50 protein-coding genes, 2 tRNA genes and 1 riboswitch (1 of these 53 running past the window's edge) are annotated in these 57,671 nt (G+C 39.8%); of the genes, 39 read left to right on the top strand and 13 right to left on the bottom strand.

Features of this window, described 5'->3' with window-relative positions; genetic code table 11:
* Nucleotides 1-2,412, top strand: the 3' portion of a protein-coding gene (gene valS, locus HMPREF3279_RS03740) for a valine--tRNA ligase (protein ID WP_070868116.1). Its footprint begins 453 nt before the window's first position; only the last 2,412 of its 2,865 coding nucleotides appear in the window; the start codon falls outside the window, past its left edge; it ends in the stop codon at nucleotides 2,410-2,412.
* Between the two features lie 82 nt (nucleotides 2,413-2,494).
* Here valS and HMPREF3279_RS03735 read toward each other — a convergent pair whose 3' ends face one another.
* Nucleotides 2,495-5,572 (bottom strand): D-2-hydroxyglutarate dehydrogenase YdiJ, encoded by a 3,078-nt coding sequence (locus HMPREF3279_RS03735; RefSeq protein ID WP_070868115.1) that lies wholly within the window; start codon nucleotides 5,570-5,572, stop codon nucleotides 2,495-2,497.
* Between the two features lie 401 nt (nucleotides 5,573-5,973).
* On the opposite strand from HMPREF3279_RS03735, the gene ompA reads away from it, so the two are divergent.
* From ompA to bioB, 9 genes are all read left to right on the top strand, one after another.
* Nucleotides 5,974-7,077, top strand: a complete 1,104-nt coding sequence (gene ompA, locus HMPREF3279_RS03730; RefSeq protein ID WP_070868114.1) for a porin OmpA — start codon at nucleotides 5,974-5,976, stop codon at nucleotides 7,075-7,077.
* Nucleotides 7,078-7,179: 102 nt separating this feature from the next.
* On the top strand, nucleotides 7,180-7,761 hold the full coding sequence (locus HMPREF3279_RS03725) for a LemA family protein (protein WP_070868113.1): 582 nt from the start codon (nucleotides 7,180-7,182) through the stop codon (nucleotides 7,759-7,761).
* Between the two features lie 9 nt (nucleotides 7,762-7,770).
* A complete protein-coding gene (locus HMPREF3279_RS03720; protein WP_014065676.1) occupies nucleotides 7,771-8,220 on the top strand; it encodes a TPM domain-containing protein in 450 nt (149 codons plus the stop codon).
* Nucleotides 8,213-9,013 carry a TPM domain-containing protein gene (locus HMPREF3279_RS03715; protein ID WP_070868112.1) on the top strand — a complete coding sequence of 267 codons (801 nt, stop codon included), beginning with the start codon at nucleotides 8,213-8,215 and terminating at the stop codon, nucleotides 9,011-9,013. Before HMPREF3279_RS03720 ends, HMPREF3279_RS03715 begins: the two co-directional genes overlap by 8 nt.
* Nucleotides 9,014-9,088: 75 nt before the next feature.
* On the top strand, nucleotides 9,089-9,415 hold the full coding sequence (grxD, locus tag HMPREF3279_RS03710; protein WP_005699458.1) for a Grx4 family monothiol glutaredoxin: 327 nt from the start codon (nucleotides 9,089-9,091) through the stop codon (nucleotides 9,413-9,415).
* Between the two features lie 144 nt (nucleotides 9,416-9,559).
* Nucleotides 9,560-9,652, top strand: a riboswitch (TPP riboswitch).
* 35 nt (nucleotides 9,653-9,687) lie between these two features.
* Nucleotides 9,688-10,686, top strand: a complete 999-nt coding sequence (thiB, locus tag HMPREF3279_RS03705) for a thiamine ABC transporter substrate binding subunit (protein ID WP_070868111.1) — start codon at nucleotides 9,688-9,690, stop codon at nucleotides 10,684-10,686.
* Nucleotides 10,687-10,691: 5 nt separating this feature from the next.
* On the top strand, nucleotides 10,692-12,296 hold the full coding sequence (gene thiP / locus HMPREF3279_RS03700; RefSeq protein WP_070868110.1) for a thiamine/thiamine pyrophosphate ABC transporter permease ThiP: 1,605 nt from the start codon (nucleotides 10,692-10,694) through the stop codon (nucleotides 12,294-12,296).
* Complete coding sequence (thiQ, locus tag HMPREF3279_RS03695) at nucleotides 12,289-12,918, top strand: thiamine ABC transporter ATP-binding protein (protein WP_070868109.1); 630 nt, start codon at nucleotides 12,289-12,291, stop codon at nucleotides 12,916-12,918. Before thiP ends, thiQ begins: the two co-directional genes overlap by 8 nt.
* Nucleotides 12,919-12,991: 73 nt before the next feature.
* The gene (bioB, locus tag HMPREF3279_RS03690; protein ID WP_049374926.1) at nucleotides 12,992-14,008 is read left to right on the top strand and encodes a biotin synthase BioB; all 1,017 of its coding nucleotides are present in this window, start codon (nucleotides 12,992-12,994) and stop codon (nucleotides 14,006-14,008) included.
* 44 nt (nucleotides 14,009-14,052) lie between these two features.
* Here bioB and suhB read toward each other — a convergent pair whose 3' ends face one another.
* Nucleotides 14,053-14,853, bottom strand: a complete 801-nt coding sequence (gene suhB / locus HMPREF3279_RS03685; RefSeq protein WP_005695663.1) for an inositol-1-monophosphatase — start codon at nucleotides 14,851-14,853, stop codon at nucleotides 14,053-14,055.
* Nucleotides 14,854-15,052: 199 nt separating this feature from the next.
* On the opposite strand from suhB, the gene HMPREF3279_RS03680 reads away from it, so the two are divergent.
* The 9 genes from HMPREF3279_RS03680 to yfbR all read left to right on the top strand — a co-directional run bounded on the left by HMPREF3279_RS03680 (nucleotide 15,053) and on the right by yfbR (nucleotide 23,933).
* Nucleotides 15,053-15,571 carry a prepilin-type cleavage/methylation domain-containing protein gene (locus HMPREF3279_RS03680; protein ID WP_070868108.1) on the top strand — a complete coding sequence of 173 codons (519 nt, stop codon included), beginning with the start codon at nucleotides 15,053-15,055 and terminating at the stop codon, nucleotides 15,569-15,571.
* Nucleotides 15,568-16,284, top strand: a complete 717-nt coding sequence (locus HMPREF3279_RS03675) for a type II secretion system protein J (RefSeq protein WP_083327163.1) — start codon at nucleotides 15,568-15,570, stop codon at nucleotides 16,282-16,284. Before HMPREF3279_RS03680 ends, HMPREF3279_RS03675 begins: the two co-directional genes overlap by 4 nt.
* Nucleotides 16,281-16,958: a DUF2572 family protein gene (locus HMPREF3279_RS03670; protein WP_070868106.1), complete on the top strand. Its 678-nt coding sequence runs from the start codon at nucleotides 16,281-16,283 to the stop codon at nucleotides 16,956-16,958. Before HMPREF3279_RS03675 ends, HMPREF3279_RS03670 begins: the two co-directional genes overlap by 4 nt.
* 22 nt (nucleotides 16,959-16,980) lie before the next feature.
* On the top strand, nucleotides 16,981-17,247 hold the full coding sequence (locus HMPREF3279_RS03665) for a DUF5374 domain-containing protein (RefSeq protein WP_049383247.1): 267 nt from the start codon (nucleotides 16,981-16,983) through the stop codon (nucleotides 17,245-17,247).
* A gap of 37 nt (nucleotides 17,248-17,284) precedes the next feature.
* Nucleotides 17,285-20,644, top strand: a complete 3,360-nt coding sequence (gene recC / locus HMPREF3279_RS03660; RefSeq protein ID WP_070868105.1) for an exodeoxyribonuclease V subunit gamma — start codon at nucleotides 17,285-17,287, stop codon at nucleotides 20,642-20,644.
* A gap of 77 nt (nucleotides 20,645-20,721) precedes the next feature.
* Nucleotides 20,722-21,171 carry a transcriptional regulator NrdR gene (gene nrdR / locus HMPREF3279_RS03655; protein WP_005695670.1) on the top strand — a complete coding sequence of 150 codons (450 nt, stop codon included), beginning with the start codon at nucleotides 20,722-20,724 and terminating at the stop codon, nucleotides 21,169-21,171.
* Between the two features lies 1 nt (nucleotide 21,172).
* Nucleotides 21,173-22,303: a bifunctional diaminohydroxyphosphoribosylaminopyrimidine deaminase/5-amino-6-(5-phosphoribosylamino)uracil reductase RibD gene (gene ribD / locus HMPREF3279_RS03650; RefSeq protein ID WP_070868104.1), complete on the top strand. Its 1,131-nt coding sequence runs from the start codon at nucleotides 21,173-21,175 to the stop codon at nucleotides 22,301-22,303.
* A 4-nt stretch (nucleotides 22,304-22,307) separates the two neighbouring features.
* Entirely contained in the window at nucleotides 22,308-23,330 is a 1,023-nt protein-coding gene (gene degS, locus HMPREF3279_RS03645; protein ID WP_070868103.1) for an outer membrane-stress sensor serine endopeptidase DegS, read from the top strand.
* A 6-nt stretch (nucleotides 23,331-23,336) separates the two neighbouring features.
* Nucleotides 23,337-23,933, top strand: coding sequence for a 5'-deoxynucleotidase (gene yfbR / locus HMPREF3279_RS03640; protein ID WP_070868102.1), 597 nt, complete (start codon nucleotides 23,337-23,339; stop codon nucleotides 23,931-23,933).
* Nucleotides 23,934-23,983: 50 nt separating this feature from the next.
* On the opposite strand, the gene HMPREF3279_RS03635 is transcribed toward yfbR, so the two are convergent.
* On the bottom strand, nucleotides 23,984-24,751 hold the full coding sequence (locus HMPREF3279_RS03635; RefSeq protein WP_070868101.1) for a TOBE domain-containing protein: 768 nt from the start codon (nucleotides 24,749-24,751) through the stop codon (nucleotides 23,984-23,986).
* Nucleotides 24,752-24,885: 134 nt separating this feature from the next.
* Between HMPREF3279_RS03635 and modA the strand changes: the two genes are divergently transcribed.
* The 3 genes from modA (at nucleotide 24,886) to modC (ending at nucleotide 27,503) form a co-directional block, all read left to right on the top strand.
* Nucleotides 24,886-25,650 (top strand): molybdate ABC transporter substrate-binding protein, encoded by a 765-nt coding sequence (gene modA / locus HMPREF3279_RS03630; protein WP_083180179.1) that lies wholly within the window; start codon nucleotides 24,886-24,888, stop codon nucleotides 25,648-25,650.
* A gap of 121 nt (nucleotides 25,651-25,771) precedes the next feature.
* Nucleotides 25,772-26,461 carry a molybdate ABC transporter permease subunit gene (gene modB / locus HMPREF3279_RS03625; RefSeq protein ID WP_070868100.1) on the top strand — a complete coding sequence of 230 codons (690 nt, stop codon included), beginning with the start codon at nucleotides 25,772-25,774 and terminating at the stop codon, nucleotides 26,459-26,461.
* Nucleotides 26,448-27,503: a molybdenum ABC transporter ATP-binding protein ModC gene (modC, locus tag HMPREF3279_RS03620; protein WP_070592391.1), complete on the top strand. Its 1,056-nt coding sequence runs from the start codon at nucleotides 26,448-26,450 to the stop codon at nucleotides 27,501-27,503. The genes modB and modC overlap by 14 nt, the downstream gene beginning before the upstream one ends.
* 59 nt (nucleotides 27,504-27,562) lie before the next feature.
* Here modC and dnaJ read toward each other — a convergent pair whose 3' ends face one another.
* The 5 genes from dnaJ to dnaK all read right to left on the bottom strand — a co-directional run bounded on the left by dnaJ (nucleotide 27,563) and on the right by dnaK (nucleotide 32,857).
* Entirely contained in the window at nucleotides 27,563-28,699 is a 1,137-nt protein-coding gene (dnaJ, locus tag HMPREF3279_RS03615) for a molecular chaperone DnaJ (RefSeq protein WP_049366086.1), read from the bottom strand.
* 140 nt (nucleotides 28,700-28,839) lie between these two features.
* Nucleotides 28,840-30,108 carry an O-acetylhomoserine aminocarboxypropyltransferase/cysteine synthase family protein gene (locus HMPREF3279_RS03610; RefSeq protein ID WP_070868099.1) on the bottom strand — a complete coding sequence of 423 codons (1,269 nt, stop codon included), beginning with the start codon at nucleotides 30,106-30,108 and terminating at the stop codon, nucleotides 28,840-28,842.
* Between the two features lie 74 nt (nucleotides 30,109-30,182).
* Nucleotides 30,183-30,581, bottom strand: coding sequence for a GyrI-like domain-containing protein (locus tag HMPREF3279_RS03605; RefSeq protein WP_070868098.1), 399 nt, complete (start codon nucleotides 30,579-30,581; stop codon nucleotides 30,183-30,185).
* 105 nt (nucleotides 30,582-30,686) lie between these two features.
* Nucleotides 30,687-30,947 carry a protein L gene (locus HMPREF3279_RS03600; RefSeq protein WP_070868097.1) on the bottom strand — a complete coding sequence of 87 codons (261 nt, stop codon included), beginning with the start codon at nucleotides 30,945-30,947 and terminating at the stop codon, nucleotides 30,687-30,689.
* 8 nt (nucleotides 30,948-30,955) lie between these two features.
* Entirely contained in the window at nucleotides 30,956-32,857 is a 1,902-nt protein-coding gene (dnaK, locus tag HMPREF3279_RS03595; RefSeq protein WP_070868096.1) for a molecular chaperone DnaK, read from the bottom strand.
* A gap of 268 nt (nucleotides 32,858-33,125) precedes the next feature.
* Between dnaK and HMPREF3279_RS03590 the strand changes: the two genes are divergently transcribed.
* Nucleotides 33,126-34,625 carry a YdgA family protein gene (locus HMPREF3279_RS03590; protein WP_070868095.1) on the top strand — a complete coding sequence of 500 codons (1,500 nt, stop codon included), beginning with the start codon at nucleotides 33,126-33,128 and terminating at the stop codon, nucleotides 34,623-34,625.
* Between the two features lie 55 nt (nucleotides 34,626-34,680).
* On the opposite strand, the gene mgsA is transcribed toward HMPREF3279_RS03590, so the two are convergent.
* Nucleotides 34,681-35,139 (bottom strand): methylglyoxal synthase, encoded by a 459-nt coding sequence (mgsA, locus tag HMPREF3279_RS03585; protein WP_070868094.1) that lies wholly within the window; start codon nucleotides 35,137-35,139, stop codon nucleotides 34,681-34,683.
* A gap of 307 nt (nucleotides 35,140-35,446) precedes the next feature.
* Here mgsA and aceE point away from each other — a divergent pair, with 307 nt between their 5' ends.
* The 4 genes from aceE to HMPREF3279_RS03565 all read left to right on the top strand — a co-directional run bounded on the left by aceE (nucleotide 35,447) and on the right by HMPREF3279_RS03565 (nucleotide 42,325).
* Nucleotides 35,447-38,113, top strand: a complete 2,667-nt coding sequence (gene aceE, locus HMPREF3279_RS03580; protein ID WP_070868093.1) for a pyruvate dehydrogenase (acetyl-transferring), homodimeric type — start codon at nucleotides 35,447-35,449, stop codon at nucleotides 38,111-38,113.
* Between the two features lie 89 nt (nucleotides 38,114-38,202).
* Entirely contained in the window at nucleotides 38,203-40,095 is a 1,893-nt protein-coding gene (aceF, locus tag HMPREF3279_RS03575; RefSeq protein ID WP_070868092.1) for a pyruvate dehydrogenase complex dihydrolipoyllysine-residue acetyltransferase, read from the top strand.
* Nucleotides 40,096-40,186: 91 nt separating this feature from the next.
* Nucleotides 40,187-41,611 carry a dihydrolipoyl dehydrogenase gene (gene lpdA, locus HMPREF3279_RS03570; RefSeq protein WP_070868091.1) on the top strand — a complete coding sequence of 475 codons (1,425 nt, stop codon included), beginning with the start codon at nucleotides 40,187-40,189 and terminating at the stop codon, nucleotides 41,609-41,611.
* Between the two features lie 162 nt (nucleotides 41,612-41,773).
* Nucleotides 41,774-42,325 carry an NlpC/P60 family protein gene (locus HMPREF3279_RS03565; protein WP_005695690.1) on the top strand — a complete coding sequence of 184 codons (552 nt, stop codon included), beginning with the start codon at nucleotides 41,774-41,776 and terminating at the stop codon, nucleotides 42,323-42,325.
* Nucleotides 42,326-42,409: 84 nt separating this feature from the next.
* On the opposite strand, the gene HMPREF3279_RS03560 is transcribed toward HMPREF3279_RS03565, so the two are convergent.
* A complete protein-coding gene (locus tag HMPREF3279_RS03560) occupies nucleotides 42,410-42,859 on the bottom strand; it encodes a LexA family protein (protein ID WP_075875252.1) in 450 nt (149 codons plus the stop codon).
* Nucleotides 42,860-43,132: 273 nt separating this feature from the next.
* On the opposite strand from HMPREF3279_RS03560, the gene sstT reads away from it, so the two are divergent.
* From sstT to HMPREF3279_RS03530, 6 genes are read left to right on the top strand one after another with little or no spacing between them, the layout of a single operon-like run.
* Nucleotides 43,133-44,374 carry a serine/threonine transporter SstT gene (gene sstT, locus HMPREF3279_RS03555; protein WP_070868090.1) on the top strand — a complete coding sequence of 414 codons (1,242 nt, stop codon included), beginning with the start codon at nucleotides 43,133-43,135 and terminating at the stop codon, nucleotides 44,372-44,374.
* Between the two features lie 57 nt (nucleotides 44,375-44,431).
* A complete protein-coding gene (gene modF / locus HMPREF3279_RS03550; RefSeq protein ID WP_070868089.1) occupies nucleotides 44,432-45,880 on the top strand; it encodes a molybdate ABC transporter ATP-binding protein ModF in 1,449 nt (482 codons plus the stop codon).
* Between the two features lie 44 nt (nucleotides 45,881-45,924).
* Nucleotides 45,925-46,839 (top strand): SPFH domain-containing protein, encoded by a 915-nt coding sequence (locus HMPREF3279_RS03545; RefSeq protein WP_049370905.1) that lies wholly within the window; start codon nucleotides 45,925-45,927, stop codon nucleotides 46,837-46,839.
* 52 nt (nucleotides 46,840-46,891) lie between these two features.
* Nucleotides 46,892-47,347 (top strand): NfeD family protein, encoded by a 456-nt coding sequence (locus HMPREF3279_RS03540; RefSeq protein ID WP_049374021.1) that lies wholly within the window; start codon nucleotides 46,892-46,894, stop codon nucleotides 47,345-47,347.
* The gene (locus HMPREF3279_RS03535; protein ID WP_049374020.1) at nucleotides 47,344-47,949 is read left to right on the top strand and encodes an NAD(P)H-dependent oxidoreductase; all 606 of its coding nucleotides are present in this window, start codon (nucleotides 47,344-47,346) and stop codon (nucleotides 47,947-47,949) included. The genes HMPREF3279_RS03540 and HMPREF3279_RS03535 overlap by 4 nt, the downstream gene beginning before the upstream one ends.
* Nucleotides 47,950-47,972: 23 nt before the next feature.
* Nucleotides 47,973-48,530: a TorD/DmsD family molecular chaperone gene (locus HMPREF3279_RS03530; RefSeq protein ID WP_049374019.1), complete on the top strand. Its 558-nt coding sequence runs from the start codon at nucleotides 47,973-47,975 to the stop codon at nucleotides 48,528-48,530.
* A gap of 98 nt (nucleotides 48,531-48,628) precedes the next feature.
* Here the strand turns inward: HMPREF3279_RS03530 and gyrA are convergent, their stop codons facing one another.
* Together gyrA and ycaO are read right to left on the bottom strand one after the other, a co-directional pair.
* Nucleotides 48,629-51,274 carry a DNA topoisomerase (ATP-hydrolyzing) subunit A gene (gene gyrA / locus HMPREF3279_RS03525; RefSeq protein WP_014065640.1) on the bottom strand — a complete coding sequence of 882 codons (2,646 nt, stop codon included), beginning with the start codon at nucleotides 51,272-51,274 and terminating at the stop codon, nucleotides 48,629-48,631.
* Nucleotides 51,275-51,427: 153 nt separating this feature from the next.
* Entirely contained in the window at nucleotides 51,428-53,191 is a 1,764-nt protein-coding gene (gene ycaO, locus HMPREF3279_RS03520) for a 30S ribosomal protein S12 methylthiotransferase accessory factor YcaO (RefSeq protein ID WP_049370255.1), read from the bottom strand.
* A gap of 179 nt (nucleotides 53,192-53,370) precedes the next feature.
* Here ycaO and HMPREF3279_RS03515 point away from each other — a divergent pair, with 179 nt between their 5' ends.
* The gene (locus HMPREF3279_RS03515) at nucleotides 53,371-53,709 is read left to right on the top strand and encodes a YegP family protein (protein ID WP_049370256.1); all 339 of its coding nucleotides are present in this window, start codon (nucleotides 53,371-53,373) and stop codon (nucleotides 53,707-53,709) included.
* Here the strand turns inward: HMPREF3279_RS03515 and HMPREF3279_RS03510 are convergent, their stop codons facing one another.
* On the bottom strand, nucleotides 53,710-54,426 hold the full coding sequence (locus HMPREF3279_RS03510) for a class I SAM-dependent methyltransferase (RefSeq protein WP_070868088.1): 717 nt from the start codon (nucleotides 54,424-54,426) through the stop codon (nucleotides 53,710-53,712).
* Nucleotides 54,427-54,436: 10 nt separating this feature from the next.
* Here HMPREF3279_RS03510 and gloB point away from each other — a divergent pair, with 10 nt between their 5' ends.
* From gloB to HMPREF3279_RS03485, 5 genes are all read left to right on the top strand, one after another.
* Complete coding sequence (gene gloB / locus HMPREF3279_RS03505) at nucleotides 54,437-55,138, top strand: hydroxyacylglutathione hydrolase (RefSeq protein ID WP_070868087.1); 702 nt, start codon at nucleotides 54,437-54,439, stop codon at nucleotides 55,136-55,138.
* A 135-nt stretch (nucleotides 55,139-55,273) separates the two neighbouring features.
* Nucleotides 55,274-56,596: a glutamyl-tRNA reductase gene (gene hemA, locus HMPREF3279_RS03500; protein ID WP_070868086.1), complete on the top strand. Its 1,323-nt coding sequence runs from the start codon at nucleotides 55,274-55,276 to the stop codon at nucleotides 56,594-56,596.
* The gene (locus HMPREF3279_RS03495; RefSeq protein WP_070868085.1) at nucleotides 56,580-57,323 is read left to right on the top strand and encodes a phosphodiester glycosidase family protein; all 744 of its coding nucleotides are present in this window, start codon (nucleotides 56,580-56,582) and stop codon (nucleotides 57,321-57,323) included. The genes hemA and HMPREF3279_RS03495 overlap by 17 nt, the downstream gene beginning before the upstream one ends.
* A 123-nt stretch (nucleotides 57,324-57,446) precedes the next feature.
* A tRNA-Met gene (locus HMPREF3279_RS03490) sits at nucleotides 57,447-57,523 on the top strand.
* A gap of 5 nt (nucleotides 57,524-57,528) precedes the next feature.
* A tRNA-Leu gene (locus tag HMPREF3279_RS03485) sits at nucleotides 57,529-57,613 on the top strand.
* The last annotated feature ends 58 nt before the right edge of the window (nucleotides 57,614-57,671 follow it).

Genomic DNA, 57,671 nt, shown 5'->3' with positions numbered 1-57,671 from the left:
GATGATGGTTTATCTAACGCGGTAAAAGAAGTGTTTGTTCGCTTGCACGAAGAAGGGTTGATTTACCGTGGCAAACGCTTAGTAAACTGGGATCCAAAACTTCACACTGCGATTTCTGATTTAGAAGTGGAAAACAAAGAGAGCAAAGGTTCCCTTTGGCATTTCCGTTATCCGTTAGCCAACGGTGCAAAAACGGCGGATGGTAAAGATTATTTAGTGGTGGCAACCACGCGTCCAGAAACCATGCTGGGCGATACAGCAGTGGCAGTGCATCCAGAAGATGAGCGTTATCAATCTTTAATCGGTAAAACAGTCGTTCTGCCGTTGGCAAACCGTGAAATTCCAATCATTGCTGATGAATATGTGGATCGTGAATTCGGTACGGGTGTAGTGAAAATTACGCCTGCACACGACTTTAACGACTACGAAGTGGGTAAACGTCACAGCTTGCCAATGGTTAACGTGTTAACTTTAAATGCGGATATTCGTGATGAAGCAGAAATTATCGGTACTGATGGCAAACCACTTGCGGGTTATGAAGCGACTATTCCTGCGGATTACCGTGGCTTAGAGCGTTTCGCTGCACGTAAGAAAATCGTGGCAGATTTTGAAGCGCTAGGTTTATTAGACGAAATTAAACCACACGATCTCAAAGTGCCTTATGGCGACCGTGGTGGTGTGCCAATCGAGCCGATGTTAACCGACCAATGGTATGTGAGCGTGAAACCGCTTGCCGATGTCGCAATTAAAGCGGTGGAAGACGGCGAAATCCAATTCGTGCCGAAACAATACGAAAACCTTTACTTCTCTTGGATGCGTGATATTCAAGATTGGTGTATCTCTCGCCAACTTTGGTGGGGACACCGTATTCCAGCGTGGTATGACGCGGAAGGCAATGTTTATGTTGCGCGTAACGAAGCAGAAGTGCGGTCAAAATATAACTTAGATTCTGCAGTTGATCTCAAACAAGATGAAGACGTGTTAGACACCTGGTTCTCATCAGGCTTATGGACATTCTCAACTTTAGGTTGGCCAGAGAAAACTAAAGAACTCAAAATGTTCCACCCGACAGATGTGTTAATTACCGGCTTCGACATCATCTTCTTCTGGGTTGCGCGTATGATTATGTTTACGATGCACTTCGTGAAAGATGAAAACGGTAAACCACAAGTACCATTCAAAACCGTGTACGTAACAGGCTTGATCCGTGATGAAAACGGACAAAAAATGTCGAAATCGAAAGGTAACGTGCTCGATCCAATCGACATGATCGACGGTATCAGTCTTGAAGATTTGCTTGAAAAACGCACCGGCAACATGATGCAGCCGCAATTGGCAGAGAAAATTGCTAAAGCGACTCGAAAAGAATTCGCAGAGGGCATTGCCGCTCACGGTACAGACGCATTACGTTTCACATTAGCCGCATTGGCTTCAAACGGTCGTGATATCAACTGGGATATGAAACGTTTAGAGGGCTACCGTAACTTCTGTAATAAATTGTGGAATGCAAGCCGTTTTGTCTTAACGAATGAAAAGTTGGATTTAAGCGAAGGCGAGATCGAATTCTCATTAGCGGATCGTTGGATTCAATCTGAATTTAATCGTACCGTAGAAACGTTCCGTAATTCATTAAGCCAATATCGTTTTGACCTTTGTGCCAATGCGATTTATGAGTTTACTTGGAACCAATTCTGTGACTGGTATTTAGAATTGACTAAACCGGTATTTGCCAACGGCAATGCAGCACAAATCCGTGCGGCAAGCCAAACCTTGGTTCATGTGTTAGAAAAATTATTACGTTTAGCACATCCGCTTATTCCATTTATTACCGAAGAAATTTGGCAAAAAGTGAAAGGATTTGTGGGCATTACAGCTGACAGCATTATGTTACAAGTATTCCCTAAAGTGGAAGAGAACGGTTTTGATCCAGAAGCAGAAGCTGAAATTGAGTGGTTAAAAGAAGTGATCGTTGCGGTGCGTAATATTCGTGCAGAAAGCAACATCGCACCAAGCAAAGGCTTAGATCTGTTATTCCGTAATTTAAGTGCAGAAAATGCAAAAATTCTTGAAAAACAGACCGCTCTTTTAAAAGCCATGGCGAAGTTAGACAACGTTCAAGTGTTAGCCGCAAACGAAACCGCACCACTTGCGGTAGCGAAATTGGTCGGTAATGCTGAATTGCTCGTGCCAATGGCTGGCTTTATCAATAAAGAAGCCGAGCTTGCCCGTTTAACCAAAGAGATTGAAAAATATCAAAATGAGGTTAAACGTATCGAAAACAAACTCAGCAACGAAGCTTTCGTGGCTAAAGCACCTGAAGCGGTGATTGCGAAAGAACGTGAAAAACAAGCGGAATACCAATCTGGATTAGAAAAAATCCAAGAGCAGTATAAAGCGATTGAAGCGTTGTAGTTTTTGAATAAAGAAAGCGGTCAGATTTAAAATCTGGCCGCTTTTTATTTTCTAAAATATTGTGGTAAGTAGAAAATCTATTCTAGTTATTCAATATCTCAAGCAATGCTTGCACAGGATGTTTCAAGATGGCTTTTTCATATCGTTTCACTTGGCTACGGCAGGAATAGCCGGTTGCGAGACAATGATTCGGATCTTTACCTTGTAATTTTTTGCCCCATGATACGTCGTAAATATCTTTCGACATGGTTTGATTTTGAACCTCATGACCAAATACGCCCGCCATACCACAGCAGCCGACTTTCTCAACGTTCAAGGTTTGTCCAAATTGCGCAAAAATATGCTGCCATTCTTTTGGGCTGTTTGGCATAAAGGTGGATTCAGTACAATGAGGGAATAAATGCCACTCAAAAGTGCGGTCAGATTTCGCGATATTTTTCACTGCACTTTGTAATGCGTTACTTTCTAATTGATTGGTCAGCCATTCATGTGCTATGAGTACATGGAAATCACCGCGAGAATCGCCTAATGCCTCTTTATATTCATCACGATAAGAAAGCACAATAGCCGGATCTACACCGACCAAAGGCACATTTAATTTAGCGACGCGATTTAAAAACTCAGCTTGTGTTTTCGCGGTTTTACTAAAGCGAGCTAAAAAACCTTTGATATGCATGGCTTTGCCATTTGGTTTAAAAGGCAGAAGGATTGGTGAGAATCCTAATTTTTGTGTGAGAGCGACAAAGTCTCGTACCACTTTAGCATCGTAATAAGAGGTATATGGGTCTTGTACGATAAAGAGCATCTTCGCTTTTTCTGTTGCATTGAGACCTTCCAACTCTTCTAATTTTTTGCCTTGATAACCAATTTCCACTAATTGCTGTTGGAGGTTTGGCTCTGAAAGGAGAGGCAAATCAGTCATACCCAGTGTTTTTTCAACCAAGCGTTGAGTGACTTTGAGTTTGGTGAAATAATTGAATAATGCCGGTTGTTTCGCCATATAAGGTGCAGCAACTTCTAAATTCGCCACAAGATGATCTTTGACTGGGCGCAAATAACGACTGTGGTAGAAATGGAAAAATTTCGCACGGAAACTTGGTACGTCAATTTTAATCGGGCATTGGCTTGCACAGGCTTTACAAGCCAGACAAGTATCCATTGCGGCTTTAACTTCATGTGAGAAGTCATACTCACCGCGCCATTTCTGCACGCTATTGCGGAAACGTTCCACAAGTGCGGTCAGTTTGACTTGTGTTTTATGAAAATCTAATTGATCAGGCGATACGTTTTCATTGGCCATTAATCGCAACCATTCACGCACCATCGCGGCGCGCCCTTTTGGCGAGAATACGCGATTTTTACTCACTTTCATGGAAGGGCACATAATGCTGTGCTCATCAAAGTTAAAGCAAAGCCCGTTACCGTTACAATTCATTGCGCCTTTGAATTCGTCTCGCATCTGAATCGGGATTTGGCGATCATTGTCCGCACGCATTGGCGAGAGAATCGAATAGAGTTCCGCATCGCTATTAAGTGGCGTACAGATTTTACCTGGGTTGAGACGATTGTTTGGATCAAATAAAAATTTCACATAACGTAATTCTTGCCAAAGTTCAGGTGTAAAGAATTTCTCCCCATAATGAGAGCGGACTCCTTTACCGTGTTCCCCCCATAGTAAACCACCGTATTTCACCGTGAGTTCTGCCACTTCATCTGAAATTTGTTTAAAGAGTTTGACTTGTTCTTTATCGCATAAGTCTAAAGCCGGGCGAACGTGCAATACACCGGCATCCACATGGCCAAACATCCCATATTGCAGATTGTGGCTATCTAATAAGGCTCTAAATTCTGCAATGTAATCCGCAAGATGTTCTGGTGGCACACAGGTATCTTCCACAAAAGGAATCGGTTTGGCTGCGCCTTTCGCATTCCCCAATAGCCCCACTGCTTTTTTACGCATGGCGTAAATACGTTCAATAGAAGGCAAGTCAGAACAAAGTTGATATCCGATAATATGATCTTGGCTTTGTGCAATTTTTTCATCTAATTGCTGACAAAGTGCGGTCACTTGGTTGTCGATTTTAGCTTGATTGTTGCCCGCATATTCCACAATGTTTAAACCCTGAATTGGATTTTGTTCTTCTTCTGTTAAAAGTTCTTTCACTGAATGCCAAATAATATCTTGCTTAGCAAGGTTTAGCACTTTGGAATCGACGGTTTCAACGGAAAGGGCATTGGCTTTCACCATAAAAGGCGCATTGCGAAGGGCAGCATCAAATGAGCTGTACTTCACATTAATTAAGGTACGATATTTAGGAATCGGCAATAAATTGAGTTTGGCTTCGCAGATAAACGCAAGTGAACCTTCTGACCCCGTTAAAATTCGGGTGAGGTTAAATTCACTTTCATCTTTATTAAAGACATTCTTAAGATCGTAACCGGTGAGAAAGCGATTGAGTTGTGGTAAGTCTTGAATGATTGAGGTGCGCTTCTCTTTACAACGTTGGAAAATCGTTTGATGTAGCGTTTTACCATTTTCTGCAAGCGGGTAGTTTTCTAAAACATCGTTAGATTTGACCGCACTTGTATCTAATATTTCACCATTCATTAAAACAGAACGTAATGCTAAAACGTGATCAGAGGTTTTTCCGTATTGTAATGAGCCTTGACCGGAGGCATCGGTATTAATCATGCCACCTAGGGTCGCTCGATTACTGGTGGAGAGTTCCGGTGCAAAGAATAAACCGTGAGATTTTAAAAATTGGTTGAGTTGATCTTTTACTACGCCCGCCTGCACGCGAACCCAACGTTCTTCTATATTAAGTTCTAAAATGCTCGTCATGTGGCGAGAGAGATCGACAATAATGTTGTTATTTATAGATTGTCCATTGGTACCCGTGCCGCCACCGCGAGGTGTAAAGGTTAGATGAAGGTATTTCTCTTTATTGGCTAATTTGGTGATACGTACTACATCGGCAATAGATTTAGGGAATAAAATAGCCTGAGGAAGCTGCTGATAGACGCTGTTATCTGTCGCGAGACTTAAGCGGTCAGCATAATTTGAGGCAATATCACCTTCAAAATGCTGTTGTTGAAGTTCGCTAAGATAATCACTTACCACGTTATTAAGTTGTGGCACATTAGAAAGACGGGGCAACATAAAATTACTCACCTATATATAAAGAGAAGAAAGTGAATTTGATGATATATGAAGCTCAAAAAAAAGTCGATTTCAACAAAAGATATTTTTTGTTAGAATAGAAATCGGGTTAAAAATTAACCCGATTTTTGTGAACAAATGTTCATTTTAGGGGTTGTTTGTCTATAAAATAACCAAAAAGGGCAAAAAAAGTTTGATCTTTGGTGTTTTTATAGGATAATAACCATACTTTTGAACGTTCCTTTGGCTATGGCAAAGGAATTGAATTTGTCAAAAGGATAAGTTAGGGCAAATTCAAAACCCTAGTTAAGCAACGTTTAGAGTGTTTCTTTTTTATAAAGTTCACAATAAACAAGGAAACTTTTCTTATTAATAACGATGACTAAATAGAGGACATCAAAATGAAAAAAACTGCAATCGCATTAGTCGTTGCTGGTTTAGCAGCAGCTTCTGTAGCTCAAGCAGCTCCACAAGAAAACACTTTCTATGCAGGTGTTAAAGCTGGTCAAGCATCTTTCCACGATGGTATCAAAGCTAACACTGATGCTACTAACCCTCGTAGCTTAGATTTTGGTACTGGTTACAACCGTAATTCTTTCACTTACGGTGTATTTGGTGGTTACCAAATCTTAAATCGTGACAACTTAGGTTTAGCGGTTGAATTAGGTTACGACGATTTCGGTCGTGTTAAATTTAAAGATGCTGGTAAAGTAGCAACAAAACACACTAACCACGGTGCTCACTTAAGCTTAAAAGGTAGCTATGGTTTAGGTGGTTTAACTTCTGCTTTAGAAGGCTTAGATGTTTACGGTCGTGTTGGTGCAGCTTTAGTACGTTCAGACTATAAATTCTATGACACAGCAACTGGTGCTCGTGACCATGCTGAAGGTCGTCACAGCTTACGCGTTTCTCCAATGTTCGCAGCTGGTGTTGAATATGCATTACCATCATTACCAGAGTTAGCATTACGTTTAGAATACCAATGGTTAACACGTGTTGGTAAATATCGTACTCAAGATACTCACAATAGTTCTCAAGACTACAACCCATGGATCGGTTCTATCAACGCTGGTTTATCTTACCGTTTCGGTCAAGGTGCTGCTCCAGTTGTTGCACCTGAAGTTGTAAGCAAAACTTTCAACTTAAGCTCTGATGTGACTTTCGCTTTCGGTAAAGCTAACTTAAAACCACAAGCTAAAGCAACTTTAGACGGTATCTATGGTGAAATCGCTCAAATCAACAACGCTAACGTAGCAGTTGCTGGTTATACAGACCGTATTGGTAAAGATGCACCAAACGTGAAATTATCACAACGTCGTGCAGACTCTGTAGCTAACTACTTAGTAGCTAAAGGTGTTCCAGCTCAAAGCATCTCTGCAGTTGGTCACGGTAAAGCTAACCCAGTTACAGGTTCTACTTGTGATGCGGTTAAAGGTCGTAAAGCGCTTATCGCTTGTTTAGCACCAGACCGTCGTGTAGAAATCGCAGTTAACGGTACTAAATAATTTTATTTAGTTATCCATTAACGGATTAGCATTAGAAGACCTAAACTTCGGTTTAGGTCTTTTCTTATATAAATTAAACTTACAAATTAAAGGAATTTTTGAATGAAAAAGTGGATTATCTTGATTATTATCGCCGTTGCTGCAGGTTTAGGCTTAATGTCTAGCTACAATGGCTTAGTTAAAGCAGAAACTGAAATTGATTCTGTTTGGGCGAATGTTGAATCATCTTATCAACGTCGTGCTGATTTAATTCCAAACTTAGTGAATACTGTAAAAGGTCAAGCTAATTTTGAACAACAAACATTAACCAATGTAATCGAAGCGCGTGCAAAAGCGACACAAACTAAAATTGATCCGTCTAATTTAACGGAAGAACAATTAAACGAATTCCAACAAAACCAAAATCAAGTAGGCTCAGCATTATCTCGTTTACTTGTAACTGTAGAACAATACCCACAATTAAAAGCGAACGAAGGCTTTATGAACTTACAAGCGCAACTTGAAGGTACAGAAAACCGTATCAATGTCGCTCGTAATAAATTTAATGAAGCAGCACGTATTTATAATGAAAAAGTACGTCAATTCCCAACTAAATTAGCTGCAATGATTTTTGGTTTTAAAGCTAAACCTTACTTTAAATCAGCTACTGGCGCAGAAAACGCACCAACTGTAAACTTTAACTAAGGTTTATCTATGCCATTCTTTTCCAGAATTCCGGTAGATAAAAAGCAAATCGAGGCGGCGATTAGTCGCCTCGAAAGCTTAAGTTCGGCTGAGTTACGTGTTTATATTGAACGCAAAGTACCAAAGGCTTCTGCACAACTGTCTGCAATGGAACGTGCTTTAGAAGTGTTTGATGAACTGGAAATGCATAAAACAGCGGCACAAAATGCCGTGTTGATTTATGTGGGATATAAAAATCATCTCTGTGCAATCGTAGGTGATAAAGGCATTCATCAATTTGTTGATGTGGCTTATTGGCAGTTACAATGTGATTTAATGATTGAGCAGTTTAAACAAAAAGCTTATACACAAGGCATTGTGGATGCGATTGATCGTATCAGTGATATTTTATCTCGCCATTTTCCCATTCAGCCTGATGATGTGAATGAATTATCTAATGAGGTAATTATTAATGGCTAAGCTTTTATCTTTTATGAAAAGTGCGGTTATTTTTAGCCTTGTTTTTTTTGCTCAAGTGGTTGCTGCGGCAGAGTTTCCGCCTGCACCAAATCCTTTCCATTACATTAACGATTACACTAATACGCTTTCTACAGAACATAAGCAAATTTTAGAAAATAAATTGATTGCTTATAGTAAAGAAACGAGTTCACAAATCGCTGTCGTTTTAGTTCCGACAACCGGTGAATATGAAATTGCTGATTATACCTTTGCTTTAGGTGATAAATGGGGCATTGGACGAAAAAATCTGAACAATGGCGTGTTGATGCTGATTGCGAAGGATGATCGTAAAGTCTTTATCGCAACAGGGCAAGGTTTAGAAGGTGTATTGCCGGATGCTTTTTTATCGCAAGTCATCCGTTCAGCCATTTTGCCACAATTTAAACAAGGCCAATATGCGCAAGGTATTAATGACGGCTTAAACCAAATTATTGCGGCAAGTAAAGGCGAGTTTGATGCAGCACAAGTTGAAGAAGATGCGTTCGATAAGTATATCCCATTCTTAATGGTATTGGCGTTTATTGCCATTGTATTATTTGGTGAATTCCAATATCACAAAGATGAAGTCTATATTAGCCCGAATCAACGCGACCAACTGAATAAAATCATTCGTCAAAGTACGATTTCTCGTCGTCGTGGTGGTGGTTCCGGTTTCGGTGGCGGATTTGGAGGTGGCTTCGGCGGAGGCGGTTCTTCCGGTGGTGGCTTTGGTGGCGGCGGCTTCGGTGGCGGTGGAGCAGGTGGAAGTTGGTAAGACCAAGTCTTTCACTCAGGTTCTATCTTATGCTAGAATAGCGCCCTATTCAGACTTATTTGAACAAGGAACATTATGGAAACGTTAGACAAAATCAAAAAACAAATCGCTGAAAATCCAATTTTAATTTACATGAAAGGTTCACCAAAATTACCTTCTTGTGGTTTCTCTGCGCGTGCATCTGAAGCATTAATGAATTGCAAAGTGCCTTTCGGCTATGTTGATATTCTTCAACACCCAGATATTCGTGCTGAATTACCGGCTTATGCAAACTGGCCAACTTTCCCACAATTATGGGTAGAAGGTGAGTTAATTGGTGGTTGTGATATTATTTTAGAAATGTATCAAGCTGGCGAACTTCAAACTTTATTAAGCGAAGTCGCTGCTAAACACCAAGCTTAATTGACGATATCTTATCAAGATAAACCTGCTTTTTAGCAGGTTTTCTTTTGCTCAAAAAATAGTAAACCAGATATAAAAGTGTGATCGGATTAACATTTTTAAATGAAATAACTTGTTGATTAAATTTCCTTAAGATAGACTACATCGCGTTAGTCGGGGTGCCTATATTAATGGCTGAGAAATACCCGTGAACCTGAAACAGATAATGCTGGCGTAGGAAACTAATCATCTCATTATGCTGTTTCGTTATGCAAAAATAAGGAGAACGCATAATGAACAAAACGCTTCCCATTTTAACCGCACTTTTTACTGCTTCCGCTTTCGCACAAGCAGCTCCTCAAACATTAGATGTTTATACTTATGATTCATTTAGTGCTGATTGGAGTGCCGGACCAAAAGTTAAAGCGGCTTTTGAACAACAATTCCCGCAATGTAAGCTGAATTATGTGGCTTTTGACAATAATGGCACCTTGTTTAACCGTGTTCGTCTAGAAGGTAAAAAAATTAAGGCGGATGTGGTGCTCGGTTTGGATAGTTATCAAATTGAGGATGCACAAAAACTCAATATTTTTGAGCCAAATAAAGTGGATTTAAGCCAGTTACGTTTACCCATTAAATGGGAAAATCACACGTTCTTACCATTTGATTATGCGCAATATGCGTTTATTTATGATAAAAATAAACTGGCTAATCCACCAAAGAGCTTAAAAGAATTAGTTGAGCGTCAAGATCTTAAAGTGTTATATCAAGATCCGCGTACAAGCAGTATTGGACGTGGTTTATTACTTTGGATGAATGTAGTTTATCCAGAAGCAGATGTCGCAAATGCCTGGAAGACCCTTTCTAAACATACGGTCACGGTCACCAAAGGTTGGACTGAGTCTTATGGGGCCTTCTTAAAAGGCGAAGGTGATCTGGTTTTAAGCGTCAATACGTCACCGATTTACCATATTCTTTCTGAACAAAAAGACAATTATGTGGCAACGGAATTTGCAGAGGGTAGCGTATTACAAGTTGAAGTCGCGGCAAAAGTCGCTAACCGTAATAATGCCTGTGCTGATGAATTTTTAGGATTCTTACTTTCACCGCAAGCTCAAGCGGATATTGCTAAAAATAATGTGATGTTACCCGTGGTAGAGACCAATATCGAAAGTCACATTGATGCGCTTAATTCTCGTGCAAAATCAATGCGTATTTTAGATACCACTAAGGTGACAAGTGAGCAGCTTAAAGGCTGGATCAATCAATGGCAAAAAGCCTTATCTAAATAGTATTAATGAGCTTATTGCAACATCCGCATTTTCGTCCTCGCCATTATTTGGGCGGAAGTGCGGTCATTTTTTTCATTGTTTTACTCTATGGATTTTCCCTTTCTGCGGTTTTTTCAGTAGGAAGTGATTATGCCTTATCTGATTTCTTAAAAGACGATTATTTGCATCAAGTCATCGCCTTTAGCTTCTGGCAGGCATTCTTGTCAGCTTTGCTTTCTAGTGTAATTGGAACATTATTTGCGCGTGCTTTTTTCTATTTAGATTTCAAAGGCAAATCGCTCATTTTACGCATTTTTTCCCTCACATTTGTTTTGCCGGCATTACTGGCTATTTTCGGCCTAATTGGTATTTATGGCACTGCCGGTTGGCTAACACAGCTGCTGCAAACCTTAGGTATTTCATGGAAACCTTCCATTTATGGTTTAAGTGGGATTCTCATTGCCCATTTATTTTTTAATATTCCTTTAGCGGCACGAATGAGTTTACAGGCTTTGCAAAGTGTACCGACCGAACAGCACCAACTCGCGGCACAATTGAATATCAAAGGTTTTACATTTTTCCGTTTAATTGAATGGCCTTATTTGAAGAGCCAAATAGTCTCTGTCTTTGTGCTGATTTTTATGCTGTGTTTTACCAGTTTTACGATAGTGTTGGCACTGGGTGGCGGGCCACAAAATAGCACGCTAGAAGTTGCGATTTACCAAGCCATTTTCTTTGAATTTGATTTACCCAAAGCCGCACTTTTTGCGCTTGTACAATTTTCGTTTTGTTTTGCGTTATTTTCACTTTCACAATATTGGGCAAAAGCACCTGAAACGCAGATTTCACAACGTTATCGCTGGGTTTTGCCTTCTTCAAGTGCGGTCAAATTTGGACATGTTTTTGTCTTATTCTCGGTGTGCTTATTTATTCTAACTCCCTTATTCAATATTGTTTTTCAAGGTTTATCTGCAACTCAATTATTTGGCTATTGGCAAAATCCACAATTATGGAAAGCGCTTGCTTATTCATTAACCATGGCACCGACAGCCGGGATTTTATCGGTAGTATTTGGATTCTTCTTATTGTTGCTTTCACGACAACTACAATGGTTATATCACCCCAAATTAGCTCATTTAATTTTAACGGGGGGCATGATGATTTTAGCCATTCCGACGATCGTTTTAGCAGTAGGCTTATTCCTTTGGTTGCAAGATATTGATTTTTCGGCAGGGCATTTGTTTGTAGTGGTATCGGTTTGTAACGCCTTGGCTGCCTTGCCATTTGTCATCAAAATTCTCAATACACCAATGAATCAATCGATGCAATATTATGAAAAACTCTGTTTATCGCTGAATATTGCGGGCTGGCAGCGTTTTCATTTAATTGAATATCCGCTGCTAAAAACACCATTGAAATATGCCTTGGCGCTTGCGACGACTTTATCACTCGGCGATTTTACGGCGATAGCCTTATTTGGTAGCCCTGATTTTACTTCTTTGCCTCATTTGCTTTATCAACAAATCGGGCAATATCGAAGCCAAGAAGCGGCAGTGACGGCATTGATTTTATTGGGCTTATGTTTAGGTTTATTTATGTTCATTGAAGGGCAGAAGGAACAACATGATTAAATTAAATAATGTAGTATTCAATTATCAATCCATGCCGATGGTATTTGATTTACAGATTCAAGCCCAGGAAAAAATCGCCATCATTGGTGAAAGTGGCGCAGGAAAAAGTACCTTGCTGAATTTAATTGCCGGATTTGAATATGCTGATAGTGGCGAGATTTGGCTAAATGGTGAAAACCATACCAAAACGGCACCTTTTGAACGCCCTGTTTCCATGCTATTTCAGGAAAACAATCTCTTTACTCATCTTTCCGTAGAAGAGAATATCGCTTTAGGTTTAAAACCGAATTTAGCCTTAAATGCAGAAGAAAAATCACTTGTAGAACAAGCTGCAAGTGCGGTCAGTTTACAGGATTTTTTAACGAGAAAACCGACCGCACTTTCAGGCGGGCAAAAACAGCGTGTGGCATTGGCGCGCTGTTTGCTACGAGATAAACCCATTTTATTATTGGATGAGCCTTTTTCAGCTCTTGATCCTAAATTACGCATTGAAATGCAGGATTTAATGGATCAATTATGTGAAGAAAAAAAGCTCACCATGTTACTGGTGACACATCAACCCAAAGAAATTGAACGGCATATTGATCGAGTGATTGAAATTCATCAAGGAAAAGTGATCTGATCTCTTTTTATCATATTGCAGAGTAATATGCTCAACTTAATAAAAGCGACATAGCTTAAATGAGGAAAATATAATGACCACAACAAATGTAGTACAGCTTTCATCTATTACGCCCCATCCATCAGTAGAGTATTGGTCTGTTTGTAAAGTCGAAGCGCTATTTGAAACACCTTTTTTAGAATTAGTCTATCGTGCGGCTCAAGTGCATCGAGAGCATTTCAACCCTGGCGCGATACAGTTATCGACGTTGATGTCAATTAAAACGGGTGGCTGTCCAGAGGATTGTGGTTATTGTCCTCAATCCGCACGTTATCAAACAGGCGTACAAAATCAGCAGATCTTGGATATTGATGAAATTGTCGAAAAAGCCAAAATTGCTAAAGCACGTGGTGCAGGACGTTTTTGTATGGGTGCAGCATGGCGTGGTCCTAAGCCTAAAGATATGGAAAAAGTGACGGCGATTATTCGTGCGGTAAAAGATATTGGCTTAGAAACTTGCGGTACCTTTGGGTTGTTGCAAGATGGTATGGCGGAAGAGTTAAAAGATGCAGGATTGGATTATTACAACCACAATCTAGATACCGCGCCAGAGAATTATCACAATGTCATTGGTACACGCCGTTTTGATGATCGTTTAAGTACATTAGGAAAAGTGCGTCATGCCGGTTTAAAAGTTTGCTGTGGTGGTATTGTGGGTATGAATGAAACCCGTAAAGAGCGAGCAGGCCTTATTGCAAGTTTGGCAAATCTTGATCCTCAGCCAGAGTCAGTGCCAATTAACCAATTAGTGAAAGTGGAAGGCACACCAATGGCTGATGCAGCTGATTTAGATTGGACGGAGTTTGTTCGCACTATTGCGGTTGCACGTATTACTATGCCGAAAAGTTATGTTCGCCTTTCTGCAGGTCGTCAAGGCATGAGTGAAGAAATGCAAGCCATGTGTTTTATGGCGGGAGCGAACTCTATTTTCTATGGGGATAAATTGTTAGTGACAGGCAACCCAGAAGAAGATGGCGATCAACTTCTTATGGCAAAATTAGATCTAGAGCCGGAAACGGAAGAAAATAGAAAGCCACTCGACAGAAATTAGTTATAAAAAAGTGCGGTGAAATCCACCGCACTTTTTATTTAGGCTTACTTAACTTGTTCGGTTAAGCAAGGCTGAATTTTATTTAGCATTTCTTTTAAAATACGTGCTGGTGCAGCCACAATATTGCCTGAGCGTAAATAGCCGTGACCCGCATTGAAATCACACACTAAACCGCCTGCTTCACGCACGATTAAATCACCCGCTGCACAATCCCAAGGTTTTAAACCCATTTCGAAATAACCGTCAACGCGACCAGAAGCGACATAGCAAAGGTCTAATGCGGCTGAACCTGTACGACGGAAATCTGCAGCCTCATCAATTAAGTTATTCATGATCGCAAATTGAGTTGGCATTAAGCTTGGTTGTTTGAATGGGAAACCGGTGGCTAAAATCGCCCCGTTAAGTTCATTTTGGCTATCTACACGTAAACGCACTTCATTTAATTTTGCGCCTTCACCACGCACCGCGGTGAATAATTCATTACGAATAGGATCGTAAACCACGCCCACTTCGGTACGGTTTTTTACACGGATAGCAATAGAAACGGAGAAATGTGGCAAACCTTTTACGAAGTTGGTTGTGCCATCTAGTGGATCAATTACCCATTGAATATCACTGTCTTTGCCTTCTAATGCACCACGTTCTTCACTGATAATTGTGTGATCAGGATAAGATTTTTGAATGATTTCAATGATCTCAGCTTCAGCGGCTTTATCGACGCTGGTCACATAATCATTAATACCTTTTTTACTTGTTTGAATGTCATCACGGCGCTCATAGTTTTTAGCAATCACGTTGCCCGCTCTTCGTGCCGCACGAATAGCGATATTTAACATTGGATTCATATTTCCACCAGATTTTAAAGAACAGATAATAGGTCGCCTATTATAAGGGAGTTTTAGTAAATAGCCAGTTGAAAATGTTTAATTCACGGTTTTTCCCGTTTTTTAAAGGAAATTTGCGATCAGTATCGCAAAAATAACATAGCTAATTTGGCTTTCTTCTAAAGGACTTTTAAAGTGCGGTCAAAAAAGAAGGCATTTTATGTATAAAGGGATAACTTTATTAGAAACCTTGATTACGTTATTTATTTTAAGTTTAACATTAGCGTTTGCATTACCTAAATGGCAGAAAAACGATCCCAAATATTTTCTCGAAAAAGAGCAACAACGGCTTTATTTTTTCTTACGTAATATTCAAGCGAGGGCAGAAAACTCATCAGCGATTTGGTTTATTTTGGCCAATCAAGATAGGGCGAATCAACGTTGGTGTATTACTGCTCAAGTAAAAAACGATCATTTTTGTGATTGTTTTCATCCCCAGAATTGTCCTAAAAACCTTTATGCGCATTTTTACTATCCTTATTTTGAAGGAAAAACGATGCTGATAGGCCCTAAATTATATCCATCTGAAGTGGCGGTGAAATTTAATGGGGCCAGAAATACCATGGAAACAAATTGTTTTATGTTACAGGCTGAAGAGCATCGTACATTGTTCTCTTTTTTCAATGTCGGCAGTATTAAATTAAAGTCTGATCAAGCGGCGAGTGCATGTACAAGATGAAACCATTAAAAGGTGAAACATTGGTGAGTTTGTTGATTTCACTTGGCTTATCCGCTTTATTATTGTTATTGGTTGCACAGTTTTATGCCCAAACTCAACAGCAAAATCAGCGTTTAATGTTACAACTTAAATTACAAGCGGAATTACAACGCACAATTCAACTCATCGGGAAAGATCTGCGTCGCGTAGGCTTTCGAGCTGCAAGCCAAAAACTCATCGAAGATAATCTGGCTTTATTCGAATTAGATGAAAAGGGCACAGCAATAACCATTGCTCAAGCAGATAATGCCCCGTCAAATAGTTGTGTTTTATTTTTTTATGATTTGAATAGCAATGGTTGTATTGGTGAAAAATACACCAAGAATACCTGCGTAAATGGTGTTAAAAATGTGGCAAAAAATATCGAAAAAGAGCTGTTTGGTTACAAACTTAACGAGAAAATGATCGAAACCAAACAAACTTATAAAAATGCGGTAAATGCGGATTGTCGCTCAGAAGAGTGTCAACGTGCTTTAACGCAATCTACTTGTAATGCCGGTGGTGGATGGACTGATTTATTGGATGAAAAAGAGTTTGAGATCTCTCAATTACGTTTTGATTGGTTAAAGGCAGGGAAAGGGATTGAAATTAAACTCACAGGGCATCTTGCCGCATATAAGCATATTCAATATGAAACTTCGCTTGTAGTGCCTTTATTAAATCAAGAAGAATGATGATGAAAAAAGGGATTGTGACACTGACGGCTCTGATTTTACTTTCAGGCTTATTGGCGCTGATCTTATTATTTGATGAACAGATCTTTGCGTTTTTTCGATCTCAAATGAGTCAGCGAAAATATTATGTAGAACAAAGCCTTCCTTTACAGAAAATCAGTCAGCAGCAACAAAAACATATTTGCCAAAACTTGCCTGTAAATGGTGCTGAAAAAGTGAAACAAGTCTTTTTCGAGTCTAATGGGGCAGAGGATAAAGTGGCCTATTCTGTTTGGTGTAAACGAGCAGAGTTATTTAAGAAATCGCCCACAAAAGGCATTAATGAAAATATGCTGCGAGATTTTATTTCCAGCGAAAAACAAGCGGATTTTCAACCGCACTTTATGAAAGTAGATACTACTTTAACTACTCAAAAAACACCACAAGTGTATTGGATAACGCAAAACCAATTAGAAATTAAAGGGAATGTGAGTGGCATTTTGTTAGCAGAAGGGGATTTAACTTTAATCGGCAAAGGACGAATAAGTGGTGCAGTGATTGCAGGAGGTTCGCTTAAGTTAGAAGAGGGCGTGACTGTGGCTTACGGTAAAGCCGTGGTGACAAAACTCGTACAAGAATATAGTCAATGGCGTTTGGTGGATAAAAGTTGGAGTGATTTAAGTGCACAAGATTAAAGTGAATAAAGGGATGTCGTTAATGTCCCTTTTATTAGCCTTATCGATTTTCAGTGGGTTATTTTTGATCTTTAATCGATGGACGAGTGAGCAACGGAAAAGTGCGGTCAGAATTTTTCAAGAATTTCAGGCAATTCAAATTGCTGAGAATCAGGCTCAACGTCAGTTTTTAGGCTTGTCTTGTGAAAATAGCGTAGAACAAAATGGCATTCAATTTGCAATTCAATGCAGTCATCATCAAGTGAATATACGCTATCCTCAAGGTGAATTTTTATTGAAAACCGAGTAAAATAACGCATTGTTTTTGCTTTCAAAAGGGCGTTATTTTGTTCGTTACTTATTATTCAAACCAACCAGAAATTCAAAAGGATATTTTAGTTTCGCTGTTGGAAAATTTACCTCAACATGATCCGTTTCAGTCTGACATTGTGTTGGTGCAAAGCCCGGGTATGGCACAATGGTTACAAATGGAAATTGCTAAAAAACGCGGTGTTGCAGCGAATTTCCAATTCCCCATGCCTTCCAGTTTTATTTGGAAACTTTACGCCGATAATTTGCCGAATGTTTCCACGCAAAACCCTTTTGAAAAAGATTCAACGTTATGGCGATTAATGCGATTAATCCCTACCTTTTTACAGCAAAAAGAATTTGAACCATTAAAAAAATATTTAGCGTCTTCACCTGCATCAGAACAGCAAAAACTTTATCAATTAAGCCTAAAAGTTGCCGATTTATTTGACCAATATCTCGTCTATCGCCCCGAATGGATTGCCGCATGGGAAGAAAATAACGATGAAAAAATCTTGGCTCAAATTAATCAGCAAAAGCAGGGCCTTTCGGCGTTAAATTCTACCTTTCTTTCTCAAATTAAAGGCAATATTCATTGGCAGGGAATTTTATGGCGAGCCTTGGTGGAGGATGTCCAACGTGATTTCGGTGGAAAAGCAAAGCATCGTGCTGCACTCAATCAACAATTTTTAGCATTATGCCGTGATCCCAATGCTACACTCAACTTACCAGAACGTATTTTTATTTTTGGTATTCCTGCATTGCCAACGGTTTATCTCAATATTTTCCAAGGTATTTCAGCTAAAACAGACGTGCATTTATTCTTCAATAATCCATGCCAAGAATATTGGGGCGATTTGCGAGATCTGAGTAAATCCTATTTATTAGAAAGACAGCGTTTCTTGAAAGAAAGCGACGATGTGAAGCCTTTAATTTCAGTCGAGCAAGTGTCATGGGAACCTGCCGACCTTGATTACACCAATCAACAAGAAGAATTGTTCAGCGGGAATCTGCTTTTAGCCTCTTGGGGAAAAATGGGACGAGATTTTCTCTATCAATTAGTGCGAGATGAAGAAAATATTCAAGCCATTTCCCGTGATTACTATGCAGAACGTCCTGAAAAGACGTTGCTAGGACAGATCCAAAATCAAATTTTGACGTTAAGCCATGGTGCATTAAATGTAGCAAAAAATGACCGCTCTTTGGTGGTGAAATCTTGCCATAGCGCGATGCGAGAAGTTGAAGTGCTACATGATTATTTATTGGATTTATTCAATCAGAATCAGCATAAGCCAAAAGAAGAACAGATTACACCAAAAGATGTGGTGGTCATGGTGGCCGATATTAATCAATACACGCCTTATATTCAGGCTGTCTTTGGTGCGAATAGTGCGGACGCACCCGTTATTCCATTCTCGATTTCAGACAGCAAATTGTCTGAAAGTGATGTGATCGTGTCGAGTTATCTTTCCCTGTTAAATTTAAAAGAAAGCCAGTTTAGCGCGGAAGAAGTGCTCGCTTTATTGGATATTCCCGCTATCCGTGAGCGTTTTAATATTGCGCTTGCCGATCTCGAACAAATACGTGAATGGGTGAAAGAGTCGGGTATTCGCTTTGGTTTGGAAAAATTGCAGAATACACTGAATTTTAATGCGTGGCAGGCGGGGCTTGAGCGTATGACCTTAGGTTATGCGATGCGTGAAGAGCAAGGCGTTTGGCAAGACAGTCTTGGACTTGATAGTAGCTATGGATTGAAAGGGCAGTTAGTTGGTGCGGTGAATCAATTTTTTACGGCTTTAAATAAATGGCATCAAGATTTGCAAAAGGCACATAATATTGAAAAATGGCATGAAAAATTGACCGCGCTTTTGACGGATTTCTTTGTACAAAATGAAGAAACTGCGGATACCTTATTTTATATTCAAGATTGTATTAATGCCTTTGCTGATGATTTGCAGACCGTCAATTTTGAAGAAACCTTGCAAGCGGATGTGATTGCGGAAGTGATGTCTGCACGTTTAGAAGAAACGCCAAATAGCCTTCGTTTCTTAGCAGGAAAAGTGAACTTCTGCACACTTTTACCTATGCGCTCTATTCCTTTCAAAGTAGTGTGTTTGCTCGGAATGAATGAGGCGGATTACCCACGCAGTCATACGCCAAATAGTTTTGACTTGATGCAATATCATCATCAAAAAGGCGATCGTGTTCGTCGAGATGATGACCGTTACTTATTCCTTGAAGCCTTACTGGCTGCAAGAACTCATTTTTATGTCAGTTATGTGGGCTCTTCAATTATTGATAATCAACCTAAAGAGCCTTCAGTATTGGTGAGCCAATTGGTTGATTATATTAATCATTATTCAGACAATGGTTTGAGAATTGAACAACATCCAATGACGGCATTTAGTCCAAGCAATTTCCAAAATGAAGGGAAAATTAACCGCTCTTTTGCGAAAAAATGGTTGCCGATTGCCCAATTCCAAGAAAGAAAATGTCATGAATTTGTTGTACCGATGGGCGAAAATCAAGCGCCAATAACGGAAATTGAGCTCGATCGTTTTGTAAGTTTTGTTGAAAATCCTGTGAAATTCTTTTTTGAAAAGCAGCTTGGCGTGTATTTCCGAGATGAGGACGATCGCATTGAAGAAAGTGAAAACTTCACATTAAATGGCTTGGATCATTATCGCATTAGTAATGAGTTATTACATTTAGAGGAAGCGCAATTTAACGATTATTTTGCGAAACAGCGAGTGAAAGGCATCATGCCACGCGGTGAGTTTGCGGAAGTCTGTGCGCAATCCATTCGTGCTGATGTATTGGCTTTTAAAGAGAAAATTAAGGATTATTCTTCACCACACAGTGAGAGTGTCGATTTTGTGGTGGAAACGACACAAGGCAATATTCGCTTGTTTGGCTATATGGAGCCATTATTTGGCGATGCAAATCAGATAATCGAATGGCGATTTGCAAAATATAAGGATCGTTATCGTATTCGCCCATGGCTTTATTATCTTATTCAGCTAGCGACAAAAGAGAACGCACTGCCACCACGCATTATCGCTAAAGATAAGGATTTAACATTAAAAACAATAGAAAAATCAACCGCACTTGAGAAACTGAAAATGTACGTTGAGGCCTATTTACAAAGCCAGCAACAAATTCAGCTCATTCCAACGGAAAATATCGCGAAGTTTATTGAAAAAGATGAAAGTGCAGTCAATTTTGATAATGTTTTAACGAATATCGAATCCCTTGCGAAAGATGATAACTATGGTTATAGAAAAGTCGATCCTTATTGGGCAAGGGTATTGGGGCAAACAGAACAATTTAAATCTCAGGATGGTCTTTTGCAGTTGGTGAAACAAACCACTTCTTGGTTTGGAGAAATGTTGTCTTAAAGCAGATCTTCAGATCGAAAAGATCTTGGATTTTTGATAAGATACTGACTTAAGAATGATTTTGAAAAGGAGCTAAAATGCGTTGTCCGTTTTGTTCAACTGAAGAAACTAAGGTAATTGACAGCCGTTTGGTTTCTGATGGGTATCAAGTGCGTCGTCGTCGGGAATGCGGGAATTGTCATGAACGCTTTACCACCTTTGAAACAGCCGAATTAGTGGTGCCAAAAATTATTAAAAATGATGGGTCACGCGAGCCGTTTAATGAAGATAAATTGCGTAGTGGTATTCAACATGCGTTAGAAAAACGCCCTGTAAGTTCGGATGATGTGGAAAAAGCCATCAGCCATATTATTATCCAATTACGTGCGACAGGTGAGCGCGAAGTGCCAAGTCATCTCGTGGGTAAATTAGCCATGAATGAGCTGAAAGAATTAGATAAGGTGGCATATATCCGTTTTGCATCCGTTTACCTGAGCTTTGATAATATCAATGAATTTACCAAAGAAATTGAAAGCTTAAAGGATTAATATGAGTGACACCTTTTCCCCTGATGACGTGAAATTTATGCAACTGGCTCTTGAGCTTGCGGCAAAAGGGCAGTACACCACCGCGCCGAATCCGTCCGTAGGATGTGTGTTAGTTAAAAACGATGAAATTGTCGGGAAAGGGTTTCATTTTAAAGCCGGTCAGCCTCATGCAGAACGTGTGGCGTTGGCAGATGCCGGTGAGAAAGCGAAAGGCGCAACCGCTTATGTGACGCTTGAACCTTGTTCTCATTATGGACGTACACCGCCTTGTGCATTAGGTTTAATTGAAGCGGGTGTCAGTCGAGTTGTTGCCGCCATGGCAGATCCTAATCCGCAAGTGGCAGGCAAGGGCTTAAAAATGTTAGCTGATGCAGGCATACCAAGTGCGGTCAATTTATTGAATGAACAAGCTGAAGCCTTAAATAAAGGTTTTCTCAAACGCATGCGAACTGGCAAGCCTTATGTGCAGCTGAAATTAGCCATGAGTTTAGATGGCCGAACAGCCATGGCGAGCGGTGAAAGCAAGTGGATCACAGGTGACGCAGCCCGTGCGGATGTACAAAAAATGCGAGCCAAAGCGACCGCACTTTTATCAACAAGTGCCACCGTGTTAGCCGATGATCCAAGCTTGAACGTGCGTTGGAATCAATTCCCCGATGAGCTAAAAGCAGAATATGCTGAAGAAACCGTGCGTCAGCCTATTCGTGTGCTCTTAGATTCTAAAAATCGAGTTCAACCGAGCCATCAATTATTCCATACCCATTCGCCAGTTTGGCTTGTGGGTTCAATTCCACGAGATATGTCTGTATTCCCTGATTTCTGTGAGCAAATTCTACTGTCAGAAAACTATGATTTTGATCTATTGATGACAGAATTAGGCAAGAGACAAGTGAATTCCGTTTGGGTAGAAGCGGGCGCCAATTTAGCGGGTAGCTTGATTGAACAACATGCTGTAGATGAATTAATTATTTATGTCGCCCCGAAACTCTTGGGAGATAAAGCTCGAGGCTTATGCCAACTCCCGCATTTGGAAAAACTTGCTGATGCCCCATTGTGGCAATTGCAAGAATGTGAAAGAATTGGGGATGATTTAAAGCTCAGTTATTTACCTAACTTATTAATAAAAGAATAAAAAAATGTTTAAAAAACTTTTTCACTCCGCCCTTTGGGGGCTTGCCGCGGCAGGTGTTATTTTATTTGCCGTTCCCAAGCTCAATAACAGCAGCCTTTTCTCCGCTGATGATATCGTGTCTTTCAACAGCGCCGTGAGAATTGCTTCACCTGCCGTTGTGAACGTGTATAACCGATCTTTTTCTTCTGCTAGCATTAATGACAGTGAACAATTACAGGTAAATAACTTAGGTTCTGGCGTGATTATGACTAAAGACGGTTATATTCTCACCAATAAACACGTTATCCAAAATGCAGATCAAATTGTGGTCGCTTTGCAAAACGGCAATATTTATGAAGCAAATTTAATTGGTTCGGATAATTTGACGGATCTTGCAGTATTAAAAATCAAAGCAAACAATCTTTCGACGATTCCACAAAATAAAGAACGCCAAGTACGAGTGGGTGATATTGCTCTGGCTATTGGTAACCCATATAACCTTGGTCAAAGTGTCTCACAAGGGATTATCAGTGCGGTAGGACGCAGTGCCGTTGGCGATTCTTTAGGTCGTCAAAACTTTATTCAAACCGATGCATCAATTAACCGTGGTAACTCTGGTGGTGCGTTGATTAACTCTGCAGGCGAATTAGTAGGGATCAGCACGTTAAGTATTGGTAAAACAGCGAATGAAATTGCTGAAGGGTTAAATTTTGCGATTCCAATTAGTATTGCTAATGATGTGTTATATAAAATTATTCGCGATGGCCGTGTGATTCGTGGTTATTTTGGGGTACAAAGTGAAATCACCGCTAACTCTAATGGTGGTATTGTGATTACAGGCGTGACCGCCAATAGCCCGGCAGCGAAAGCAGGCATCCAAGTGGGTGATGTGATTTTACGTTTAAATAAACAAGATAACTTATCTATTCGTGAAATGATGCAAATTATTAGTGATACTAAACCGAATACAGAAGTCATTGTTACTGTTTCTCGCTTAGGTAAAGTGATTGATCTCCCTGTGGTTATTGAAGAGTTACCATCTAACTAAGGATATATCGTGGAAGTTAAAACCAGTCACTTTTTTGCCTGTTTAGATCGTCTTCGCTTAATTCAGCGTTGGTCATTGATGCGCAATATTGAAAAGGAAAACTTGGCAGAGCATAGTCTGCAAGTTGCCTTTGTGGCACAAGCCTTAGCCATTATTAAAAATCAATTTTTTGGTGGGGAAGTGAATCCTGAGCGTATTGCGGTGATGGCGATGTATCATGATACCTCTGAAATTTTTACTGGAGATTTGCCAACCCCAATTAAGTATTTCAATTCTGAAATCACTCATGCTTACAAAGACATTGAAGCGGCTGCAGAATTGCATTTAATTAGTTTGCTCCCGACTGAATTGCAAGAGAGTTTTGCGACATACTTAGATAGTGAGCAATTTAGCCCAGAAGAAAAGCATTTAGTAAAACAAGCGGATTTGATTTGTGCCTATATTAAAGCCCAATTTGAATTAGAGCATGGTAACCATGAATTTAAAACAGCGAAAAAACGCTTAGAAAATTTAATGGAACAATGGCACAGTCAAGAAATGGATTATTTTTTGCAGGTCTTTTTGCCAAGTTTTGGACGATCGATTGATGAGATTGCGTTGTAAGCGAAAATAAAAAGTGCGGTTAATTTTGACCGCACTTTTTGTTTCTGATATTACTTCAATGTCGCTAAAATGATCTGTTCAGGATCTACGTGTAACCACACATCTTGTCCCACTTTCCAACCATCTTTGCTATGAATACTCGCACAAAATTCAATTGAGCTGTCCTTTATTTGCAAAATCGCTTCTTCATTCTGCATAGAAAGAATCGTCGCTTGGAAAAGGTTATTTTTTTCTTCTAATGGGGTGGTGCTAATTTTCACCCAAGGGGCTTTAAACATGACCATCACTTCTTTTTCAGTAATGAGTCTGAGGCGCTCAGCACTGCGCATTGTGATTGAAACATGTAATGGATGAGCTAAATCCTGAATGTTTACTGCAACAATGCAGCGGGAGTCCACAATATGTTGGCTTGCCACTTTCCCGAAAAATTGATTGCGTGCGCTACTTTGTAAGGAGAATTTTGCCGTTGCTGAAAGGAGACTGTTTAGCGGGATCGTCTCATCTTGCAGAATATGAAAGGCGTGCTCTTGTGTTTGTTCGAGCAAATCATAAAGCTGCAGTAAACGCTCAGCATAAGTGGTTAATGAAGTACCGCCCCCATTTTTCCCACCGATATTACGTTCTAAAAGCGGTTTGGGGCTGATTTTATTCATTGCCTCAAGGTGATCCCAAGCACTTTTATAGCTCACTTTAGCGTTTTTGGCCGCTTGGTTGATTGAGCCACATTCTTTAATTTCTTTTAAGAGGCGAACACGTTTTGGATCAATAAATAATTCTTGATGAAGTTTGATCGTCAGTAAAATTTCAGTTTGTTTCATCATCTCCTCCTAATACACAATTCTGTTTATTTTACTTGATCTTTAAGTTTTTCTGTATGCTTATTTAAAAATTCAAGTTATAATTTACTCGTAGTATATTTTTTTATATATAGTTTCATTTATATAGGAGATAAATAATGAAATTAACTAAATTTGCAACTGCACTTTTAATTGCAGGCATGGGCGTATCTTTTGCTGCATCAGCAAAAGTGACTGTGTTTGCAGCAGCTTCAATGACTGATGCGTTACAACAAATTGCGGATCAATACCAAACTGAAAAGCCAAATAATACCGTCGTTTTCTCTTTTGCTTCTTCTTCTACCCTTGCCAAACAAGTTGAAGAAGGTGCACCTGCAGACTTATTTATTTCAGCTAGCAACAAATGGATGAAATATTTATCAGATAAAAATCTCACCGTAAAAGAAACGGAAAAAGTATTAGCGGGTAATGAATTAGTATTAATTGCACCGGCTAAAAGTGCGGTTAATTCAGTGGATATTGCTAAAGGTGAATGGATTAAAGGCTTAAAAGACAGCTATTTATCTGTGGGTGATCCTGCGCATGTTCCTGCGGGACAATATGCAGAAGAATCATTAACGAAATTAAATTTATGGGATCAAGTTAAAGATAAATTAGCTCGTGCGAAAGACGTACGTGGCGCGTTAGCCTTAGTTGAACGTGCTGAAGCACCTTACGGTATCGTGTATAGCACTGATGCAAAAGTGAGTAAAGACGTGAAAGCAGTAGGTGTATTCCCGAAAGATAGCTATAAACCAGTTGAATATCCAGTCGCGATTTTAAAAGATCATGACAATGCGGATACCCGTGATTTCCTTAACTACTTAGAATCGAGCGCAGCGAAAAAAATATTTGTTGAATATGGTTTCTCTGTGAAATAATGAGCTCAGACTTTATAAAGAAAGGACAGGCAACTGTCCTTTTTGTTATCTCTAAAGAAATTTCGTCATATTGATATATACACAAGGAAATATTTTGCTCTCTTGGTTTAAATTAAGCCCGATGGAATGGGATGCGATTCACTTAAGCATGAGTGTCGCATTGAGTTCTATGCTTTGGAGTTTGCCCTTCGCAATTTTTATCGCTTGGTTGCTGGCTCGTAAGGAATTTTACGGTAAGTCGCTGGTTACAGGAATTATTCATCTGCCTTTGGTGTTACCGCCGGTGGTTATCGGTTATTTATTATTAGTCGCCATGGGACGTAATGGCTTTATTGGCAAGTATTTATATCAATGGTTTGGCTTATCCTTCGGCTTTAGTTGGAAGGGGGCGGTATTAGCTTCAGCGGTGGTGGCATTTCCATTGGTTGTGCGGGCGATACGTCTTTCCTTAGAAAGCATTGATTTTAAATTAGAGCAAGCCGCACAAACGCTTGGTGCTTCGCCTTGGCGAGTCTTTTTTACAATCACGTTGCCTCTTTCTTTACCTGGTGTATTGGCGGGTTTAGTATTAGGTTTTGCTCGTTCTTTAGGTGAGTTTGGTGCAACTATTACTTTCGTTTCCAATATCGCAGGAGAAACTCAAACCATTCCTTTAGCGATGTATTCATTTATCCAAACACCAGGCGCAGAAGCACAAACTGCACGACTTTGCTTGTTTGCGGTGATCCTTTCATTAATTTCTTTATTGCTTTCCGAAACCTTAAGTAAACGGATGCAGAAAAAATTGGGGCAAGGCGATGCTACACATTAATGTACAACAACAATTAGGTCGCCTGACCTTACGTGCGGATCTGCAACTGCCAACTCAAGGTGTGACGGCGATTTTTGGTTTGTCAGGTTCGGGGAAAACCTCATTGATTAATTTGGTGAGTGGTTTAACTCATCCCGATCAAGGATTTATTCGTTTAAATGACCGCACTTTGGTGGATGTGGAGAACGGTGAGAATCTCCCTGTGCATCAGCGCAAAATCGGTTATGTATTCCAAGATGCGCGTTTATTCCCGCATTACAATGTCAAAGGCAATTTACGTTATGGCATGAAGAATGTCAGCCATGAAGATTTTGACTATATCGTTCAGCTACTTGGTATTGAACCGTTGCTCAAACGCTATCCGCTTACTTTATCAGGCGGAGAAAAACAACGTGTGGCGATTGGGCGAGCCTTATTAACGGATCCTGATATTTTGCTGATGGATGAACCGCTTTCTGCTTTAGATGTGCCTCGCAAACGTGAGCTTATGCAATATTTGGAAAGCTTATCCAAAGAAATTAATGTGCCGATTTTATATGTGACGCACAGTTTGGACGAATTATTACGTTTGGCCGATCGCGTTGTGCTGATGGAAAATGGCAAAGTGAAAGCCTATGACACCTTAGAAAATGTCTGGAACAGTCCGTTATTTGCCCCTTGGAAAGGTGAATCGGAGCAGAGTAGTGTGTTGGCGTTGCCTGTCTATTTGCATAATCCAACCTATAAAATGACCGCACTTTCTTTAGGCGAACAACAGCTTTGGATTAACGAAGTGCATCATCAAGCGAATGAAAAAGTGCGCGTCTGTATTTATAGTTCCGATGTATCACTCACTCTCAGCAAGCCAGAGCAAACGAGCATTCGTAATATCTTACGTGGGCAAATAGTACAAATCGTTCCGCAAGAGAATCGCATTGACATTGCGGTGTTGGTGGAAGGGCATAAAGTTTGGGCAAGTATCAGTAAATGGGCGTTTAATGAATTGCATTTCGCTCAAGGCATGGATGTTTATGTGCAAATAAAAGCCATTTCAGTCGTATAAAGTAAAAGTGCGGTCAATTTCAAAACAGTTTTAAAATTGACCGCACTTTCTGTTTAGGTTTACTTACCTAAGTTATCAAAGAATTTCTTCACACCATCTAAAAAGCTTGAAGATTTCGGACTATGCGATTTTTGTCCTTTCAAACTTTCTTCCAGTTTTTCTAATAATTCTTTTTGTTCTTTATTTAAGTTCACCGGTGTTTCAATCACTACGCGACAAATAAGATCGCCTGCGTAGCCGCTACGAGTAGAGCTCACCCCTTTACCACGCATACGGAAGAGTTTGCCTGTTTGGGTTTCAGGAGGGATTTTGAGTTTCACTTTACCGTCTAAGGTTGGGACCTCAATTTCACCACCTAACGCAGCCATTGAGAAACTGATTGGCACTTCGCAGTAGAGGTTGTTTCCATCACGTTCGAAGATATGATGTTCTTTAACGTGAATCACCACATATAAATCGCCTGCAGGTGCACCATTTTCGCCCGCTGCACCTTCGCCGCTTAAACGTAATTGGTTGCCGGTATCCACACCTGCTGGGATCTTAACGGAAAGATTTTTCTTCTTGTGAACACGACCTTCGCCATGGCAGCTTTTACATGGTTTTTCAATTTTCTTACCAGAACCATGACAAGTAGGACAAACCGCTTCAGTTACGAAGAAACCTTGTTGGCGACGAATACGACCTGAACCATGACAGCTTGGGCATGTCTCAACTTTTGATCCTTTTTCTGCGCCAGTACCATCGCAGCTATCACAGTGAGCAAGGGTATTAATCTGGATATCTTTGGTTGTACCTTTTACGGCTTCTTCTAACGTGATTTGGATGTCATAGCGTAAATCTTCACCGCGAACAACACGCTGACGACCGCGTCCGCCACCGCCGAAGATATCGCCGAACATATCACCAAAAATATCACCGAAATCAGCACCGCTGAATCCGCCACCGAAGCCACCGCCTCCCATGCCGCCTTGTTCAAAGGCTGCATGGCCGTATTGATCGTAAGCGGCACGTTTTTCTTTATCACCTAGGATTTCATAGGCTTCTTGGATTTCTTTAAATTTTTCTTCTTTGGCTTTATCACCTTTGGTTCTATCAGGGTGATATTGCATGGCGAGTTTTTTGTAAGCACGTTTAATTGCTTTTTCATCTGCGCCACGTTCAACACCAAGAACGTCGTAATAATCTTTCTTTGCCATAATGTTTTCGTTTTCCGTTTAAAAATATAAATTTAAAAAATTTTATTTTGTTATTGTATGGTATTGCGTTAACGATATACCTAAGAATAAAAATAATGTCGAAGTCAGAAATATCAAGGGTAAATTCGTTAATTTATGACTTATTTTGCTGCTGCAAATGCTTGCTCTAAGTCAGCTAAAATATCTTGAATATTTTCAATACCGCAAGAAAGGCGAATAAGTCCTGGAGAAATCCCTGCTTTTTCTAATTCAGCTTCACTTAATTGGCGGTGCGTTGAAGTTGCTGGATGTAATGCACAAGTCCGAATGTCGGCTACGTGTACTTCACGTGAGGTCATTTGTAATGCGTTTAACCATTTTGCCGCGGTTTCTTTGTCACCTTTGATCTCAAAGGAAATAACACCACACAAACCGTTCGGTAAGTATTTTTGTTTGAGCGCGTAATCTAGTGAACTTGGTAAGCCAGGATAATTCACTTTAACGACTTGCGGATGTTTTTCTAAAAACTCGGCTACAGCCTGTGCATTTTCATAATGACGTTGCATGCGAAGCGCAAGGGTTTCCATACCTACATTCAATAAGAAACTATTTTGAGGAGCTGGTGTAGCACCTAAATCACGCATTAATTGCACGCGTGCTTTGACAATATAAGCTGCGGGGCCAAAGGTTTCTGTGTAAACCAAACCATGATAAGTTTGGTCTGGCGTGCTTAATTGCGGATATTTGCCGTTATTCCAATTAAAGTTACCGCCATCAGTAATTGAGCCACCTAAGGCAATAGCATGACCATCTAAATATTTAGATGTGCTGTGAATGACCACGTTTGCGCCAAATTCGATTGGACGACAAAAATAGGGGGTAGCAAAGGTGTTATCAATTAATAATGGCGCCTCTGCAGCTTTCGCTAAGGCTGCAAATTTTTCAATATCTAACACGCGTAAAGCGGGGTTCGCAATGGTTTCAGCAAAGACAGCTTTTGTATTTGGACGGATTGCTTTTTTGAGTTCTTCAAGTGGTAAATCTTGATCTACAAAAGTCACTTCAATCCCCATTTTTTTGAATGTGTGGGCAAATAAATTGTAGGAACCGCCATACACATAAGAAGAGGAAATGAAGTGATCGCCAGCTTCTAAAATATTCAGCATTGCGTAGAAAACAGCAGATTGACCTGAGGCAGTACACATTGTTGCAACGCCACCTTCAAGTGCCGTGATTTTTTCTTCCGCAGCATTAGTTGTAGGGTTTGCTAGGCGAGTATAAAAATAACCTGCAGCTTGTAAATCAAATAACTTACCAATTTCTTCAGCAGAATCGTAGGTATAAGTCGTGCTTTGCACGATAGGTTGAACACGTGGCTCACCGTTTTTAGGGCTATAGCCAGCATGGAGGCATTTCGTTTCGAATTTCATTGTTTTTTCCTTTAGTTGTGTTTGTATGGGGATAAAGCGCGGTCATTTTTTATAAAATTTTATGCACTTTGAGCTTAGCAATGAGGTTCAACAGCGATATAAATTTCTACCAAACCATCGGGGTGGTATTTTTCAAAATCCACCGAATAAGCCCGCTTAAGTAAACCTTGTTGTTCTTTTTCCCAGATCAGTTGCCATGTTTGATAAATTTCATTTACTTTGCAATGAAAAACTTCGTAGAAACTCAAATCTTCAATTTCAATCACCGGGATATCTGTTTCTAATACAACCTCACTTGCAATCGCAAAATCATAGTCTGCTTGGTAATTCGTAGCATAATTAAAATAGATACCATAACAACAGTGACCTTGTGGTAGTTTGTCGAAATTGTTTTGCCAAAGGGACGGAATTATCTCATCTGCTATGTTGTTATTTAAGCGTTGTTGTACGATTGGATAGAGTTTTAACGCCATTTATCCTCCGGGTTTATTTTTCCTTACTTCACTTTTTCAAATAAAGTCAGGAAAAATTGTGGTTGATGAATACACCAATAGGGCGTATTGCTACGCCCTATTGAATTATTTTCTGATACCGCAATTATCTGCTTTAGTATCAGCTCGGATAACTAGTTTCCACAGAATATCTGTTATAGGATAATGTTGATGATGATTTTGCGGTGGAAATGGATCGTCTTTGTTTGCTGCGATTTCTTTCCCGCAATTAACACATCTATATATCCCTGATACAGGAACTATTTCTCCGGGAGCATAGCTCAATGTCCAGTGTTCCTTACTATTGGAACACTTAATTAGATATTTCTCATTAGCATATACAGCCATTAGCTCACCTACTTATTATCTTTCACTTCTTCAAACTCAGCATCAACAACATCATCATTTGGTTTGCTGCTGCTTTGAGCTTGTTGTGCATCACTTTGTGGTTGTGCAGCTTGAGCGAGTTTTTGAGCAACTTCTGCAAGCGCTTGAAGTTTAGCTTCGATTGCTGCTTTATCTTCGCCTTTCGCTGCAGTTTCTAAATCGCTTAATGCACTTTCAATTGCTGCACGATCTTCAGCTGGAACTTTATCACCGGCTTCTTCTAATTGTTTACGTGTAGCGTGTACAAGATGATCCGCTTGGTTGCGAGCTTGTACTAATTCTTCAAATTTACGGTCTGCTTCAGCGTTTGCTTCTGCATCACGAACCATTTGTTGAATTTCTTCATCACTTAAACCAGAAGAGGCTTTGATGGTGATTTGTTGTTCTTTACCTGTGCCTTTATCTTTCGCAGAAACGTGGATAATACCGTCAGCGTCGATATCGAAGGTTACTTCAATTTGTGGCATACCGCGTGGAGCTGGGTTGATGCCTTCAAGGTTGAATTGACCTAAAGATTTATTCGCTGATGCTTGTTTACGTTCACCTTGTAACACGTGAATGGTTACTGCACTTTGGTTATCTTCTGCTGTTGAGAATACTTGCGATTTTTTAGTTGGAATCGTCGTGTTTTTCTCAATTAAGGTAGTCATCACACCACCCATGGTTTCGATACCTAAAGATAACGGTGTTACGTCTAACAATAATACATCCGTTACATCACCCGCTAATACACCACCTTGAACTGCTGCACCGATAGCAACGGCTTCATCTGGGTTCACATCTTTACGAGGTGCTTTACCGAAGAATTCTTCTACTTTTTGTTGTACTAATGGCATACGGGTTTGACCGCCCACTAGGATAACATCATCAATTTGTGATGCACTTAAGCCAGCATCGTTTAATGCAACTTTTACAGGTTCAAGTGATTTCGCCACTAAATCTTCTACTAAAGATTCTAATTTAGCACGAGTTAATTTAATGTTTAAATGTTTAGGACCTGTAGCATCTGCAGTGATGTAAGGTAAGTTCACATCAGTTTGTTGTGCAGAAGAAAGTTCAATTTTCGCTTTTTCACCTGCTTCTTTTAAACGTTGCATTGCAAGTGGGTCGTTACGTAAGTCAACGCCTTGTTCTTTTTTGAACTCATCCACTAAGTAGTTGATAACACGGTTATCGAAGTCTTCACCACCTAAGTGAGTATCACCGTTGGTTGCTAATACTTCGAAGGTTTTTTCGCCACCTACTTCATCAATTTCGATGATAGATAAGTCGAATGTACCACCACCTAAGTCATAAACAGCGATAGTTTTGTTGCCTTGACCTTTATCTAAACCGTAAGCTAATGCTGCAGCTGTAGGTTCGTTGATAATACGTTTAACTTCTAAGCCTGCGATACGACCTGCATCTTTAGTTGCTTGACGTTGAGCATCGTTAAAGTATGCTGGAACAGTGATTACCGCTTCAGTCACTGGCTCACCTAAGAAGTCTTCTGCAGTTTTCTTCATTTTTTTCAATACTTCTGCAGAAATTTGTGGCGGTGCAAGTTTGTCACCTTTTACATTTACCCATGCATCACCATTGTCTGCTTTGGTAATTTCAAATGGCATAATGTCGATATCACGTTTTACTTCAGCATCATCAAAACGACGACCAATTAAACGTTTGATTGCGAATAATGTATTTTTCGGGTTGGTCACCGCTTGGCGTTTTGCCGGTTGACCGACTAAAATTTCGTTATCATTTGTATAAGCGATAATTGACGGGGTAGTACGATCGCCTTCTGCGTTTTCAATTACGCGAGGTTTGTCACCATCCATTACAGCGACACAAGAGTTTGTTGTACCTAAGTCAATACCAATAATTTTTCCCATGTTGTTACTCCTAATTAAATTTTAAATTCGTTGTAAATTGTTACGATGAATAAGATGTGGATACTTTTTCGCATTTCAAGAGGCAAGATTTAAAATTTTTTCTTCCTTTTAAAGTGCGGTCATTTCCGTTCTTGCTTTACAAAATAAGTCCAGAGATGAGAAGTTCAAGGGGGGATATAAAATTATTTTTTAAAAATAAGAAAAAAATTGTGATTTGTGATAAATTGCCAGCAATTTTAATCATCTATTAGTTAGCAAAGGAATCAAAATGAAAAAATCAACTGTAGCATTAGGTGTCATTGTTGCCCTCGGTATTGTCGGCATCGGTGGTGCATGGTTTACTGGAGAAAAAGCACAGACTGAATATTTGCGTCAAATTGAATTAGCGAACCAAAAATTCCAAAGTTTAGGTTTGTCAGATTCAGTGAATCTTGTTTATAAAAATAAGCAATTTGATCGCAGTTTCTTTACTTCTCAAGTAGAAGATGAAGTCGTTATTTCTTTACCAAAAGAAGGACAAGTATTTACTATCCCACTTTCAACTAAGCTTTATCATGGACCATTTCCACTTAATCAGTTGGAAAAATTTAACTTCGTACCAACAATGTTTTCAGCACAAGGTGTGATTGGTAAAAATGAAACAACTCAGCCGCTATTTGATTTTCTTAAATCAGATAAACCTGTTCAATATCAAGCTTCGACTAGCTATAGTTTAGCAACAAAAGGTAAAGTTGAATTAGCAGCAGGGGAAATGACAGATCCTCACTCACCGCAAAATAAGATCTCATGGTCAAATATCAACATTGGTTTTGATGTAGATAAAGATCGAGCGGGGAAATATGACATGACCTTAGACGAAGTGACAGCTGATTTAGGCCCTAGTAGTGCAGATGGGGATAGCCAGGACGCTACTGCAGTTAAGTCGGTAAAAACGAAGATGAAGGGCATGAAATTGGATGCTTCATTCAATCCTACAAAATGGGCTTACATTTATACGGGGAAAGGTTCTTATTCAACTGAAAGCTTCGAAATGACGAGCATGGACTATGCTGGAAAAACGACTTCTCTTATTGAAAAAGGTTTAAAAGCCACATCTGATATTTCACTTAATGGTGATTTTGTAAACTTAAAAAGTGAGAGTGCAGTAGATTCATTTGTTTTAGATGGAAAAGAGTTAGGGAAGTTAACTAACAATAGTGAATTAAATCATATTGAAGCAAACGCAGCAAATGCCTTGATTGAAGCTGTTTTCACGGTATTTAAGTCTGTTAGAGATGATAAAAATGTGAATGATGAAGTGGTATCTGAAATCTTAAGTTCATGGGTTGAAGAGCATGGTATGGCTATTTTTAATAATCAGCCTCAACTTAAACTCAACCCAGTATCAATTTCAGACAATCAAGGTAAAGTGTCATTAGATCTCAATGTGGCATTAGCGAAAGATCCAAAATTTGATTTAATGAAAGGAAATTTATATAAACAATTTACGGATTTTGCTGTGCATATTCATGTAGATAAAGCGACAGCAGAAAAAATCATGACACAATTTGCTCCAGAAGAAGATAAAGCGTTGATTAAAGAGAAAATTGAAGAGCAAGCCAAACAAGCAGCAGCACAAAATATTGTGGTGAATAACGATAAAAATGTGACGCTTGCCTTAGTACTTGAAAAAGGTGAATTAAAACTTAATGGTCAAGTGATTCCAGAAGAGCAGGTGCAAGGCGTGCTATTTATGTTAATCATGAGCGCGGCAATGCAGGGTAAGTAATTTACGAGTAAATAAACAGAAAGGAGATAAAGTGATTTATCTCCTTTTTATTTGGTTAACTTAAACGCGCTTTTAAATATCCTTCATAATCGGGGATATCAATATTGATTTCTTGATCAAATAAGCTTGATGTTAAAAGAAAATCAGCGGTACTTTGATTAATTGCCACAGGAATATTCCAAACAGTTGCAATACGCATGAGCGCTTTTACATCTGGATCATGTGGTGCCGCGTTCATTGGATCCCAAAAGAAAATCATCATATCAATTTTTTTCTCAGCAATCAGTCCGCCAAGTTGTTGATCGCCGCCCATCGGGCCACTTAATAGCGAGGCTATTTTGAGTCCCGTTTCTCTTTCCAATAGATGTCCTGTTGTACCCGTCGCATAAAGCTGATGGGGAGCGAGTGCATCTTTGTGTTTCTTTACCCAATTGAGTAGATTTTGTTTGCAGCTATCATGTGCAACGAGCGCTATTCGTTTATGAGAAAAGATTGGGCGAGTTGTCGTGTTCATATTTTGTCCTCTAAAAAGCTCAAAAGCATGCGAACACTTTAGATCAAAGCGGGTAGGGAATGCAATATATAAAGTATGCTTTAATTTAAACCCAAAAATCCTTTAAAAATGACCGCACTTTTAATGAAGACTATTGCAATAACAGGAAGAAATGCGTGAGAACAGTGAAAATCTACTATCTTTCTTGCAAAAAATCTTCTAAAATTTACAAGATTTGTTAAATGTTTGTAACATTGATTAACAAGCTTGATTTTCGTGTTTGGTCATGACCAAACTTCATTTTCACTCAGTAAAATAAGGAAAGACTATGTCAGATACCTTAGTAAACGATATTGACCCAATTGAAACACAGGATTGGTTGTCAGCTGTCGATTCATTAATTCGTGCAGAAGGCGCAGAGCGTGCGCATTACATCATCAATCAAGTGATTGATCAGGCACGTAACGGTGGTGTGAACATTGCAAAAGGTGGCGTAACAACCCCTTATGTTAATACCATCCCAGTTTCTGAACAGCCAGCATACCCAGGTGATAAAGCTATTGAGCGTCGTATTCGTAGTGCTGTACGTTGGAATGCGATCATGGCGGTATTACGTGGCCAGAAAAAAGATCTTGAATTAGGTGGTCATATTTCAACTTATCAATCTGCAGCAAGCATGTATGAAGTCTGTTTTAACCACTTCTTCAAAGCTGCTACAGATAAAAACGGCGGTGACTTAGTCTTCTTCCAAGGCCACGCGGCACCAGGTATGTATGCTCGTGCATTTATTGAAGGTCGTATTACTGAAGATCAAATGAATAATTTCCGTCAGGAATGTGAACCAGGTAAAGGCCTTTCTTCTTACCCACACCCGAAATTAATGCCTGAATTCTGGCAATTCTCCACAGTATCGATGGGTTTAGGTCCAGTAAATGCAATCCGTACTGCTCGTTTCTTAAAATACTTAGATAACCGTGGTTTAAAAGATACCAAAGATCAAAAAGTCTATGCTTTCCTTGGTGACGGTGAGATGGACGAAATCGAAGCAAAAGGTGATTTAACATTTGCAGCACGTGAAGGCTTAGATAACTTAATCTTCGTAGTAAGCTGTAACTTGCAACGTTTAGATGGTCCAGTAACGGGTAACGGCAAAATCGTTCAAGAATTAGAAGGTTTATTTGCAGGTGCTGGTTGGGAAGTCATTAAAGTTATGTGGGGTAGTGGCTGGGATAAATTATTTGCAAAAGATACTACTGGTAAATTAACCCAATTAATGATGGAAGTACTTGACGGTGACTATTTAACCTTCAAATCTAAGAATGGTGCATACGTTCGTGAACACTTCTTCGGTCGTTATCCAGAAACCGCTGCATTAGTAGCGGATATGACAGATGATGAAATCTGGGCATTAAGACGTGGTGGTCACGATTCAGAAAAACTTTATGCCGCATTCCATAAAGCGCAAACTGCAGGTAAACCTGTTGTGATCTTAGCGCACATGGTTAAGGGTTATAAAATTCCTGAAGCAGAAAGTAAAAACACTGCGCACCAATCTAAAAAAATGTCTCTCGAAAGCTTAAAATCTTTCCGTGATCATTTCCAATTAGATATTAAAGATGAAGATATTCCTAACTATCCGTACATTACCTTCCCAGAAGGTTCGGAAGAGTACAATTATCTTCACGGCAGACGTAAAGCGTTAAATGGTTACTTACCGAAACGTTTACCAAAATTCACCACTGAATTTAAAGTGCCATCTTTAGAAGAATTTGCACCGCTATTGGAAGCTCAAGCTCGTCCAATTTCAACTACAATGGCATTCGTACGTTTCTTAAATACGCTCTTGAAAGATAAAAATATTGGTAAACAAATTGTGCCAATTGTTGCTGACGAAGCACGTACTTTCGGTATGGAAGGTTTATTCCGTCAAATCGGTATTTACAACCCACATGGTCAAAACTATGTGCCTTCTGATCGTGATTTAGTGGCTTACTACCGTGAAGCAAAAGATGGTCAAGTATTACAAGAAGGGATCAATGAATTAGGTGCTGCATCATCTTGGTTAGCGGCAGCGAACTCATACTCTGTAAATAACCTTCCGATGATTCCATTCTTCATCTACTACTCAATGTTTGGTTTCCAACGTGTGGGTGACTTAATGTGGGCAGCAGGTGACCAATTAGCACGTGGTTTCATGATCGGTGGTACTTCTGGCCGTACAACATTAAATGGTGAAGGTTTACAACACGAAGATGGTCATAGCCATATTCAATCTCTTGTTATTCCTAACTGTGTATCTTATGACCCAGCTTACGTTTATGAAGTGGCAGTTATCCTACAAGACGGTATCAACCGTATGTACGGTGAAAAACAAGAAGATGTGTTCTACTACATCACCACATTAAATGAAACTTACGAACAACCAGCAATGCCAAAAGGTGCAGAAGAAGGTATTCGTAAAGGTCTTTATAAATTTGAAACCGTTGAATCGAAAGGCAACAAAGGTCATGTTCAATTATTAGGTTCTGGTGCAATCTTCCGTCACGTTCGTGAAGCAGCACAAATCCTTGCAAATGAATATGGCGTAAGCTCAGATGTATATAGTGTGCCTTCATTCACTGAAGTGGCTCGTGAAGGTGCGGATGCCGTACGTTGGAATATGTTACATCCAACTGAGACACCACGCGTACCTTACATTGCACAAGTAATGAACGATGCGCCAGCTGTTGCGGCTACTGACTACATGAAATTGTTCGCAGAACAAGTTCGTGCATTCATTCCTGCACAAAGCTATCACGTATTAGGTACAGATGGTTTCGGTCGTTCAGACAGCCGTGAAAACTTACGTGAACACTTTGAAGTGGATGCGCGTTATGTTGTGGTTGCAGCATTACATGAGCTTGCAAAACAAGGCAAATTTGATGCGAAAGTGGTGGCTGATGCAATCGCAAAATTTGGTTTAAAAACTGAAATTTTAAATCCGCTTTACGCTTAATAAACAATATCCTGCGTGTGAAAGCACGCAGGATCATCTACAAATAAAGTGCGGTTGATTTTAACTGCGTTTTTTAAAGGTAAGATAACATGTCAAAACAAATTCAAATTCCTGATATCGGTAGTGATGAAGTTACCGTAACAGAAGTGATGGTGAAAGTAGGTGATACCATTACCGCTGATCAAAGTATTATCAATGTTGAAGGTGATAAAGCTTCAATGGAAGTCCCTGCACCAGAAGCCGGTGTGGTAAAAGAAGTATTAGTAAAAGTGGGTGATAAAGTCACAACTGGCACACCAATGCTTGTATTAGAGTCAGCGGATGCGGCAGCGCCTGCTCCAGCAGCACCTGCGCCAGCAGCCGCACCAGCAGCTGCAAGTGTAGTTGAAGTTAATGTACCCGATATCGGTTCAGACGAAGTAAACGTGACAGATATTATGGTGAAAGTCGGTGATACTGTTGAAGTTGACCAATCAATCATTAATGTTGAAGGTGATAAAGCGTCAATGGAAGTCCCTGCTCCAGTTGCTGGTGTCGTAAAAGAAATTTTAATCAACGTGGGCGATAAAGTTGTTACAGGCAAATTAATCATGAAATTTGAAGTGGCGGGTGCAGCCCCAGCCGCAGCGCCAGTTCAACAGGCGGCAGCACCTGCAGCAGCACCAACAGCTTCAGCCATTAAGGAAGTGAATGTACCTGATATTGGTGGTGATGAAGTTAACGTAACTGAAATCATGGTTGCAGTTGGCGACAGCGTTTCTGAAGAGCAATCTTTAATTACCGTTGAAGGCGATAAAGCCTCAATGGAAGTGCCAGCTCCGTTTGCGGGTGTGGTAAAAGAAATTTTAGTGAAATCAGGTGATAAAGTTTCAACTGGTTCATTAATTATGAAATTTGAAGTGGCGGGTGCAGCACCTGCTCCAGCAGCGGCTCCAGCTGCAGTAGCTCCTGCTCCTCAAGCAGCACCTGCAGCAGCGCCGGCAGCACAATCAGGTAATGTATCTGGCTTAAGCCAAGAACAAGTTGTCGCAAGCGCAGGCTATGCGCATGCAACTCCAGTGATTCGTCGTTTAGCGCGTGAATACGGCATTAACCTTGATCGCGTAAAAGGCACCGGTCGTAAAGGTCGCGTAGTAAAAGAAGATATCCAAGCTTATGTGAAAACCGCTGTTAAAGCGTTTGAAACAGGCACTGTATCTTCTGCAGCAGCGGGTAATGGTGTGGCAAACGGTGCGGGCTTAGGTTTATTACCATGGCCGAAAGTTGACTTCAGCAAATTTGGTGAAGTGGAAGAAGTTGAATTAAGCCGTATCAACAAAATCTCTGGTGCAAACTTACATCGTAACTGGGTAATGATTCCACATGTTACTCACTTCGATCGCACTGATATCACAGATTTAGAAGCATTCCGTAAAGAACAGAACAAGATTGTTGAAAAACAAAAATTGGATGTAAAAATTACACCAGTTGTGTTCATTATGAAAGCAGTAGCGAAAGCATTAGAAGCGTTCCCACGTTTCAATAGCTCTATTTCTGAAGACGGTCAAAAATTAACACTTAAAAAATACATCAACATTGGCGTAGCGGTAGATACACCAAACGGTCTTGTTGTACCTGTATTTAAAAACGTGAACAAAAAAGGTATTATCGAACTCTCTCGTGAATTAATGGAAATCTCCAAAAAAGCACGTGACGGTAAACTTTCAGGTTCTGATATGCAAGGTGGTTGTTTCACCATTTCAAGCTTAGGCGGTATTGGTACAACTCACTTTACACCAATTGTAAATGCACCTGAAGTGGCTATCTTAGGTGTGTCTAAATCAGAAATGCAACCAGTTTGGAATGGTAAAGAATTTGAGCCACGCTTAATGCTTCCATTATCATTATCTTTTGACCACCGCGTGATCGATGGTGCTGATGGTGCTCGTTTCTTAAGCTATATCAATGGCGTATTAGCTGACTTACGTCGCTTAGTGATGTAATTAACACGGTAAGATGTGAGTGATTAGGCTCATATCTTACAGAAGGGATCGCAAGTGCGGTCAAAAATTTGAACGTTTTTACGAGGTAAAAATGAGTAAAGAAATTAAAACCCAAGTTGTGGTACTTGGTGCTGGTCCTGCAGGTTATTCAGCGGCATTCCGTTGTGCGGACTTAGGTTTAGAAACAGTACTTGTTGAACGTTATTCAACATTAGGTGGGGTATGTTTAAACGTAGGTTGTATCCCTTCTAAAGCATTACTTCACGTAGCGAAAGTAATTGAAGAAGCGAAACATGCAAGCAAAAATGGTGTGTATTTCGCAGAGCCTCGCATTGATTTAGATGAAGTGCGTGCAGGTAAAGAAGCGGTTGTGGCGAAATTAACTGGTGGTCTTGCAGGCATGGCTAAACAACGTAAAGTCACCGTTGTTGAAGGCTTAGCGGCATTTACCGATCCACATACATTAGTAGCACGTGATCGTGATGGTAAACCAACCACAATTAAATTTGATAATGCGATTATCGCAGCAGGTTCTCGCCCAATTCAATTACCATTCATTCCACATGAAGATCCACGCGTTTGGGATTCAACGGATGCACTTAAATTAAAAGAAGTACCGAAAAAACTGTTAATCATGGGTGGTGGTATCATCGGTTTAGAGATGGGTACCGTATATCATGCATTAGGTTCTGAAGTTGAAGTGGTTGAAATGTTTGACCAAGTGATTCCAGCGGCAGATAAAGATGTTGTTGCAATCTACACCAAACAAGTTGAGAAAAAATTCAAGTTAATGCTTGAAACTAAAGTGACAGCAGTTGAAGCAAAAGATGATGGTATCTATGTTTCAATGGAAGGTAAAGCATGTAATGACACTAAACGTTATGATGCAGTGTTAGTGGCAATCGGTCGTACACCAAATGGTAAATTGATTGATGCAGGTAAAGCAGGTGTTGAAGTGGATGAGCGAGGTTTCATTCATGTTGATAAACAAATGCGTACGAATGTGCCTCATATCTTTGCAATCGGTGATATCGTTGGCCAACCAATGTTAGCACATAAAGGTGTTCATGAAGGTCACGTTGCGGCGGAAGTGATCGCAGGGAAAAAACATTACTTCGATCCAAAAGTCATTCCTTCTATTGCTTATACTGAACCAGAAGTGGCTTGGGTCGGTAAAACTGAGAAAGAATGTAAACAAGAAGGTTTAAACTACGAAGTCGCTAAATTCCCTTGGGCTGCTTCTGGTCGTGCGATTGCATCTGAATGTGCAGAAGGTATGACCAAATTAATCTTCGATAAAGATACTCATCGTATACTTGGTGGGGCTATCGTGGGGGCTAACGGTGGTGAATTGTTAGGTGAAATCGGTCTTGCGATTGAAATGGGTTGTGATGCGGAAGATATCGCATTAACGATTCATGCTCACCCAACACTTCATGAGTCTGTGGGTCTTGCAGCTGAAGTATTTGAAGGTTCAATTACCGATCTTCCAAATGCAAAAGCGAAGAAAAAATAATCAATTCTAATCCTTTTAAGGGCTACTCATTGAGTAGTCCTTATTTTTTTGAGATCTCACTCACAAAATTGCATAAAAATTCAATAAAAACTGGCGAGCATAATGACTTTTTGATAAAATCCGATCAGTTTTGTTTTTATATTTTTTTATTATTTAAAAGCTATGTTAAAGAAGATTTTGATTATTGTAGGTTTGGCTGTTTTGACAACAGCCTGCTCTAACAACTCGGGGCAGGCACAAAACGGCATGATTAGTGAAAGTGATGATGCTGAGTTAACGGGTTTGATTGCTGGTTTAGATGGGAAAAAAGGGGGCGTTTACCCTAAATTAAGAACTAACCGTCCTAAATCAGGTTTAATTGGTGATAAAGCGCTTGCTCAAGTTTATAACGAATGGGTTGGTACTCGTTACAGAATGGGTGGCACTTCAAAACATGGTATTGATTGCTCTGCATTTATGCAAACTGCTTTTCTCGATGCTTACGGCATGGAACTCCCACGTTCAACCTCAGAACAACGCTATTTAGGTCGCCAAATCCAAAAACATGAATTACGTAAAGGTGATTTAGTGTTCTTCCGTCGCAACAATCATGTTGGCGTTTATATTGGTAATAACCAATTTATGCATGCAAGTACAAGTCAAGGTGTAACAATTAGTTCATTGGATGAAGATTATTGGTCAAGAACTTATACACAATCTCGTCGTGTGATGTAATGACAATTTTATTTCAATAAAAAAGTGCGGTTAATTTTAACCGCACTTTTCTTTATTTAGAATTTAGATTATTTGATGATTGGCTTAAGCCGCAAATTTCATTAAATCTCTTCTTGGTTTCATTTGATGGATGGTATTCGTCACCGTGCCAACTAACGGAAGGTTTGTCCATTGTGTTGTTTTAATATTTTCCACTTTAGAATCTAATGCCATGAATACAAATTCATTACCGCTTACGCCGGCAAATTCATAAATATGGAATTCGTCTTGTTTTTCTAATACGACAAGATCACCAATGAAAAGGCTGTCATTTTTTTCAACCACTAACATATCGCCCATTTCAATCCCCCAAGCAAGCATATTCGGATTGGTAACACGAATAAAACAAGTTTGTTGTGGACGTTTGATACAATAAAGGTTGAGGTCTAATTTTTTATTAAATGTCGATTTGCTTTCAACATCATTGAAAAATGGCATAGGATGATAAGAAAACGTCATATCATTTTGTGCAACTGTATTTGCGTAGTTCATCATCTTGTGTTCCTTTTAGTTTGTGTGTTTTTAATCAGTGGTTGTTTATACAGTTGTAATATACTGGTATTAGATACAGTATGTCAATAGGGGATAGAAAAAATTTTTTTATAGGCGAAAATTTTAGAAAAAATTCATTCCTAGCTTAAAAAGTTCAATTTTTTAGCAAAATAATAAAGAAAAAATTTTCTTTTAAATAAAATTTGAGCTATCTTTATCGTGTTTCGGTGGATCGTAACGATCTGAAGTTCAACTTAATCTTCATTTAAAACTATTATGAATACAACACGTTTATTTCATTTTTTGTTCCAAGGTAATTTGGTAAAACGAATTGCTGTTGGTTTGGTACTCGGGATCCTTGTTGCCTTGGTGAATGAGAGTGTAAAAAATTCAGCAGGTATTGATCTTGCATCTAGCTTTGGCGTGCTGGGTCAAATTTTTGTTAAAGCATTACGTGCAGTTGCACCAATTTTGATTTTCTTCCTTGTTATGGCGGCACTCGCTAATAAGAAAGTGGGTTCTAAAAGCAACATGAAAGAAATTGTCGTGCTTTATCTTTTGGGTACGTTCTTAGCGGCTGTGGCTGCAGTAATTGCAAGTATGGCATTCCCATCAGATGTGGCTCTTGCAGTAAAAGAAGATGCGAGCTCAGCGCCTCAATCTGTTGGCCAAGTGATGCTTACTTTAGTATTGAATGTGGTGGATAACCCATTAAATGCAATTTTCAAAGCAAACTTTATCGGTGTTTTAGCGTGGTCTATCGGTTTAGGTTTAGCCCTTCGTCATGCATCAGATGCAACTAAACAAGTTGTGGCTGATTTTGCAGAAGGCATTTCTAAAATTGTTCACGTGATTATTTCATTTGCACCTTTCGGTGTATTCGGTTTAGTGGCTGAAACATTATCTGACAAAGGCTTATCTGCGTTAGGTGGATATGTTCACTTATTATTCGTGTTAATCGGTACAATGCTATTTACTGCCTTTGTACTTAATCCAATTCTCGTTTATTGGAAAATTCGTCGTAATCCATATCCATTAGTGTGGACTTGTGTACGCGAAAGTGGTGTAACGGCATTCTTTACACGTAGCTCTGCAGCAAACATTCCTGTAAACATTGAATTAGCAAAACGCTTAAATCTTGATGAAGAAACCTATTCTGTGGCAATTCCATTAGGTGCAAATATCAATATGGCGGGTGCGGCAATTACCATTACTGTATTAACGCTAGCAGCTGTTCATACATTAGGCATCGAAGTATCTTTCATCAGTGCGGTGTTATTAAGTATTGTTGCGGCGCTTTGTGCATGTGGTGCTTCTGGTGTGGCTGGTGGTTCATTATTGTTAATTCCATTAGCTTGTAGCTTATTTGGTATTAATGATGACATTGCAGCTCAAATGATCGGTGTAGGTTTCGTGATTGGTATCTTACAAGATTCAACAGAAACCGCGCTAAACTCTTCAACTGACGTATTATTTACTGCGGCAGTATGTATGGAAGAAGAGCGTAAAAACGGTTAATTAAATTAATCTAATAAGGCGGGCAATTGCTCGCCTTTTGTTTTTAAAGGAAAGAGAATGGCACTTTTAATTCAGCAAGCAAAATTTAAGCTTTATCAAAAACAGACCTTAAACTTACCGCACTTTGCGATTGAGCCACAACAATATTGGGTTGTGGTAGGCAGTAATGGGAGTGGGAAATCGGCGTTTGCTTTAGCTTTGCAAAATGAGTTACCTTTACAGGAAGGGGAGTACCATAATTCCTTCAAACGTGTTCACTCCTTTTCTTTTGAAAAACAACGAGAAATTCTTGAAGCCACATTAAAGAATTTAAACAACGATGATACCGATCCAGATTTCTTTGGTAAAACGGCAAGAGAAACCATTTTAAATGGCAGCACGGAACTCACTTTTTGTGAACAAATTGCAGAAAAATTAGGGATTACTTATCTCTTAGATCGTTTCTTTATCAAACTTTCTACTGGGGAAACACGAAAAGTCTTATTGGCACAAACATTATTGCAAAAGCCCGATTTATTAATTTTAGATGAACCTTTTGAAGGGCTAGATCAGCAATCAGTAAAAGATTGGATGGTGATGTTGAACGAACTAAAAAAAGAATGTGCAATCGTTCTAATTGTTAATCGTCTGGCTGATATTCCGGCTGAAGCGACTCATTTAGCTATGTTGGAAAATTTAGAGTTAGTATTAGAAGGTGAACGCCAATCCATTGAGCAACAAAGTATTTATCAACAATTAGTGTATGCGGAGCAATCTGTTGATGTGGCTTTGCCAGAACCAGCGTCACCATTACTAAAACTGCCTGAAAATCAACTGCACTTTGAACTTAAAAATGTCACGGTCCAGTATGGCGATAAAGTGATTTTGGATCATTTAAATTGGGTTGTTCAGCCAAATCAAAATTGGTGGATTAAAGGACCAAATGGTGCAGGGAAGTCTACCTTACTTTCGTTAATTACAGGTGATCATCCTCAAGCCTTTGCGAATCATGTGGTGATCTTTGGTAAACAACGTGGTTCAGGCGAAACCATTTGGAATATTAAACAAAAAATTGGTTACGTAAGCAGTCAACTGCATTTAGATTATCGTGTGAATTGTTCCGTGCTAGATGTGATTATTTCTGGCTTTTTTGACAGTATAGGGATTTATCAACAAGTGCCAGAGGCAATTCGTTTGAAAGCCATGCAGTGGTTAGCTCGTTTAAATCTGACTCATTTAGCAAAAACGCCATTTCGTTCACTTTCTTGGGGGCAGCAACGTTTGCTTTTAATCACACGTGCGATGGTGAAATATCCGCCTGTTTTGATTTTAGATGAACCTTTTCAAGGGCTTGATGGATTAAATCGCAAGCTAGTAAAACATTTTATTGAGCAACTGGTCAATAATAGTAAAACCCAACTATTATTCGTCTCTCATCAAGATTTAGATGCCCCGAATTGCATCACGCATCTTTTTGAATTTATAAGAGAAAATGATAAATATATTTATATACAAAGTGCGGTCTAATTTGTTAGACTTTTCTTATATTTCCTCACATTAAGGAGCAATCTATGGAAGGCTTATCTGTTGCCGCAATCGTCTTTATTGTATTAGTTGTAGTCGTACTTTTTTCAGCACTTAAAACTGTACCGCAAGGTTATAACTGGACGATTGAGCGTTTTGGGCGTTATACCCACACTTTAATGCCTGGCTTAAACTTTGTCGTACCATTTGTGGATCGTGTTGGCCGTAAGATCAATATGATGGAACAGGTATTAGATATTCCATCACAAGAAGTCATTTCTAAGGATAACGCCAACGTATCTATTGATGCGGTCTGTTTCGTTCAGGTGATTGATGCCCGTAGCGCGGCTTATGAGGTGAATCATTTAGAACAGGCGATTATCAATTTAACCATGACTAACATTCGTACTGTATTAGGTTCGATGGAATTGGATGAAATGCTTTCCCAACGTGACTCCATTAACGGTCGTTTGTTGGCAATTGTGGATGAAGCGACCAATCCTTGGGGAATTAAAGTTACTCGTATTGAAATTCGCGATGTGCGTCCACCACGTGAGTTGATTGATTCAATGAACGCACAAATGAAAGCAGAACGTAATAAACGTGCGGAAGTCTTAGAAGCGGAAGGGATCCGTCAGGCAGAAATTTTACGTGCAGAAGGGGAAAAACAAGCCCGCATTCTGAAAGCAGAAGGGGAGCGTCAAGAAGCCTTCTTACAAGCAGAAGCACGTGAGCGTGCAGCGGAAGCAGAAGCGAAAGCAACCCAAATGGTGTCAGAAGCAATTGCTAGCGGTGATACCAAAGCGATCAATTACTTCATCGCACAAAAATACACAGAAGCTTTAAAACAAATTGGTGGTTCACCGAATAGCAAAGTAGTCATGATGCCGCTTGAAGCCGGCAATTTAATTGGCTCGGTAGCGGGTATTGCCGAACTGTTAAAAGGCGATAAAAAAGCGTAATTTCTTAAAGTGCGGTTAAAAATGACCGCACTTTTTCTCTCAAGGAGTTGATATGGCAGATTGGTTAACAACTTGGTCGGTGTGGCATTGGTTGGTATTAGGTTTTGTATTGTTAATCGCTGAAACCCTTGTACCCGGTGTATTTTTATTGTGGTGGGGCTTGGCTGCAATTGTGACGGCAGGCGTAATGGCGTTAGTACCGAGTTTATCCTTAACCGCGTTAGCCGTTTTTTATGCGATTTTAGCGATTATTCTCTCGCTGCTTTGGTGGAAATACCAACATAGCAAAGATAATCAGGATCAATCACGTACAACCTTAAACCAACGGGATCATACTTTGTTAGGTAAAAAAGGCACAGTATTAGAAATCGGTTCTAACGGGATTGGTCGTGGTGCTTTTGGCGATACCACATGGCGTATTCAAGGCGAGCATTTGACAGTGAATGATCTTGTGGTGGTAGAATGCGTTGATGGTATTACATTGTTAGTTAAAAAGGTAACAGAATGAATCATTTGATTATTTTTGCGCATCCCAATAGCCAAAAAAGTTTTGGTCGAGCCATCGTGGATCGCATTGTAAAAGCAAGCCAACAGCTTGGTGTTGAAACCCATTTGCGTGATCTTTACACCATGAAATTTAACCCGATTATTTCCTTTGAAGAATTACAATCGGCCAATAAGGGGATTATCCCGGCGGAAATTCAGCAGGAACATGATTTTATCCGCCAAGCAGATTTGATTACGATGGTTTATCCTTTATGGTGGATGGGTTTTCCCGCCATGTTGAAAGGCTATTTGGATCGTGTATTAAGCCATGGTTTTGCTTATAAAACAGAAAATGGCGAATCCAAAGGTCTGCTTCAAGATAAAGCGATGCAACAATTTATTACCATAGGGAGTAGCGTAGCAAAATATCAAGAATACGGCGTGGATAAATCCCTCAATCATTGTTTAATCAATGGTTTATTTAATTATTGCGGTATCGAGAATGTGGATTACACTTTATTTGGCGATGTTCATATTATCGATGATGCTACTCGCCAAGCGATGCTTGATGAAGCAGCTGAAAAAACAACGGAAAAATTGACCGCACTTTTAGCTCAATCTTGAGCACAATCATAGGAAAGCAACAGATGTCAGAAACTCAAGTGAATAATTTTTCTTTAATAAGCCGTCTATTCGGCAATTTATTTTATCGCAGCCCTACGGATCCAATTTTGAGTGGGGTATTTGATTGGCTGCAACAACAAGGTTTAAGTCAAGTGTGGGCACTTTCTACGGATAAAGAAAGCGAAGCGACCATTGATAATTTACAGATGAAAATTGATTTAACGTTGCTTGATCAAGAATATCAAAAATTGTTTGGTCCAAACGGTAACGTGCCGACAGCTATTTCAAGTTATGATATGGATGTGCAACGTTTTGTGGATTTCCGTAATACTCGTAATGTGCCTGAGGCAGAGAATGTGGATCATTTCGCCTTGTTATTGCTTACAGCTTCTTGGTTAGAAGACAACACGGAATCGCTATCCGCTCAACAGGATTTATTCGGTGATTTTCTCTTGCCTTGCGCAGCAAAATTCTTAACCCAAGTAGAAACTTATGCCACACTTCCTTTCTATCGTTCATTAGCGTATTTAACCCGTGAAATCTTGGCTGCAATGGCTGATGAATTAGAAGAAGGCGAGTAGTTTTCATCAATAGAATAGATCCCTAAAAGAGATTTTTAGAGAGCAATAAAAAAGCCCCGCGAATCAAAACGCGGGGCTTTTATTTAATGGAAGATCAATTATTCTTCAGAAGTCACATCTTCAGTGCCTTCGTCTTCATCATCCACATCACAAACACGTTCAAGACTAACTACGTGTTCATCTTCTGCGGTACGAATTAAACGAACCCCTTGAGTGTTACGGCCAACGATGCTGACTTCACTTACACGAGTACGCACTAAGGTACCTGCATCAGTGATAAGCATAATTTGGTCAGTTTCTTCTACTTGTGTCGCAGCAACGACTTTACCGTTACGTTCGCTCACTTTAATCGAAATCACCCCTTTGGTATTACGCGATTTGGTTGGGTACTCGCTTAATTGCGTGCGTTTACCGTAACCGTTTTGCGTAGCCGTAAGGATGGCGCCGTCATTTTTCGGCACAACTAAGGAAACCACTTTATCGATGTTTAGATCGAGTGTTTCTTCTGCATTATCGTCAGAAACCTCTTCAATTTCGACCGCACTTTCATCGTCAGCGATGTCGTTGGTGAGGGCAAGTTTAATACCGCGTACACCTGTTGCTAAACGACCCATTGCACGGACTGCACTTTCAGCGAAACGCACTACACGACCTTGCGAAGAGAACAGCATGATTTCGTTAGAACCGTCAGTGATATCCACACCGATTAATTCATCTTCATCACGTAAGTTCAAGGCGATGATACCGCTTGAACGTGGGCGGCTGAATTCGGTTAGTGCAATTTTCTTCACAATACCACCAGCGGTTGCCATGATGACGAATTTATCTTCTTCATAAGCAGAGATTGGCAAGATTGCGGTAATACGCTCGTTTTCTTGTAACGGTAGAATATTTACAATTGGACGACCACGAGCACCACGGCTAGCTTGTGGTAATTGATAGACTTTCAACCAATATAAGCGACCACGACTAGAGAAGCAGAGAATCGTATCGTGAGTATTCGCCACTAAGAGTTTTTCGATGAAGTCTTCATCTTTCATCTTCGTTGCAGATTTACCTTTACCACCACGACGTTGAGCTTCGTAGTCGGTAAGCGGTTGATATTTCACATAACCTTCGTGAGAAAGGGTCACTACCACATCTTCTTGAGCAATTAAATCTTCTAAATCAATATCACCAGAAGCCGCAGTAATTTCGGTACGACGTTCATCCGCGAATTGTGCGCGTACTTGTTCAAGCTCTTCACGAATCACTTCCATCAAACGCTCAGGGCTGTTGATGATGTGGAGAAGTTCTGCAATTTTAACCAATAACTCTTTGTATTCATTGATTACTTCTTCGGTAGCAAGACCGGTTAAACGATGCAAGCGAAGTTCTAAGATTGCATCAACTTGTTCTGGAGAAAGATAGTAATCCGAACCTTTAATACCAAATTCAGCCGCTAACTCAGCTGGACGTGCCGCTGCATCAAGTAAACCTAAAATTTCGTTATTCAATTTCCAAGGGCGAGAGATTAATTTTTCTGCCGCTTCTTTACGCTCTTTCGATTGACGGATGATATCGATGATTTCATCGATATTTGATGTTGCAACCGCTAAACCTTCTAAAATATGGGTACGCTCGCGGGCTTTACGCAATTCAAATAAAGAACGGCGAATCACCACTTCTCGACGGTGCATCACAAAGGCTTCAATGATTTGTTTTAAGTTGAATAAACGTGGTTGACCGTGATCTAAGGCCACCATGTTGATCCCGAAGGTCACCTGCATTTGTGTAAGCGCATAGAGGTGATTTAATACCACTTCACCTACGGCATCACGTTTGATGTCGATTTCAATGCGGATCCCTTCTTTGTTAGAAAGATCGATAATATTGCTGATGCCTTCAATTTTTTTATCTTTGATAAGCTCTGCAATTTTTTCCACTAATTTGGCTTTGTTCACTTGATAAGGCAATTCGGTCACAATGATTTGCTCTTTGCCTTTATCTGTGGTTTCTACGCTAGCGCGAGCGCGAACATACACTTTGCCGCGACCGGTGCGATAAGCTTCTTCAATCCCTTTACGGCCATTAATTAATGCTGCTGTCGGGAAGTCTGGGCCCGGGATATATTGCATTAACTCATCAATGGTGATGTTTTCGTTATCAATATAAGCCAAGCAGCCATCTAAAACTTCATTTAAGTTGTGTGGAGGAATATTCGTTGCCATCCCCACCGCAATACCGGAAGAACCGTTTGCTAAAAGTGCTGGAATACGGGTTGGTAATACGTCCGGAATCATTAATTCGCCATCATAGTTTGGCGAGAAATTTACGGTTTCTTTATCCAAGTCAGTTAATAGCGCTTGGGTAATTTTTTGCATACGAACTTCGGTATAACGCATTGCTGCTGGCGCGTCACCGTCGATTGAACCGAAGTTACCTTGCCCATCTACCAACATGTAGCGTAATGAAAACGGCTGCGCCATACGCACAATGGTGTCATACACCGCAGAATCACCGTGCGGGTGATATTTACCGATTACATCACCTACAACACGGGCAGATTTTACGTATTTTTTGCCGGCAGTGATGCCAGATTGATCCATGGAGAAAAGCACACGTCGATGCACCGGTTTTAAACCGTCACGCACATCAGGCAAAGCACGCCCAACAATCACCGACATGGCGTAGTCAAGGTAAGAAGATTTGAGTTCTTCTTCAATATTGACTGGGGTAATAGAGGAATGGATTGAATCCGTCATTTTTATTCCTTTTTTGATCAAAAAATTGTGACGAATTATAGCATAAATTTAAGCGTTTTTGTGTGAAAAGTGCGGTTGATTTTAAAGCAGTTTTTTAATGCGGAAATAAATAAGGCAGACATAAAGTCCGCCTTATGATTGAGAGAAAATCGTCTATTTCCAATTTTCTCGTTTAGCTTTTTGTAATTTCGCATAAGCGCCAAGTAAAGCTTGATGTTCTTTAAAGTTTTCAAGCGTTTCATCGCTGGCTGGCAAGTTATAGAATGGGTTACCTTTTTCTGCTACCGCAGCCCAAGCTTGTTGAACGGCTTTTTTGCCATACATTCTTTCAAATACAGTACGATATTGTTGTGGATCGCGAGTATTGTCTAAATGCAATTCAATGATACTGATTAAGGCACGATAGTAATTCACACGTTCTGGCGTAAATACAGAGCTGTTCATATTCATCGTCCAGTTTGCCCAATCTAAGGCTAATTCTAATTCACCTAATGCTAAGTAAAGCATGGATTTAAGCTCACCAACACGTAATGTTGTCCAACCGCTTGCTTTTGGTGCCACGATACCGATAAATTCACGAACACGTGTGGCATCGTCAATATCTTGCTCATCTAATTCTGCTAACAACTCTTCGTAAGTTTCAGCATCATGATGATGGTGTGGTAAATCTAATAAAATCTCGCGCCAGTCCATCCCCATATTGTTATTGGCATAAATGAGGTCATCAGCAGGATAGATATCAGACATGCCTGGTACGATAATGCGGCAAGCGTAAACGTCTAAATGGTTGTAATCCATGATGTAGACTTCTTTTTCCTCTGCATTAAAGATTGCCATCAAGTTTTCATATTCTTCTTGTGTTGAACCAGAGAAATCCCAATCTACAAACTCATAATCTGGCGTATTTTTGAATAAATCCCAAGAAATTAAACCGCTAGAATCAATGAAGTGTGTTTCAAGGTTAGCGTGTTCCGCCACATCATCATTATTAAATGATGGAGGAGAGAATACATCGAGATCTTTTAAACTGCGACCTTGTAAAAGCTCTGTTACGGTACGTTCTAATGCCACTTGGAAATTCGGATGTGCACCAAAAGAGGCAAAACAAGTGCCGTTATTAGGATTAAGTAATACCACACAAATCACAGGATATTTTCCACCTAATGAGGCATCGAAAGCATAAATAGGGAAGCCTTCTTCCTCTAATTTTGCAATAGAGGCTTGAATGGATGGATAGCGATCCATCACGGATTTTGGAATTTCAGGAAGACTGATGGCTTCTGCAATAATGCGATTTTTCACATAGCGCTCAAAGACTTCTGAAAGCCCTTGCACACGCGCTTCATTTCTTGTGTTACCAGCGGACATCCCATTAGAAACATACAAATTCGCAATGATACTTTGTGGAATATAGACGGTTTGTTGATCGGATTGGCTCACATAAGGCATGGCGACAATACCACGATCGTAATTACCGGATTGCAGGTCCACGAGTAATTCAGGCGTTAGTTCTTGGTTTGGATCGAAATAATCCCATAGATAATCATCTAAAATTCCTTCTGGTAAAAGGGCGTCATCTTCAATTGGAAACCATTTTTCAGTGGGGTAATGAACAAAATCACTATTAGCAATTTCTTGTCCTAAATAGAAATCAGCAAAGAAATAGTTGGTGGAAAGACGTTCGAAATATTCACCTAATGCAGATGCTAACGCTGCTTTTTTACTTGCGCCTTTGCCGTTAGAAAAACATTGTGGGCAATCCTTATCACGAATGTGTACAGACCATACATTTGGCACAGGATTAAGCCAAGAGGCTTCTTCAATATTGAAACCAAGTGCGGTCAATTTTTGTTGAAATTTTGAAATACTGTCTTCAAGTGCGGCATCTTTGCCGGGAATAAATGTTTGTTCGGTCATAATTGTTCCTGTTATAAAAAGCCCCAGCATCATAGGGGAGTTTAGAGAGCTAATCAAGCATAAAATTTATGCACTTTTGCTCTTGTTTTCCTTGATTTTTAAGGGTAAATTAGCTTGGCGCAGAAAGGCATTTTCTGTGTGGGTAAAATTATAAACAAATCAACCAATTGGGAGATATTATGGCTCAAGGATTTTATGAATTAAAAGTGGCTAAAGACGGACAATTTATGTTCAACTTAAAAGCAGCAAACGGACAAGTGATTTTAACTAGCGAACTTTATAAAACTAAAGCATCAGCTGAAAACGGTATTGCATCAGTACAAAAAAATGGTGTGGATGCGAAAAACTTTGAATATCGCGTAGCGAAAAATGATAAACCTTATTTCGTATTAAAAGCGGCTAACCACCAAGAAATTGGCCGTAGCCAATATTATTCTTCTCAAGCTGCAGCAGAAAAAGGCGTTGAGTCAGTGATCAATAACGCATCTTCTGCAGTAATCAAAGAAGTCTCAGAATAATTATTCTGTTCTTATTTCTTTAAATGCACCTGCCGGCTCTAAAAATGCCGGCATTTTTGATCGCGCTTTCTCCGGATTCAGTGTTAATGGATAGGTTCGTTTTTGAGCAACGATGACCGTAAGCGGAGAGCAGAGCGTGGTCTTTTCTTGTTTTATAGATAGTCTTTCTTCTGCAATCACATCAAAATTTAATAACGATAACCAGTCAATGACTCGCCAAGTAGCATATTGTCGGAATTTGAAGTCACCTAACTTCGGTTTGAAAAGTAATGGGCTCATCGGATTAAATAACGTGATGAAAATCCAGCCATCATCCTTTAAAACACGATGAGCTTCACGCAATATTTGGTGAGGATCTTGCGCAAAATTTAAGGTGTTTGCTAATAAGCAGGCATCTATTTCTTTTTCAATAAAAGGCAAGGCTAACGGCGATGCTTGGAGCAAGCTATCGCTTTCATTTAAAAGTGCGGTAGGAAAATGCGCTGTTTTTTCAGCTAACACAATTTGATGACGTAAAGGCAACTCAAAGGCGATTTCGCCACTTAAGGCGCCGACTTTCAGAATTTGATAGCCTAAAATTTTTGGTGTCCATTGGGCAAAATAATCGGTTAATACGTTACAATAGGCTTCACCCTGTGGTAACGCTTGCCAACTTTCAGGTGAAAGAAGTGGTTTGTGCCATTTGGCTTTCCAATTCAATGTTAATCCTATTTTCATAAGGTAATTTATGCTAGTTCCTATTCCTGCGCTCAATGATAACTATATTTGGCTTTATAGACGAGAAAATTTCCCCGTAATTGTGATCGATATCCCAGAAATAACCCGTTTAATTCCGTATTTAGAATCGAATAAGTTAGACGTAGAGGCGGTGTTATTAACCCATAATCACGATGATCATGTGCAAGGTGTCGCGGAATTTAAGCAATATTATCCAAATGTACCTGTTTTCGCCCCAACAGAATGTGCAAATAAAGGAGCAACCAATATCGTGGATAGTGGTGTGATTAATACGGCGCATTATCATATTGAAGTTTTGCCAAGCGGTGGCCATACGGCAGGGCATGTCAGTTATTTGGTGGATGGGCATCTATTTTGCGGTGATGCGTTATTTTCTGCAGGTTGTGGTCGTGTGTTCACGGGAGATTTTGCACAAATGTTTGAATCTATGCAACGTTTTAATCAATTACCGAATGAAACCATTGTTTGCCCCGCTCATGAATATACGCTGGGTAATTTAGCTTTTGCGGAAAGCGTATTGGCGGATAAAAGTGCGGTTGAAAATCAACGTGTTTTAGTGGAGCGTTATCGTGCAGAGGGGAAAGCGAGTTTGCCAACAACAATTGGCTTAGAGAAACAAATTAATCCGTTTTTACAAGCAAAAAATTTAGACGAATTTACACAATGGCGTTTAGCAAAAGATAAGTTTTAACTCATTTTAGTTATTTGCTTGAGTTTTTTCTCTTGAAATTTGCTCAATTCTCAACAATTCATTAAAATAGCGAAACTTTTACTTTCTACTTAAGCCGCCTATTCATAAAAGTGCGGTTGTTTTTATTAGGTTTTTATGACCCTTCTTGTTCTAGGCATTAATCATAAAACAGCTTCTGTCGCTGTTCGTGAGAAAGTCGCTTTTTCTGAAGAAAAGCGGCAGCTTGCCTTACAACAAATTCACCAACAAGATTTGGCAGAAAGTGCGGTTATTCTTTCTACCTGTAACCGTACAGAGATTTATCTTCATCATCGTCAAATTTCACCCCAAGAGTGTAAACAATGGCAAACGAACTGTATAAATTGGTTTGCTAACATTCATCAACTTTCTGTAGATGAATTAAATAAAAGTATTTACGCACATCAAAATCAACAAGCCGCAAATCATTTAATGCGCGTGGCGTGTGGTTTGGATTCATTAATTTTGGGCGAGCCGCAAATTTTAGGACAGGTGAAACAAGCGTTCCAAATCAGTGAAGATTATTATCAAGCGGCGAATATTCCACTTTCAAGCACGCTTTCTCGTTTGTTCCAAAAAACCTTTGCTACGGCAAAACGTGTGCGCACTGAAACTAATATTGGTGAAAGTGCCGTATCGGTGGCTTATGCAGCTTGTAGTTTGGCTCGTCAGATTTTTGAATCTTTACGTGAACTACAAATTTTACTTGTTGGGGCAGGAGAAACCATTGAATTGGTGAGCCGTCATTTATTACGCCACGGTGTAAAAAAACTGATGATTGCTAACCGCACTTTATCTCGTGCTGAGCAGTTGGTGGAAAAATTAGCGTCTAATACACCGATTGATGTGTATTCGCTTGATGAATTGCAAACACCACTAAATCAAGCCGATATTGTCATCAGCTCTACAGGCAGTCCGACTATTTTAATCACTAAAGCGATGGCTGAAATTGCAGAGAAAGCACGCCAATTTAGACCGACTTTAATGGTTGATATCGCCGTACCTCGTGATATTGATGAAAACATCTCGGAATTAGAAAGTGTGTATCATTACACCGTGGATGATTTGCAAGATATTATCCAACGCAATCTTTCTCAACGTGAGCAAGCATCAGAGCAAGCACAAGATATCATCACGCAAGAATGTAATGCCTTCTTTGAGTGGTTGAAAGTGCAACAGTTCTCTAATTTAATTCGTCATTATCGTGATGAGGCAGAAAATACTCGCCAAGAATTACTCGAAAAAGCGTTACACCAAATTCAACAAGGTGAGAATGCTGAAAAGATTCTACAAGAATTAAGTTATAAATTAACAAATAAACTTATTCATGCTCCAACCCAAACCATGCAATCCATGATGAGATCGGGTAATGCAGAAGGGTTGCATGCCTTTTCAAATGCGTTGCATTTAACCCATCCTTTAAATGAAAAAAACGATTAAATTTTTGACCGCACTTTTCAGTAGCGCATCGTTACTGATGAGTGTGCCAGCTCTAGCGGAATACCGAACTTTTGATGATGGCAATATTACTTACGGAATTTTTCAAGCAAAGCCCGAAGAAGTACAGCTACATTGGAAAGATTCTGAAGGTAAAGATTATCAAAGTCTAACGCGTCTCAAAAATGCCTTAGAGCCTAGCTATAACGTGAAAATGATCATGAATGCAGGCATTTATAGCATGAATAACACGCCAGCGGGATTATGGATTGAGCATGGAAAAGAGCTCAATGCGTTAAATACAAAATCAGGCAAAGGTAACTTTCATGTACAACCCAATGGTGTGTTTGCCATTGCAAAAAATAAGCCCTACATTTTAACCACCGCCGCTTATCAGAAAAGTAAACTCAAACCGGATTTTGCCCTGCAATCAGGCCCGATGTTGATTATTCATGGCAAAATAAATTCGCAATTTAGAGCAAGCCTAGAAAGCTATCATAAGCGTAATGCCGTGTGTTTGACGAAGCAAAATGAATTGCTGTTTTTGATGACGATAAGAGGTGAGCCTAATCTTTATACCTTGAGTCAAGGTTTGCTTAAAATTGGTTGTCAGGAAGCCTTATATCTTGATGGAACCATTTCTAATTGGTACATTCCAGGGCAATTTAGTTCTTTGCATTGGAAGCATTTTGTTGGAATGATCTCCGTTCTTGATGTGAACAAAAAATAGCAAAAGCGTTTTATTTATAATCAACTAAATCAAAAAATCTGTTTTTTGCAAAAAAATGATTGACGAGAATAGGTCAAATCAGGATAATACGCCCCGCAAAGCCGATAAGGTAAAGCAAATGATGGCTACATAGCTCAGTTGGTTAGAGCACAACACTCATAATGTTGGGGTCGCAAGTTCGAATCTCGCTGTAGCCACCAAATTTGCGGGACTGGCGAAATTGGTAGACGCACCAGATTTAGGTTCTGGCGCCGAGAGGTGTGTGGGTTCAAGTCCCTCGTCCCGCACCATTTATCAGCTTGCAGTCAAATAGTAGTTGGGGTATCGCCAAGCGGTAAGGCACCGGGT

This window comes from Haemophilus sp. HMSC71H05 (assembly GCF_001838635.1).
GTDB classification, from domain to species: Bacteria; Pseudomonadota; Gammaproteobacteria; order Enterobacterales; family Pasteurellaceae; genus Haemophilus_D; species Haemophilus_D parainfluenzae_R.
Note: the sequence above shows the minus strand (reverse complement) of the source record. Positions and strands in the feature narration are given on the sequence as shown.

What these genes read in the sequence shown, in the direction of transcription:
- HMPREF3279_RS03735 (WP_070868115.1), bottom strand. Translation starts at nt 5,572, where the DNA reads ATGTTGCCCCGTCTTTCTAATGTGCCACAACTTAATAACGTGGTAAGT.
- ompA (WP_070868114.1), top strand. Translation starts at nt 5,974, where the DNA reads ATGAAAAAAACTGCAATCGCATTAGTCGTTGCTGGTTTAGCAGCAGCT.
- HMPREF3279_RS03725 (WP_070868113.1), top strand. Translation starts at nt 7,180, where the DNA reads ATGAAAAAGTGGATTATCTTGATTATTATCGCCGTTGCTGCAGGTTTA.
- HMPREF3279_RS03720 (WP_014065676.1), top strand. Translation starts at nt 7,771, where the DNA reads ATGCCATTCTTTTCCAGAATTCCGGTAGATAAAAAGCAAATCGAGGCG.
- HMPREF3279_RS03715 (WP_070868112.1), top strand. Translation starts at nt 8,213, where the DNA reads ATGGCTAAGCTTTTATCTTTTATGAAAAGTGCGGTTATTTTTAGCCTT.
- grxD (WP_005699458.1), top strand. Translation starts at nt 9,089, where the DNA reads ATGGAAACGTTAGACAAAATCAAAAAACAAATCGCTGAAAATCCAATT.
- thiB (WP_070868111.1), top strand. Translation starts at nt 9,688, where the DNA reads ATGAACAAAACGCTTCCCATTTTAACCGCACTTTTTACTGCTTCCGCT.
- thiP (WP_070868110.1), top strand. Translation starts at nt 10,692, where the DNA reads ATGAGCTTATTGCAACATCCGCATTTTCGTCCTCGCCATTATTTGGGC.
- thiQ (WP_070868109.1), top strand. Translation starts at nt 12,289, where the DNA reads ATGATTAAATTAAATAATGTAGTATTCAATTATCAATCCATGCCGATG.
- bioB (WP_049374926.1), top strand. Translation starts at nt 12,992, where the DNA reads ATGACCACAACAAATGTAGTACAGCTTTCATCTATTACGCCCCATCCA.
- suhB (WP_005695663.1), bottom strand. Translation starts at nt 14,853, where the DNA reads ATGAATCCAATGTTAAATATCGCTATTCGTGCGGCACGAAGAGCGGGC.
- HMPREF3279_RS03680 (WP_070868108.1), top strand. Translation starts at nt 15,053, where the DNA reads ATGTATAAAGGGATAACTTTATTAGAAACCTTGATTACGTTATTTATT.
- HMPREF3279_RS03675 (WP_083327163.1), top strand. Translation starts at nt 15,568, where the DNA reads ATGAAACCATTAAAAGGTGAAACATTGGTGAGTTTGTTGATTTCACTT.
- HMPREF3279_RS03670 (WP_070868106.1), top strand. Translation starts at nt 16,281, where the DNA reads ATGATGATGAAAAAAGGGATTGTGACACTGACGGCTCTGATTTTACTT.
- HMPREF3279_RS03665 (WP_049383247.1), top strand. Translation starts at nt 16,981, where the DNA reads ATGTCCCTTTTATTAGCCTTATCGATTTTCAGTGGGTTATTTTTGATC.
- nrdR (WP_005695670.1), top strand. Translation starts at nt 20,722, where the DNA reads ATGCGTTGTCCGTTTTGTTCAACTGAAGAAACTAAGGTAATTGACAGC.
- ribD (WP_070868104.1), top strand. Translation starts at nt 21,173, where the DNA reads ATGAGTGACACCTTTTCCCCTGATGACGTGAAATTTATGCAACTGGCT.
- degS (WP_070868103.1), top strand. Translation starts at nt 22,308, where the DNA reads ATGTTTAAAAAACTTTTTCACTCCGCCCTTTGGGGGCTTGCCGCGGCA.
- HMPREF3279_RS03635 (WP_070868101.1), bottom strand. Translation starts at nt 24,751, where the DNA reads ATGAAACAAACTGAAATTTTACTGACGATCAAACTTCATCAAGAATTA.
- modB (WP_070868100.1), top strand. Translation starts at nt 25,772, where the DNA reads ATGGAATGGGATGCGATTCACTTAAGCATGAGTGTCGCATTGAGTTCT.
- modC (WP_070592391.1), top strand. Translation starts at nt 26,448, where the DNA reads ATGCTACACATTAATGTACAACAACAATTAGGTCGCCTGACCTTACGT.
- dnaJ (WP_049366086.1), bottom strand. Translation starts at nt 28,699, where the DNA reads ATGGCAAAGAAAGATTATTACGACGTTCTTGGTGTTGAACGTGGCGCA.
- HMPREF3279_RS03610 (WP_070868099.1), bottom strand. Translation starts at nt 30,108, where the DNA reads ATGAAATTCGAAACGAAATGCCTCCATGCTGGCTATAGCCCTAAAAAC.
- HMPREF3279_RS03605 (WP_070868098.1), bottom strand. Translation starts at nt 30,581, where the DNA reads ATGGCGTTAAAACTCTATCCAATCGTACAACAACGCTTAAATAACAAC.
- HMPREF3279_RS03600 (WP_070868097.1), bottom strand. Translation starts at nt 30,947, where the DNA reads ATGGCTGTATATGCTAATGAGAAATATCTAATTAAGTGTTCCAATAGT.
- dnaK (WP_070868096.1), bottom strand. Translation starts at nt 32,857, where the DNA reads ATGGGAAAAATTATTGGTATTGACTTAGGTACAACAAACTCTTGTGTC.
- HMPREF3279_RS03590 (WP_070868095.1), top strand. Translation starts at nt 33,126, where the DNA reads ATGAAAAAATCAACTGTAGCATTAGGTGTCATTGTTGCCCTCGGTATT.
- mgsA (WP_070868094.1), bottom strand. Translation starts at nt 35,139, where the DNA reads ATGAACACGACAACTCGCCCAATCTTTTCTCATAAACGAATAGCGCTC.
- aceE (WP_070868093.1), top strand. Translation starts at nt 35,447, where the DNA reads ATGTCAGATACCTTAGTAAACGATATTGACCCAATTGAAACACAGGAT.
- aceF (WP_070868092.1), top strand. Translation starts at nt 38,203, where the DNA reads ATGTCAAAACAAATTCAAATTCCTGATATCGGTAGTGATGAAGTTACC.
- lpdA (WP_070868091.1), top strand. Translation starts at nt 40,187, where the DNA reads ATGAGTAAAGAAATTAAAACCCAAGTTGTGGTACTTGGTGCTGGTCCT.
- HMPREF3279_RS03565 (WP_005695690.1), top strand. Translation starts at nt 41,774, where the DNA reads ATGTTAAAGAAGATTTTGATTATTGTAGGTTTGGCTGTTTTGACAACA.
- HMPREF3279_RS03560 (WP_075875252.1), bottom strand. Translation starts at nt 42,859, where the DNA reads ATGATGAACTACGCAAATACAGTTGCACAAAATGATATGACGTTTTCT.
- sstT (WP_070868090.1), top strand. Translation starts at nt 43,133, where the DNA reads ATGAATACAACACGTTTATTTCATTTTTTGTTCCAAGGTAATTTGGTA.
- modF (WP_070868089.1), top strand. Translation starts at nt 44,432, where the DNA reads ATGGCACTTTTAATTCAGCAAGCAAAATTTAAGCTTTATCAAAAACAG.
- HMPREF3279_RS03545 (WP_049370905.1), top strand. Translation starts at nt 45,925, where the DNA reads ATGGAAGGCTTATCTGTTGCCGCAATCGTCTTTATTGTATTAGTTGTA.
- HMPREF3279_RS03540 (WP_049374021.1), top strand. Translation starts at nt 46,892, where the DNA reads ATGGCAGATTGGTTAACAACTTGGTCGGTGTGGCATTGGTTGGTATTA.
- HMPREF3279_RS03535 (WP_049374020.1), top strand. Translation starts at nt 47,344, where the DNA reads ATGAATCATTTGATTATTTTTGCGCATCCCAATAGCCAAAAAAGTTTT.
- HMPREF3279_RS03530 (WP_049374019.1), top strand. Translation starts at nt 47,973, where the DNA reads ATGTCAGAAACTCAAGTGAATAATTTTTCTTTAATAAGCCGTCTATTC.
- gyrA (WP_014065640.1), bottom strand. Translation starts at nt 51,274, where the DNA reads ATGACGGATTCAATCCATTCCTCTATTACCCCAGTCAATATTGAAGAA.
- ycaO (WP_049370255.1), bottom strand. Translation starts at nt 53,191, where the DNA reads ATGACCGAACAAACATTTATTCCCGGCAAAGATGCCGCACTTGAAGAC.
- HMPREF3279_RS03515 (WP_049370256.1), top strand. Translation starts at nt 53,371, where the DNA reads ATGGCTCAAGGATTTTATGAATTAAAAGTGGCTAAAGACGGACAATTT.
- HMPREF3279_RS03510 (WP_070868088.1), bottom strand. Translation starts at nt 54,426, where the DNA reads ATGAAAATAGGATTAACATTGAATTGGAAAGCCAAATGGCACAAACCA.
- gloB (WP_070868087.1), top strand. Translation starts at nt 54,437, where the DNA reads ATGCTAGTTCCTATTCCTGCGCTCAATGATAACTATATTTGGCTTTAT.
- hemA (WP_070868086.1), top strand. Translation starts at nt 55,274, where the DNA reads ATGACCCTTCTTGTTCTAGGCATTAATCATAAAACAGCTTCTGTCGCT.
- HMPREF3279_RS03495 (WP_070868085.1), top strand. Translation starts at nt 56,580, where the DNA reads ATGAAAAAAACGATTAAATTTTTGACCGCACTTTTCAGTAGCGCATCG.